This window comes from Acrocarpospora corrugata, assembly GCF_009687845.1.
GTDB lineage: Bacteria > Actinomycetota > Actinomycetes > Streptosporangiales > Streptosporangiaceae > Acrocarpospora > Acrocarpospora corrugata.
The window spans coordinates 74,296-131,966 of record NZ_BLAD01000038.1 but is presented as its reverse complement, the minus strand read 5'-3'; the positions used below and the strand labels follow the sequence as shown (position 1 = coordinate 131,966).

Sequence of the window (57,671 nt, the reverse complement as noted above, 5' to 3'; positions counted from 1 at the left end):
GCTCCCCGCGGCCCGCTCCAGCAGGAACCCGTCGGTGAGCTTCCCGGCGAACCGCACCCGCACCCGGCACCCGGGCACCGCGTCCTCGTGCATCGAGGCCGGAACCAGGTAGTCGAACGGCCGGTCCAGGTGCGGCAGCGGCGAATCCACCAGGATCCGGGCGACCGGATCCACGCCCGCCGGCTCGGGAACACCTTTCGCGGGGCTCGTGCGCTTCTCGGGAAGCGCGATCAGCGCCTCCTGCGAAACCCCCCGGGACTCAGTCACACCCTCGTCCTATCAACGAGAAAACCATCCCATGCCCCGCCGCATGCCGCCGACCAGCCAACTCTCCGCCGCGGCCGTCCAGATCACGCCTTTCTCATTGAACCAGAACACGAAGACGGCGCCCAACTCGCGCTGGACGCCGTCGTCGCATGTACGGAACGGGGTTACAAACCGGCGGCCTGGCGGAGCGCGTCGGCGCGGTCGGTCGACTCCCAGGAGAGGCCCTCGCGGCCGAAGTGACCGTACGCGGCGGTCTCCTGGTAGATCGGGCGGAGCAGGTCCAGGTCGCGGATGATCGCGGCCGGGCGCAGGTCGAAGACCTGGAGCACGGCGTCCTGGATCTTCTCCACGTCCACCTTCTCGGTGCCGAAGGTCTCCACGAAGACGCCGACCGGCTGAGCCTTGCCGATCGCGTACGCCACCTGGACCTCGGCCCGGTCGGCCAGACCGGCGGCCACGATGTTCTTGGCCACCCAGCGCATCGCATACGCCGCGGAGCGGTCCACCTTGGACGGGTCCTTGCCGGAGAAGGCGCCGCCGCCGTGCCGGGCCATGCCGCCGTAGGTGTCCACGATGATCTTGCGGCCGGTCAGGCCGGCGTCGCCCATCGGGCCGCCGATCTCGAACCGCCCGGTCGGGTTGACCAGCAGCCGGTAACCCTCCACGTCCAGCTCCAGGTCGGCCAGGATCGGCTCGACCACGTGCTCGCGGATGTCCGGGGTCAGCATCTCCTTGAGGTCGATCTCGGGAGCGTGCTGGGTGGAGACCACGACCGTGTCGAGGCGGACCGGGCGGTCGCCGTCGTACTCGATGGTGACCTGGGTCTTGCCGTCGGGGCGCAGGTAGGGCACGGTGCCGTTCTTGCGGACCTCGGACAGGCGCTTGGCCATCCGGTGCGCGAGCATGATCGGCAGCGGCATCAGTTCGGGGGTGTCGCGGCAGGCGTAGCCGAACATGAGGCCCTGGTCGCCGGCGCCCTGGCGGTCGAGCTCGTCGGCCGTCTCGCCCTCGCGGGCCTCGTACGCGTCGTCGACGCCCTGGGCGATGTCGGGCGACTGGGCGCCGATGGACACCGAGACGCCGCAGGAGGCGCCGTCGAAGCCCTTGTGCGAGGCGTCGTATCCGATTTCCAGGATCTTCTCGCGGATGACGCCGGGGATGTCGACATAGGTCTCGGTCGTCACCTCGCCCGCGACGTGGACCTGACCGGTAGTGATCATCGTCTCGACGGCGACGCGGCTCTTGGGGTCGTCCTTGAGCATGGCGTCGAGAATCGCGTCACTGATCTGGTCGGCGATCTTGTCGGGGTGACCCTCGGTTACCGACTCGGAGGTGAACAGGCGACGGGACAACTCGTGGCTCCTATGCAGCGGCTGCTGGCGTCTAAATTGGCTCCGCCGAGTGTAGCCCTACGGGGCTTGGCGTCGCGAAACTGTCTCAAATCTACAAGTCAGGAAGGGGATCGCGCGGAAGATCTCCGGGAGCGAACGCCTCCGCGTCCGCTGCCCCGACCACGGCGACATATTCCTCGTCCACTTCGAACACCATTCCGCCGAATTCGATGGTGGGGCCGCCGGCGAATTCGATCGGGCCCAGCCTGGTCCTGCGCGGGTGGACCGCCCACACGGAGGCGGGTTCTGAGCGGTCGAACATCTTGGTGGCCAGGACGGTGATGGAGCGGTCGGTGACGACGATCAGAAATCCGGCCACGCCGGGGGCGCTCACCGACTGGGCCGGGAAGACGTATCGGAGGTCTTCCCCGATGGGAAGCAGTGCCCGGCAGCGCGCTCGGATAGCGGCGGTCACCGGCATGGCTTTCGCTCCTTCGCGTGCCCTCTGCTGTTCGCTTTGCCCGGGGTCGGCATTGAATCACTTGGGATCACCTGGAATCACCCGGGCGGCGGTGTCCGCCTCGGCGAATCCAGCGTCGCGCGCGGCCCGTCCGGAGCGGAGCCGGGTGCGTCCGGACTGGGCCTAATCCCTGTTTGTCCCGACTAGGCCGTGGTTACACCAGGCGTGTCGCTACCAGATCCCACACTATGCCCGCCAGATCCTCTTTTGGCCCGCGCGGGATCTCGACCGGGTCACCGTCCGCGATCAGAACGGTAGCGGCGTTGTCGGGCGTGCCGAATGCCAGATTCTCCCCGACCTGATTGACGACCAGCAGGTCACAGCCCTTCCGGGCGAGTTTGGCCTGGCCGTTGGCGAGCACGTCGTCGGTCTCGGCCGCGAAGCCGACGAGCACGTCCGGGTACGGCTTGCCGCCCTGCCGCCGCTCCCGCCGGACCTCCCCCAGCTCCGCAAGGATGTCCGGATTTTTCACGAGATAGATGGGCTCGGGGTCGTCCGACGTTTTCTTGATCTTCGTCGTCGCCTGCCGTACCGGCCGGAAGTCCGCCACCGCCGCCGCCATCACGACCACATCCGCGTCCTCGGCCGCCGCCAGCACGGCCTCCCGCAGCTGGATCGCCGACTCGACCCGGACCACCCGCGCCCCCGCCGGATCCGCCAGCCCGACGTTGGCCGCCACCAGCGTGACCTCGGCGCCCCGTGCGACCGCGGCCCGCGCCAGCGCGTACCCCTGCAACCCCGACGACCGGTTCCCGATGAACCGCACCGGATCGATGGCCTCCCGAGTCCCCCCGGCCGACACCACCACCCGCCGCCCGGCCAGCCCGGCCCCCGGCTTCCGCAGAATCCCCCGGCAGACCGCGAAGATCTCGGCCGGCTCCGGCAACCGCCCCCGACCGGTGTCGGCCCCCGTCAACCGCCCCACCGCGGGCTCCACCACGACCACCCCGCGCTCCCGCAGCGTCGCCACATTGGCCCGCGTCGCCGCGTGCTCCCACATCTCGGTATGCATCGCCGGCGCGAACACCACCGGACACCGCGCGGTCAGCAGCGTATTCGTCAGCAGATCATTGGCCAGCCCATGAGCCGCCCGCGCCATCAGATCCGCCGTGGCGGGCGCCACCACCACCAGATCGGCAAGCTGCCCGATCCGCACATGCGGCACCTCTTCCACCGCATCCCAGACCTCGGCACTGACGGCCTTCCCCGAAAGCGCCGCCCAGGTGGCTTCCCCCACGAACTTCAAAGCATCCCGAGTCGGCACAACCTGCACGTCATGCCCCGACTCGGTGAACAACCGCAACAGCTCACAGGCCTTGTAAGCGGCAATCCCGCCGCCAACCCCAAGAACGACACGGGGTTTCATCCCACCCACCCGCCCATTGGATCGCTAGCTCCGGCCCTCACCGGCAACCGCCGCACCATAAGTCGTATGTCCCGGCTTGGCCGCGCCTGTGTCTGGACTGAGGAACGCAGGGTCGCGATGCGGCCCGGAGTGACGAGGGAAGACACAGGCTCCCCAGCGGCCAAGCCCGCCGATCCGAGGGATCGGCCATAAACACCACAAGCCCGCCGCGCCGGAGGCGCGGCGATTTCTCAGTCAGCCTTCGATGGGCTCGGAGGTCAGCAGGCCCTCGCTTACCTCGCGGAGGGCGATGGAGAGCGGCTTCTCCTGGGCGTGGGTCTCGACCAGGGGGCCGACGTATTCGAGCAGGCCCTCGCCGAGCTGGGAGTAGTACGCGTTGATCTGGCGGGCCCGCTTGGCGCCCATGATCACCAGGCTGTACTTGCTGTCGACCACGTCGAGGAGCGCGTCGATCGACGGGTTGGTGATGCCTTCGGAGTAGGCCGCGCTGGTGGTCACGTCGTGATTCCCCTAGCTAGTTGTCAGCTTCAACCAACAAGGCTATCAGTGCTTCGCACACGTCCTGGACGGATGTGTTGACCAGGGTCACGTCGAACTCCTTCTCGGCGGCGAGTTCGACCAGGCCGGCTTCGAGGCGGCAGGCGATGACGTCGGCGGGTTCGGTGCCGCGCCCGCGCAGGCGGCGTTCGAGCTCCTCCCAGGACGGGGGAGCCAGGAACACCAGCAGGGCCTCTGGCATACTGGCCCGGACCTGGCGCGCGCCCTGGAGGTCGATCTCCAGCAGCGTGGGGGTGCCGGTGGCGATCCGCGCCATCACGGCGTCGCGGGGCGTGCCGTAGCGGTTGCCCGCGAACTCCGCCCATTCCAGCAGCTCGCCTGAGGCGATCATGCGGTCGAACTCGGCGTCGCCGGCGAAGAAGTACTCGACGCCGTGGGTCTCGCCGGGGCGGGGCTTCCTGGTGGTCACCGAGACCGACAGCCACACCTGCGGGTGTGCCCGCCGGAGCTCGGCGACGACCGTGGACTTGCCCACACCGGACGGTCCGGAGAGGACCGTCAGGCGGGTTTGAGGCATGGAGTCACCGTAACGTGTCCCGGGCCCGCTGGATGCGGCGGCCTTGTGGGCCTGCGCCTCAATGCCTTCAGGCCAGGACGAGCCGGTCACTCAATGCCCCCCGTGTCGCGCGGTCCGGTCACCCTGAGGGTTCGCAAGCCCGCAGGATGACCGACAGCGTACGCCTAGCCTTCGGCGCCGCCGAACTCGCGCTCCAGGGAGGCGCGCTGGTTCGCGCCGAGGCCCCGCACGCGGCGGGACTCGGCGATACCAAGACGTTCCATCAGCTGCTTGGCGCGGACCTTGCCCACGCCAGGGAGCGACTCCAGCAGAGCCGAGACCTTCATCTTGCCGATGACGTCGTCGGTCTGCCCATCCTTCAGCACCTCGGCCAGAGATACCGCGCCATGCTTGAGCCGGTTCTTGACCTCAGCACGCTCCTTGCGGGCCTTGGCAGCCTTCTCAAGTGCTGCGGCGCGCTGCTCGGGGGTCAGGGGAGGAAGAGCCACGCCGGGTCACCTCGAATTTCTGTCGATGTACTCGGACGGGATGGGAAAGTAGCTGGTCTTTGCCCCATCCGGCAACGTCAAGACCTATTTCTGTGGCCACAAAGTCCAATAAACTACTCTGCGTAATCGATATCTAACTGACTGTCTACGAAAACGGCCCTATCTGCTACGGAAGCGGGTGCCGCCCGATGAACGGGTCAGGGCCGGGAAAGGGCCGTCCTGCGCAGCGCGGCGGCGATCCCGGCGGCGGCCGCGCCGGGGTCCGGCGAACCCGTGATCGGGCGTCCGATCACGAGCAGGTCGGCTCCGTCGGCCATGGCGGCCTCCGGAGTCGCTACTCTTGCCTGATCCTGGGTGTCGGCTCCGGCCGGGCGGACCCCCGGGGTGATCAGCGTGACGCCGGGCCCGACCTCGGCGCGCACCGCGGCGACCTCGCGGGGTGAGCAGACGAGCGCCTGCGCCCCCGCGCCGACCGCGAGCGCGGCGAGCCGCCGGACCGCGTCCCCGGCGGGCCCCTCGATGCCCACCCGGGCGAGGTCGGCCTCCGACAGCGAGGTGAGCAGGGTGACGGCGGCGATCTGGGTCTGCGGCGCGGCCTCGACCGCCGCCGCGATCATCGCCGCGCCGCCGGTGGCGTGCACGGTGAGGATGGCGGGCTTGAGCCGGGCCACCGCGCGGGCGGCCCCGGCGACGGTGTTCGGGATGTCGTGCAGCTTCAGGTCCAGGAAGATCCGGACGCCGCTGGCGCCGCGGACGGTGGCGATCACGTCAGGGCCGTACCGCAGGTAGAGTTCGAGGCCGACTTTGACGGTCGAGACGTGCGGGGTGACCAGGCTCGCCCAGCGGGCCGCCGTGTCCAGGTTGGGTGCGTCCAGGGCGACGGCGATGGGTGCGGGCGTCACAGCGGGCTCTCCTCAAGATCGTTACGATGGGCGGGGCGGTGGGCCAGGCCGACGGCGTCGGCCAGCCGGTCGAAGCCGCGCTCGGCCAGGAGCTCCTCCAGCTCCCGCAGGATGCGCGGGCAGGCGTACGGGTCATGGAACAGGGTGGTGCCCACGGCGACCGCGCAGGCGCCCGCCAGGACCAGCTCAAGGGCGTCCCGGCCGGACGTGACGCCGCCCATGCCGATCAGGGGTACCCCGGGCAGCGCCGCGTGCACCTGCCAGACGCAGCGGACCGCCAGCGGCCGGATGGCGGGCCCGGACAGGCCGCCGGTGCCGGCGGCGAGCGCCGGTCGCATGGTGTCCACGTCGATGCTCATCCCGATCGGCGTGTTGATCATGGCGAGCGCGTCGGCGCCGCTGTCCACGCAGGCGCGGGCGATGGCGACCACGTCGGCCACGTCGGGGGCGAGCTTGGCCACCACCGGCACGTCGTAGCGCATCGCGGCGCGCACCGAGGCGACCACCTCGGCCGCCGCGCCGCCGTCCCTGGCGAACACCCGGCCGCGGTCCTCCACGTTCGGGCAGGACAGGTTGATCTCGACGGCGGTGACGCCGGGCGCGTCGGCGAGGCGCCGGGCCAGCGCGGCGTACTCGGCCACACTGCCGCCGCCGATGGAGACCACGGTCCTGGCGCCGCGCTCGGCCAGCCAGGGCAGCTCGCGGGCCAGGAAGACCTCCACGCCCGGCCCCTGCAGCCCGACGGCGTTCAGCATGCCGGAGGGCGTCTCGGCCATTCTGGGGGTCGGACGGCCCGCTCTGGGGGCCATCGTGATGGACCGGGTGGTCAGCGCCCCGAGCCGGGTCACGTCCGCGAACGGCGCCAGCTCCCGGCCGGTCCCGGCGCAGCCGGCGGCCGCCAGGATCGGGTTGGGCAGCTCGACGTGCGCGAGGTACGCGCGCATGTCAACGGCCACGGTCGCCTCCCGGCGCGCCGAGCGCGTCGAACGGGATCGTGCCAACGTCGTCGAACCGGACCCGCTCCCCCCGGAAGACCGGGCCTTCGGTGCAGACCCGGACCATCTGGGTCGTCCCGTCGTCGTCGATGACCGGCACCACGCAGGTCATGCAGACGCCGATCCCGCAGGCCATGGCCTCCTCGACCGACACCTGGACCGGGATGCCGTACTCCACGCAGACCGCGGTGACGCCGCGCAGCATCGGCATCGGGCCGCACGCGTAGACCACGTCGGCCCGGGTGTCGGCGATCACCGCGGCCAGCACGTCGACGACCGAGCCGCGCATGCCGAGCGAGCCGTCCTGGGTGGTCAGCGTGGTGGTCTCGCCCATCCGGCGGGCCCGCAGCGCGCCGAACACCCGGTCGGAGCTGGCCGCGCCGAGCACGAAGTCGACCCGGCAGTTGCGCTGCTGGAGCGCGTCGGCCAGGGCGAACAGCGGGGCGGAGCCGTACTCGGCGCCGACCAGCAGGCAGCTGGCCGGGTCGCGCGGGAGCGGGAAAGGGCGGCCGAGCGGGCCGACCAGGTCCAGCGCGTCGCGCGCCTTGCGCTCGGCCAGCCAGGCCGTGCCCGGGCCGCGCACGGCGAAGACGAACTCCACCGTGCCGCCGTAGTCGGGCTTCACGTCGTGCACCGCGAACGCGCGCCTGGTCAGCATCGAGGTCTGCGGGCCGCCGACCGCGAGGGTGACGAAGTGGCCGGGGCGGAAACGGTCGGCGATGGCCGGCGCGACCACGGTCAGCGCGTGGTACGCGTCGACCCGGCGCGTCGTCAGCACCGTGCCCGTCACCTGCACCGGCGTCCCGGCCACTCGTAACTCCTCGGATCAGCCTCGCAGCCGCCGCGCGTGTTCCTGCAGCGACCGTACGCCAACGTCCCCCCGGAGGATGTGCTGGATGCCCTGTACGGCGGCCGCCAGCCCCTGCACGGTGGTGATGCAGGCGATGCCGCGCAGCACGGCGGCGGTGCGGATCTCGTAGCCGTCCAGCCGCGGCCCGGACTGGCCGGGGCTGCCGAACGGGGTGTTCACGATGAGATCAACCTCGCCGTCCAGGATGCGCCGCACGATCGTCGGCTCACCTCCCGGACCCGCGCCGTCGCTCTGCTTTCGCACGATCTTGGCATGGACGCCGTTACGGCGCAGCACCTCCGCCGTACCCTCCGTGGCCAGGATCTCGAACCCGAGGTCGGCGAGCGCCTTGACCGGGAAGATCATGGCGCGTTTGTCCTTGTTCGCCACGGACACGAAGGCCCGCCCGGTGGTGGGCAGCCCGCCGTACGCGGCGGCCTGGGATTTCGCGTACGCGGTGCCGAAGAACTCGTCGATGCCCATCACCTCGCCGGTGGAGCGCATCTCCGGCCCGAGCACGATGTCCACGCCGCGGAACCGGTCGAACGGCAGCACCGCCTCCTTGACCGCGATCGGCGCGTCCAGCGGCAGGGTGCCGCCGTCCCCTTCGGCCGGCAGCATGCCCTCGGCGCGCAGTTCCGCGACGGTGGCGCCCATCATGATCCGGGCCGCCGCCTTGGCCAGCGGCACCGCGGTCGCCTTGGACACGAACGGCACGGTACGGCTGGCCCGCGGGTTGGCCTCCAGCACGTAGAGCACGTTGGCGGCCATCGCGTACTGCACGTTGAGCAGGCCGCGCACGCCGACGCCGCGGGCGATGGCCTCGGTGGCCGTCCTGATCCGCTTGATGTCGTGCCCGCCGAGGGTGATCGGCGGCAGCGCGCAGGCCGAGTCGCCGGAGTGGATCCCGGCCTCCTCGATGTGCTCCATGACGCCGCCCAGGTAGAGTTCGGTCCCGTCGTAGAGCGCGTCCACGTCGATCTCGATGGCGTCGTCCAGGAACTTGTCGATCAGCACCGGGTGGTCGGTGGCGGCCTTGGCCATGTAGGTGGCCAGGGTCTCCTCGTCGTACACGATGGCCATGCCGGCCCCGCCCAGCACGTACGACGGCCGGACCAGCACCGGATAGCCGATCTCCTCGGCGATCTCGCGGGCCTCGGCGACGCTGAGCGCGGTGCCGTGCCGGGGCGCGGGCAGCCCGGCCTCGGCCAGCACCCGGCCGAACGCGCCGCGCTCCTCGGCCAGGTGGATGGATTCCGGCGAGGTGCCGACCACGGGCACGCCCGCGTCCTTGAGCGCCTGCGCGAGCCCGAGCGGGGTCTGCCCGCCAAGCTGCACGATGACCCCGGCCACCGGCCCGGTCCGCAGTTCGGCGTGGACCACCTCCAGCACGTCCTCCAGGGTGAGCGGCTCGAAGTAGAGCCGGTCGGAGGTGTCGTAGTCGGTGGAGACCGTCTCCGGGTTGCAGTTGACCATGACGGTCTCGAACCCGGCCCGGCTGAGCTCGAAGGAGGCGTGCACGCACGCGTAGTCGAACTCGATGCCCTGCCCGATCCGGTTCGGCCCGCTGCCCAGGATGATGACCTTGGGCCGGTCCCCCGCCGGGACCTCGGTCTCCTCGTCGTAGGTCGAGTACAGGTACGGCGTGCGCGCCTCGAACTCCGCCGCGCAGGTGTCGACCGTGTGGTAGACCGGCCGCAGCCCGAGCGCGTGCCGCAGGTCGCGGACCCGGACCTCGTCGATGCCGGCGATCTCGGCGATCTGCGCGTCGCTGAACCCGTGCTCCTTGGCCCGCAGCAGGGTGGGCTCGTCGAGTTCGGTGATCCCCGTGGCGATCTCGTGGATCAGCATCAGCTGGTCCAGGAACCACGGGTCGATCGAAGTCGCCTCGAACAGCTCCTCGACCGTCGCGCCGGCCCTGATGGCCTGCTGCATCGTGCGCAGCCGCCCGTCGTGCGGGGTCCGGCAGGCCGCCAGGAGCTCCTGCTTCTCGCCGGGGTCTCCTGCCCAGCTGAACGAGGATCCCTTCTTCTCCAGCGATCTGAGCGCCTTCTGGAGGGCTTCAGGGAACGAACGACCGATCGCCATCGCCTCGCCGACCGACTTCATGTGCGTGGTCAGCGTCTGATCGGCCCCGGCGAACTTCTCGAACGCGAACCGAGGCACCTTGACGACCACGTAGTCGAGCGAAGGCTCGAACGACGCGGGGGTCTCCTTGGTGATGTCGTTCGGGATCTCGTCCAGCGTGTACCCGATCGCCAGCTTCGCCGCGATCTTCGCGATCGGGAAGCCCGTCGCCTTGGACGCCAGCGCGCTCGACCGGGACACCCGGGGGTTCATCTCGATGACGATCATGCGGCCGGTGGCCGGGTCGACCGCGAACTGGATGTTGCAGCCCCCGGTGTCCACCCCCACCTCGCGGATGACCGCGATGGCCACGTCCCGCATGTTCTGGTACTCGCGGTCGGTCAGCGTCAGGGCCGGGGCGACGGTCACGCTGTCGCCGGTGTGCACGCCCATCGGGTCCACGTTCTCGATCGAGCAGACGATGACCACGTTGTCGTGCCGGTCCCGCATGACCTCCAGCTCGTACTCCTTCCAGCCGAGGATGGACTCCTCCAGGAGCACCTCGGTGGTCGGCGACGCGTCCAGGCCCGCGCCCGCGATCCGGCGCAGCTCGGCCTCGTCGTGGGCGAAACCGGAGCCGACGCCGCCCATGGTGAAGGAGGGCCGCACCACCAGCGGGTAGCCGAGCTCGCCGGCCGCGCCCAGGCAGTCGGCCATGGTGTGGCAGATCACGCTGCGCGCCGACTCGGCGTTCAGGCCGCGCTCGTCCGCCACCTTGGCCACGATCTGCTTGAACAGCTGCCGGTTCTCGCCCGCCTGGATGGCGTCGAAGTTGGCGCCGATCAGCTCGACGTCGTACTTGGCCAGCACGCCCGACTCGTGCAGCGCGACGGCCGCGTTGAGCGCGGTCTGGCCGCCCAGGGTGGGCAGCAGCGCGTCCGGGCGCTCCTTGGCGATGATCAGCTCGATGATGTCGGGGGTGATCGGCTCCACGTAGGTCGCGTCGGCGAACTCCGGATCCGTCATGATCGTCGCCGGGTTGCTGTTGACCAGGATCACCCGGAAGCCCTCGGCCCGCAGCACCCGGCACGCCTGGGTGCCCGAGTAGTCGAACTCGCAGGCCTGCCCGATCACGATCGGCCCGGAGCCGATTACCATGATCGACTCGATATCCGTCCGCTTAGGCACCCATGACCTCACAGAATTCGTCGAACAGGTAGGCGGCGTCGTGCGGCCCCGCGGCGGCCTCGGGGTGGTACTGCACGCTGAACGCCGGATAGTCGAGCAGCCGCAGCCCTTCGACGCAGCCGTCGTTGAGGTTGACGTGGCTCACCTCGGCCCGCCCGTACGGCGTGTCGAACGGCCCGTCCAGCGGAGCCTGCACGGCGAAGCCGTGGTTGTGCGCGGAGATCTCCACCTTGCCGGTACGGCGGTCCTGGACCGGCTGGTTGACCCCGCGATGCCCGTACCTGAGCTTGTACGTGCCGAGCCCCAGCGCCCGCCCGAGAATCTGGTTGCCGAAGCAGATGCCGAAGAACGGCTTGCCCGCGTCCAGCACGCCGCGCAGCGCGGCCACCGCGCCGTCGGCCGTGGCCGGGTCGCCGGGCCCGTTGGAGAAGAACACGCCGTCGGGCTCGACGGCGAGGATGTCGGCGGCCGTCGCGGTCGCGGGCAGCACGTGCACCTCGCAGCCCCGCTCGGCCATCCGGTGCGGCGTCATCGACTTGATGCCCAGATCCACGGCGGCCACGGTGAACCGCTTCGCGCCGATGGCGGGCACCACGTAGGGCTCCCGCGTCGACACCTCGGCGGCCAGGTCGGCGCCGAGCATGGCCGGCGAGCGCCGGACCCGGTCCACCAGTTCGGCGACCGGCGCGAGCGCGTCCCCGGAGAACACCCCGGCCCGCATCGCGCCGCGTTCACGCAGGTGGCGGGTGAGCGCCCGGGTGCCGCGCACGGCGATCCCGACCACGCCCTGCTCCCGCAGGTACTCGTCCAGGGACTTGGTCGAACGCCAGTTGCTGGCCACCCTGGCCGGTTCGCGGACCACGTAGCCGGCCACCCAGACCCGGCCGGACTCGGGGTCCTCCTCGTTGACGCCGGTGTTGCCGATGTGCGGCGCGGTCATCGCGACGATCTGCCGGTGGTAGGACGGGTCGGTGAGGGTCTCCTGGTAGCCGGTCATGCCGGTGTTGAAGACCATCTCCCCGAACGTCTCGCCCACGGCTCCGTAGGGGGCGCCCTCGAAGACGCGGCCGTCTTCCAGGACCAGGAGCGCTGGACTCATACGAGTTTCCCTTCCAGAACGGTCGGCCTGCCCCGCAGGAAGGTCGCCACCACCCGTCCGGGCAGCGTCATCCCCTCGTACGGGGTGTTTCTGCTCTTGGACGCCATCGCGCCCGGATCCACCAGGGCGCGGGCCGACGGGTCGTACAGCGTGAGGTTGGCGGCGGAGCCGACCTCGACCGGCTGCCCGTGCCCGGCCAGCCGCCCGATCCGCGCGGGCCTGGCCGACATCCGGTCGGCCACCGCCGCCCAGTCGAGCAGGCCGGTCTCCACCATGGCCTCCTGCACCGCGCTCAACGCCGTCTCCAGGCCGATCATGCCCATCGCGGCCGCGGCCCACTCGGTCTCCTTGTCCTCGACCGGGTGCGGCGCGTGGTCGGTGGCCACGCAGTCGATGGTGCCGTCGGCCAGTGCCTCGCGCAGCGCCCTGACGTCCTCCCGGGTGCGCAGCGGCGGGTTCACCTTGTAGATCGGGTTGTACGGCCCGACCGGCGAGTGCTCCGCGCACGAGTCGGTGAGCAGCAGGTGGTGCGGGGTGACCTCGGCGGTGACGTCCCAGCCCTTCGACTTGGCCCAGCGGATGATCTCCACCGAGCCGGCCGTGGAGACATGGCAGACGTGCAGCCGGGAGCCGACGTGCGCGGCCAGCAGGCAGTCCCTGGCGATGATCGCCTCCTCGGCCACCGCAGGCCAGCCGGCCAGGCCGAGCCGCCCGGACACCTCGCCCTCGTTCAGCTGGGCGCCCTCGGTGAGCCTGGGCTCCTGGGCGTGCTGGGCGACGACGCCGTCGAACGCCTTCACGTACTCCAGCGCCCGGCGCATCAGCACCGCGTCGGAGACGCACTTGCCGTCGTCGGAGAAGACCCGGACCCGGGCCGCCGAGTCGGCCATCGCGCCCAGCTCGGCCAGCTGGCGGCCGTCCAGGCCGCTGGTGACCGCGCCGATCGGCTGCACGTCGCAGTGGCCGTACTCCTGGCCGAGCCGCCAGACCTGCTCGACCACGCCGGCGGTGTCGGCCACCGGGGAGGTGTTGGCCATCGCGTGCACGGCGGTGTAGCCGCCGCGGGCGGCGGCCTGGGTGCCGGTCTCGACCGTCTCCGCGTCCTCCCGGCCGGGCTCGCGCAGGTGGGTGTGGAGGTCGACCAGGCCGGGCAGGGCGAGCAGTCCGTCGGCGTCGAACGCCGTGACGCCGCCGAGCCCGGGGCCGATCTCGGCGATCAGGCCGTTCTCGATCCGCAGGTCGACGGGGTCGCCGCCGAGGATGCGGGCGTTTCTGATGATCACTGAACGTCTCCCCCGATCGCGCCGCCGAGCAGCAGGTACAGCACGGCCATCCGGACCGTCACCCCGTTGGCGACCTGTTCCACGATGGTCGAGCGCGGCGAGTCGGCGACCTCGGCGGAGATCTCCATGCCACGGTTCATCGGTCCCGGGTGCATGACGATGGCGTCGTCGTGCAGTTTGGCGACCCGGTCGCGGTCCAGGCCGTAGCGGCGGCTGTACTCGCGGGCGGACGGGAAGAACGCGGCGTTCTGGCGTTCCAGCTGGACGCGGAGCATCATCACCACGTCGGACTTGGGCAGCACGCTGTCCAGGTCGTAGGAGACCTGGCAGGGCCAGTTCTCCACGGCGACAGGGAGGAGGGTGGGCGGGGCGACCAGGGTGACCTCGGCGCCCAGGGCGGACAGCAGGAGCACGTTGGACCTGGCCACCCTGCTGTGCAGGATGTCGCCGACCACGGCCACCTTGAGGCCCTCCAGGCGGCCCAGCCTGCGGCGCATGCTGAAGGCGTCCAGCAGGGCCTGGGTGGGGTGCTCGTGGGTGCCGTCGCCGGCGTTGACCACGCTGCCGCGCACCCAGTTGGCGAGGCGGTGCGGGGCTCCGGAGGCGCCGTGCCTGATCACCACGGCGTCGGCGCCCATCGCCTCCAGGGTGAGCGCGGTGTCCTTGAGCGACTCGCCCTTGGAGACGCTGGACCCCTTCGCGGAGAAGTTGATCACGTCGGCGGAGAGGCGCTTGGCCGCCGCCTCGAACGAGATGCGGGTGCGGGTGGAGTCCTCGAAGAACAGGTTCACCACGGTGCGGCCGCGCAGCGTCGGCAGCTTCTTGATGGAGCGCTCGGAGACCCGGGCCAGCTCCTCGGCGGTGTCCAGGATGAGCAGCGCGTCGTCGCGGCCGAGGTCGCCCGCGGAGATCAGGTGCTTCACCGCGCTCCCTCCCTGACCAGCACGACGGCGTCGCGGCCGTCGGTCTCCTCCAGGTAGACCTTGACCTTCTCGCTCTTCGCGGTGGGCAGGTTCTTGCCGACGTAGTCGGCCCTGATGGGCAGTTCGCGGTGGCCGCGGTCGACCAGGGTGGCCAGCTGGACGGCGCGGGGGCGGCCGAGGTCGTTCAGCGCGTCCAGGGCGGCCCGCACGGTACGGCCGGAGAACAGCACGTCGTCCACCAGGACCACGATCCGGTCGTCGATGCCGCCGGGCGGCAGTTCGGTGTGGCCGAGCGGCCGGGCGGGGCGGAGCCGGAGATCGTCGCGGTACATCGTGATGTCGACGGCCCCCACGGGCACCTTGCGGCCCTCGAAGCGGGCCACCCGTTCGGCGAGCCGCCGGGCCAGGGTCGCGCCGCGGGTGGGGATGCCCACCAGGACGACGCTTTCCGCGCCCTTGGTGCGCTCCAGGATCTCGTGCGCGATCCGGGTCAGGGCCCGGTGGATGTCGGGGCCTTCCAGGACAGCTCGCGCCAGATCCCCGCCGGAAACGGGGGGATTTTGGGCATCTGACATGAAAAAATCACCGCCTTTCCCGCCTCACAGGACGGGTCTTAAAAGGGTGTCAGGCGTTAGAACACTACCAGGCCCCCGCCGTTGGCCAGGGACGATACCCCCCAGCAGGCATCGAACCGCCCCCGCCCGAAACCCGAGTATGGCTCGGTTGTCGGGGAGAGCACTGTTTGGCCATCTTTTCCCAATCGACTTGACCTTTCCCGGTCACGGCTTTACCGTCACTGTCCGTAACCACAACTCGCGACCTTCCTGGGTAAAACCCGACGCAGTGGTCACCGAAGGTGCCTGCCCCCAGGTACAGCCCCGGTGGTTAGTGCATTCGGTACAAGGACGCACAATCAACCTAAGAACAGACATAGAAAGCCGGGGGCCATACGATGCCGTCTGACTACGCCAAGTCGCTGGGCGCGCGACTCCGCGCCATCCGCACCCAACAAGGTCTGTCCTTGCATGGGGTCGAAGAGAAGTCCCGGGGGCGATGGAAGGCCGTCGTCGTCGGATCGTACGAGCGTGGGGATCGTGCGGTCACGGTGCAGAAGCTGGCCGAGCTGGCGGACTTCTACGGGGTGCCCGTCTCGGAGCTGCTGCCCGGGGGCGCCGCTCCCTCCCCGCTGTTGCCGACTCCGAAGCTGGTCATCGACCTGGAGCGGCTCTCCCAGTTGCCGAAGGACAAGGCCGGCCCGCTGGCCCGCTACGCCGCGACGATCCAGTCGCAGCGCGGCGACTACAACGGCAAGGTGCTGAGCATCCGCCAGGAGGACCTGCGTTCGCTTGCCGTGATCTACGACAAGTCGCCGGCCGAGCTGACCGAGGAGTTCATCAGCTGGGGTGTGCTGGACGCCGAGGCCCGCCGGGCGGTCGAGTCGTTCTGAGTCCTGTTTCCGCGGCTCCGTTTCCTCCGGCGGCCTGGCCGCCGGAGGGGAACCGCCGAAGATCTACCCACAACATCTTGGAAAAATAGGGCAAAGAGCGATAAAACTTCCTTCAAGCAGATTTAGCGGGAGGAAGCAGACATGGGGCTGTCCACACGCGAGCGCCGTGTGCTCGATGACATCGCTCGCCGTGTACGCGCCGAGGATCCGGCTCTGGCCAGCCGCCTGTCCAGCCACGGCACCGGCGTCGTGCACGCCGAGATGCTCCCGACCCGGCCGCAGGCCTGGCCGGTCGTCGCCCTGGCCGTGATCGTGGCCGGCTGCGCGCTCCTCTACGCAATCACCGCCCCGAAGTAGGAAATATCCCGCCTTAGGGCTCACTGGTCGCTGCGGTTTATCACCCCTTGTGCCGGGCACGTCACCTTTTGTCGCACGTGCGAGCGGGGGGATCATGGCCTTTCACGTTGGCTCCGAGGTGGGCCGGCTGCGCCAGGTCCTGCTGCACATGCCGGACCTGTCACTCAAGCGCCTCACGCCCAGCAACATGGACGAACTCCTCTTCGACGACGTGCTGTGGGTGCAGCGCGCCATGGAGGAGCACCGGGAGTTCCAGCAGGTGCTGCGGGATCGCGGCATCACCCTCGTCATGCTGCTCGACCTGCTCCGCGAGACGATCGTGCTGCCCGAGGCCAAGAAGCACATCCTGGACCGCAGCATCGACGAGCGCTGGTTCGGGCCGCTGGCCACCGACGCCGTCAGGAACGCGCTGGACGCGCTCGACGCGGAGGCGCTCGCGCCGTACCTGACCGGCGGCATCACCAAGCGCGAGATCATGGAATTAGGGTGCGACCCCAAGTCGCTGGCCTTCCACACCCTCGGCCCCGACGACTTCGTCCTGCCGCCGCTGCCCAACCACCTGTTCACCCGGGACACCTCGTGCTGGATCTACGACGGCGTCTCGATCAACGCGATGCGGAAGAAGGCCCGCCGCCGCGAAACGGTCAACATGGAGGCGATCTACAAGTACCATCCAATGTTCGCGGCGGGGTACGGCACCGCGTTCCGGATCTGGAACGAGGGCACCCCGATGGCCCCCGCCACCATCGAGGGCGGCGACGTCCTGGTCCTCGGGCGCGGCGCGGTCCTGGTCGGGATGAGCGAGCGGACCCAGCCGCAGGCGGTCGAGATGCTCGCCCAGCGGCTGTTCCGGGCCGGCTCCGCACACCGGATCGTGGCGCTGAACCTGCCGAAGACGCGGGCGTTCATGCACCTGGACACGGTGCTCACCAACGTGGACGTGGGGGTCTTCACCAAGTACGCCGGGCTGGGCATGCTGCCGTCGTACACGATCGAGCCCGGCGACACCGACAAGGAGCTGAAGGTCACCGACCACCCGGCCGAGGACATGCACCTGGCGATCGCGCGGGCGCTCGACCTGGACGACATCACCGTGCTCACCGCCGTGCAGGACGTGCACGCGGCCGAGCGGGAGCAGTGGGACGACGGCTGCAACGTGCTGGCCGTCGCGCCCGGGGTGGTCGTCGCGTACGAGCGGAACACCACGACCAACAACTACCTGCGGGCCCGTGGCGTCGAGGTCATCACCATCCGGGGCAGTGAGCTCGGCCGGGGCCGCGGCGGCCCCCGCTGCATGAGCTGCCCCCTTGAGCGGGACGGGATCTAGGGAGCTACTCTTCGGATCCCGTTCTTCGCCGAGCCGGGTCCAGTGGGCGAGGTTGCTCCGGGCGTTGAGCGTGTCGGGATGTTCGGCGCCCAGGATCCGCTCACTGATCGGCAGCAGGATCGCGAACTGATCGCGCGCCGCGGCCGCCTCCCCCATCGCCCCCCGCCCAGTAGGCGAGGTTCCCCCGGGCGTTCAGCGTGTGCGGGTGCTCGGCGCCCAGGACCCGTTCCCGGATCGGCAGCAGGACGGCGTACTGGTCGCGCGCCGCGACCACGTCCCCCGCCCGCCCGGTCCAGTGCGCGAGGTTGGCCCTGGCGGTCAGCGTGTCGGGGTGCTCGGCGCCCAGGGTCCGCTCCCGGATCGGGCAGCAGGGCGGCGAACTGGTCCCGTGCCGCGACCACGTCTCCCGCCCGCCCGGTGTAGTGGGCGAGGCCGGCGCGAGCGCTCAGCGTGACGGGGTGTTCCGGGCCGTGCGCGTCCTGGAGGGCTTGGTGGCGGTGATGTTGCAGGGTCATGGCGGTGGCGTAGTCGCCGCTGGCGTTCACGTATTTGATGACCTCGACCAGGGCCGGGGAGTCGAAGGGCAGCGCGGCGCGGGCATGGGTCAGCAGCCGGCCGTACGCCGGCCAGTTCCCGATCAGCTGGGGATCGTCGGGGAGCGCGGCGGCCAGCAGCTCGGCCGCCTGGCGCCGGACTTCGCTCTGCCGGTCGGGGGGTCAGGTCGGCGAGGGTGACGGCCTGGACCAGGCGGTGCACGCTCACCGCGTCCCCGGTCAGGGTGATCACGCTGTAGGAGGCCAGCAGGCCCAGCGCCGCCCCGATGCGCAGTTCGTCGGCGTCCGGGAGGTGGTGCAGGACGTCGACGGGCAGCTGGTCGGGGGCGTAATAGGCCAGCAGGGCCAGCAGGCTCGGCGCCAGGGCGACCTGTTCGGCGATCCGGTCGCGGGTGAGCGTCCAGACCCTGGCGACGACGCGCTGGGGGTCACGGCCCGGGGCGGTCATCCCGTAGAGCCGGGCGGGTGAAGTCCGCAGCGGGCCGCGGTAGCGGGCCACGGTCATGCCCGGGGTGCGGGCGACGAACGCTCCGGCCTGGGTCAGGGCCAGCGGCAGGTGGCCGAGCTCATCGGCCAGGTCGGCCAGGTCGGCCAGGTCGACGGCCTCGCCGGTGCGGGCGCCGATCAGGTCGGCCAGCAGCTCCACCGCCGGCTCGCGCGCCAGCACGCCCAGGTCGATCGCCGTGCAGCCGGCATCGCGCCAGCCGATGTCCCGCCGGGTGGTGAGCAGCACCTGGCCCCCGCGCAGCCGCCCCAGATACGGCTCGACGTCACCGACCTGCTCGACGTTGTCCAGCACCAGCAGCCAGCCCGGATGGGTGGCCATCCAGGACAGCGCCCACGCCACCGCCTCCTCCACCGCCTCCTCCACCGTCGCCTGACCGGCCGCGACCGAATGCGAACCGGCGCAGATCGCCCGGGCCAGCCCCGCCAGCGAGGTCTGGATCTGGGCCGGGGTGTCGGCCTCCGCCCACCACACCACCCGGTATCGGTCCCGGTGCCGGGTGGCGTACTGCAACGCCAGCTCGCTCTTGCCGACGCCGCCCAGCCCGTACACCGCCGCCTGCGTGATCACCCCCGCCGACCCGGCGGCCAACGCCCGCTCCACACCGGCCAGCGCGTCCGCCCTGCCGACGAACACCGCCGCCGGCGGGCGCGGCAGACCGGTCAGCCCGGCCGGGGCCGCGGTGGCCGACGCGTCCGGCAACGCCGCCCGCATCTGCAGATGCACGCCGCCGATGGACACATCACGCGCCGAACCGATCTGATTAACGTCCCGGGCCGCGCTCGACTCCGTCACGCTCTGCCGGTCGGCCGGAAACGCGGGGTCAGCTCCGGCGGATGTCGACATCGCGGGCCGCGCCCATCTGGAGGCCGGAGATGACCCGGCTGCCCGGCCCTGCCACCACTGGCGAAGCCGGCTCAGCGAAATCCACGCTCGCCCCTCCCCTTCGTCACCCCCCGAAGGTCAGAGCGATCGTATCCCGGCGGGCTAGCCCGTTTGCCGGCGTTCTCTTCAACCCGCCATGGGGAGGGTCTGCTGGGTGGCGACGCCGAGGGTGGATTCGATGATGGTGACGAAGCCCTCGGCCTCGGCGATGAGTTCGTCGGCGTCGTGCGCGCTGACCAGGTGGACCAGGCCGGCTTCTGCGGCGGCGCGCTTCTTGGCGCTGGTCGCGAAGTAGGCGGCCCACTGGGAGAGTTCGGGCTGGGTCTCCGGGAGGAGTTCCCAGGCGCTGCGCAGCCGGCGGCGGCGGCCGTCGATGGGCTGGGGGCGGGCGGCCAGAATCGCCGCGGCGGCACGGAGGGCCGCCAGGTGGGCGTTGATGTATCGTTCGGCCGGGGTTGTCGCGAGGGCTGCGTCCGCCAGGCAGGAGCGGGCGTCGGTCAGGTGTGCGAGAACGGTCCGCGACACTTTGGGCCCGGTGGGCCCGTTCTGCGGTCCGGTCATGCCAGCCTCCTAGGGCTTGGTGGCCTCCGGCGGTCTCCGCCGGTGGAATCACACTTGCAGACCCCACCGACATTTCCGCCTGCGGTTCCTCCAGACTGCGTGGCCGGACGAGGAGCTTCCCCTCTCCCCGTCCGGCCTCAAGCTGCGGGGCCGCGCTCCCACTCGTCTCCGCCGACGACGGGGAGCGCGGGCCCCTCTTGGGGTGAGAGCAGGCCGCGAGTCCCACTCTCACAGCTCGAACATAAATTCGACCAAGGTCAAAGTCAAGCACTTCGCCGAACAAGGGTTCGATCAATGATGCTGTCAGCGCGCGAAAACGGCCCCGCACCTGGGGAGATGCGGGGCCGTCGATCAATCGCTCAGCGGGCGAACTTACCCTTCACGTGGACCGGCACGCCGGTGCCCAGCTGGCCGGGGAGGATCTCCGCGACGTGCATCGGGAGCCGTACGCAGCCGTGGGAGGCCGGGTAGAGCGGCACCGACTGCGCGCCGTGGAAGGCGATGCCGCCGTTGAAGAAGATCGGGTTGTACAGCTGGCCCAGGTAGGACTTGTGCCAGCCGCTCCGCCGCCAGGTGGTCTTGAAGTTGCCGGTCGGCGTACGGGCGTCGCCGGTGAACTTCTGGCGTTCGCCGTTCCACATCGCGTACTCGACGTACGGGACGCCGCTGCCGGAGGAGATATGGGTGATCAGGCGGACCTGGCCACCCCGGTAGAGGACCATGACCTGCTTGGTCAGGTTGACCTCGGCCCGGTCGGGCTTGCCGTTCGGCACCAGGATCCGGGGTTCGGCCGGCTGTTCCAGCGCGTTCCAGGTCCTGGCCGTGATCGTGCTGGTCGGCTTGAGACCGTTGATCTTCTGGAAGGCCCAGACGGCGGCCTGGGTGGTGCCGCCGTACCTGCCGTCGATCTTGCCGGGCAGGTACCGGAGTTCTTTGAGCCGCGTCTGGAGCGCCTTGACCGCCGCCCCCTTGGCCCCCAGTTTGAGCGTCTTGTTCGGAGCGGTGAACGGCGCCGGCACCGAGGCCGCCACCAATCGGACCGCTCCAGAATCCAGGCTCACCGCGGCTGGACGTGCCTGCTCAGCACCCGTCACAGCGCAACCGGTGAGCGCCACGGCCACCGCCGATAACAGCGCCGCGGTGGCGAGATGACGGCGTCGAGCCCTCATCTACATCAACCCCCTCATGTACACCATCTTTCGACAAAGGAACTTAGCGCACGGTGTGCTCAGTCCCTTGCGGGGGCAATGAGGTCGTTACCGAATCTCGCACCCTCCTGTCTTGGTTAGAGTTGGCGGGTGCCGGAAAAGTTGCATCCCAACGTCGCCCATGTCGCCTCGATCCTCCGCGAACTGGGCGCAACCGGGGAAATCGTGGTCTTCGACGAATCGGTGCCCACCGCGGCCGCCGCGGCGGCGCAGCTGGGCTGCGAGGTCGGCGCGATCGCCAACAGCCTGATCTTCGACGCCGACGGCGCGCCGCTCCTGGTCCTCACCAGCGGCGCGCACCGCGTCAACACCGACCTGATCGCCGCGCTCATCGGCGCCTCCCGGGTCCGCCGCGCCACCCCGGAGTTCGTCCGCGCCCACACGGGCCAGACGATCGGCGGCGTCGGCCCCGTGGGCCATCCGGCCCCGGTCCGCACCCTGGTCGACACCTGGCTGGCCAAGCACCCGGTGGTCTGGGCGGCGGCCGGCCACCCGCACACGGTCTTCCCGAGCACCTACGACGAGCTACTCGAACTCACCGGCGGCACCCCCACCGAGGTCGAGTAGTCACATGTATCGGAAACGTCCCTTTAGCCACATCTGGCCGGGCCTTGGCTGAGGGACTTTGCTAGTGTGCGTCGCGTGATCGAATTGCGGCGGGGTGGAGCGGACGCGTTTGTCGGCTCCCTGGAGACCGTGCTCGATATTTACACCGCGGCGATGCGACCGCCGCCCGATCAGCTTTCCGGGCGTATGGCCATCATGCGGAATCACGCCACATATCCGGAATTCGTGTGCGTGTTCGCGGGGGCGCCCGAGATCGTGGCCTTCGCCTACGGGTTTCGCGGCGCGCAGGGGCAGTGGTGGCACGACGTGGTCCGGCGGGCGCTGTATGAGCGGGCCGGCCCGGTGATCGCGGACGACTGGTTCGGGGACGCGCTGGAGCTGGCCGAGATCCACGTCCGGCCGGACTTCCAGGGCAAGGGCATCGGGCGCGGGATGATCAAGGCGATCTGCGCGGACCGGACCGAGCGGACCGCCGTGCTGTCCACGCATGACGCGCCCACGGCGGCCCGGCACCTCTACCGGAGCATCGGTTTCCTGGATCTGATGACCGAGTTCGTCTTCCCCGGCGGGTACGAGACGTACGCGATCGCCGGAACCCGGCTCCCGCTCGCCTAAACGACGACCGCAGGAGTCAGGGCCTGGAAGACCTCGCGGGTCGCGCTCGACCGGTTGAACGTGATGAAGTGAATGCCCGGCGCGCCCTCGTCCAGCAGGGTCTGGCAGAGTTCGGCGGCGTGCTCGATGCCGAGGCGGCGGACCGACTCCGGATCGTGGGCGACGGCCTCGAAACGCGCGGCGACCTCGGGCGGGAAGGGCGCGCCCGACAGCTGCTCGGAACGGGCGATCGTGCTGATCTGGGTGACCGGCATGATGCCGGGGATGATCGGGGTGTCGCAGCCCTTCGCGGCCACCCGGTCGCGCAGCCGCAGGTAGTCGTCGGCTTTGAAGAACATCTGCGTGATGGCGTAATCAGCCCCCGCACGACATTTCCTGACGAACTGCTCGGTGTCCGATTCGATGGTCGCCGACCGGGGGTGCTTGTACGGAAAAGCCGCCACCCCCACGCAGAACTCCCCCGACTGCCGGATCAGCCGGACCAGCTCCTCCGCGTACAGCACCCCTTCCGGATGCCGCACCCAGGTCCCCATCGGATCCCCCGGCGGGTCGCCCCGGACGGCCAGGATGTTCCGCACGCCGGCGTCCGCGAACCGCCCGACCAGATGCCGCAGCTCCCGCACGGAGTGGTTGACGGCGGTGAAGTGCGCCACCGGCGTGAGCGTCGTCCCGTGCGCGATGCGCTCGACGATGTCGACCGTGCGGTCCCGGGTTCCGCCGCCCGCGCCGTACGTCACCGAGACGAAGGTCGGCCGCAGGGCCTCAAGTTCCCGGATGGCCCGCCACAGTTGCCGCTCCCCCTCGTCGGTCTTCGGTGGCATGAACTCAAACGAGAAGGACCTTTCACCTGCGGCCAGCAGGTCCTTGACCGTCGGAACACGGTCAGGAAAGCGCGACGGGAGTCCCAGAGACATACCCCACAGGTTACAGGCCACTACCGCGCAGGAAGAGATCCACCGGATCCTCATCCACCCCGCGGGAAGGAGATAAGGATCAACGGAAGATACCCTCTCATTTATGACATATGTCCCGGGGCCGCTGGAGCTCATCCGCCCGGAAGTGGACCGTGCCCTGCTGCGGTTCCTGGACCGCCAGCGCCCCGCGTTCGACGATCCCGACCTGATCGCGGTGCTGTCGGCGGCCGAGGACTTCCTGTCGGGCGGCAAGCGGCTGCGTCCCGCCTTCTGCTACTGGGGCTGGCGGGCCGCGGGCGGCAGCGCCGATCCCTCGGTCTACACGGCGGCGGCCTCCCTGGAACTGCTCCAGGCCAGCGCGCTCGTGCACGACGACGTGATGGACTCCAGCGACCTGCGCCGGGGCATGCCGTCCGCGCACCGCCGGTTCGAGAAGCTGCACCTGGACTCGGAGTGGAGCGGCTCGGCCCTCCAGTTCGGCGAGGGCGCGGCCATCCTGCTGGGCAACCTGCTGCTGATCTGGTCCGGCGAGATGTGGCGGACCAGCGGCGTGCCCGCCGACTCGATGGCCGCCGCCCAGCCGGTGTTCGACCACATGCTCACCGAACTGATGAGCGGGCAGTACCTGGACCTGCTGGAGCAGGCGCACGGCGAGAACACCTTCGACAGCGCGCTCCGGGTGGCTCTGTACAAAAGCGGTAAATATTCGGTCGAACAACCCCTCCGTCTCGGCATGGTGCTGGCCGCCCGATCGCGCGAACCGTGGATCGACCGGTTCTGCGCCGAGTACGGCCAGAAGGTGGGCATCGCCTTCCAGCTCCGCGACGACGTCCTGGGCGTGTTCGGCGACCCGGTCGAGACCGGCAAACCGGCCGGGGACGACCTGCGCGAGGGCAAACGCACCATGCTGATCGCCCGCACCCTGGCGGCCGCCTCCAAGGAGCAGGCGCACGACGTGCGGAACCTGCTGGGCGATCCGAAGCTGGACGCGGAGGGGGTGGCCCGGCTGCGCGGGATCATCGAGGAGACCGGGGCGCTCGCGTACTGCGAGGACATGATCCGGCGGTATCTGGACGACGCGCTGGCCTGTCTCCAGACGGCGGGGATCACCTCCGCCGCCCGCGAATCGCTGGCCGCCCTGGCCGTCGCGGCCACCACTCGCCGGACATAACATCCCGCATTCCACATTCTGATGGGATTCACCCGTCCCTGCACCCTCATGCTGAACCGCACACCGATGCGTGAGGGAGAGGACCGCGGGGCCAATGTGGAAGCGGAAGAAACCCGATCCAGTCCCACCTGACTGGACACTCGATACGCTGACCTGCGCCCAGGCGCACGGCATGGGGGTGTCCAACGCGACCGCCCCGCACCTGCAGCATCTCTTCGTGGACAAGTCCGACTTCGTGCCGGCCTTCCTGGAACAGATCTGCGCCTCGTTCGAGGCCAAGCAGCACGAGCTGCTAACCAACCGCACCGGGGAGCTCGACGGGATCCAGAAGGGCTACGAGAACGCCATCCGGTTCGTGGCGACCGCGATGCGCAGCTATGGCGTCCTGGAGAACGATCTCATCGCGCTGGGCCCGGAGCCGCAGGCGCCCACCTCACGCGAGTACATGCGGCCACTGACCCCGTACGAAGCCCAGCAGGTCAAGATGGGGCAGCGGCGGCGCCGGATGGAGAAAGAACGCCACACCCTGCGGAACGGCATCGACACCGAGATCGCGGTCATCTCCAACCTGCAGGGCAGCTGGAACACCTGCTGGCAGAAACACGGCGGGGCCGTCGGCGGGGCGCTCTCCCAGGCGCGGAGACTGCTCGCCTGTTACAAGGAAGGCCTCTACTCCCGGCACGAGCGGGCCCCGCTGCTGGTCGGCGTCTGGACACCACCCGAGCTCGCACTGCGGGAGGAGTGGTACTTCGACCCCGACGAGCATCGGGAGCGGACGTTCCCGCCCGGCATCCTCCAGCACGGCGACGAACTCGCGCACGCCTGGCTCAACTTCTGGCAGCGCGACCCGCAGCCGCTCAGCCTCGAATCAGGCGACGACGGCACCTTTGAACTCGAATAACACGACATGGGGCAGCGCAACATGAGACCACGCGTTCTGGCCGCCGCGACGGCGGCCGCCCTGCTGCTCACGATGACGGCCTGCGACCCGGACGAGTTCAAGCCGGCCTGTGGCCTGGTCGTCGACGTGACCGGCTTCCGCAAGGTGCCGGCCGCCACAAAGCTGCTGGAGGGCAACGTCACGAAATTCGTCGAACGCTGCGACGGGCTCGCCTTCGCCGCGGCCACCGGCCGGTCGGTGGGCAGCCCGTGCCAGGCCGTGAACCCGGTCACCTTCCCGGCCTCCGAACGGGAGAACCCCAACGGCAATCCCCTCCTTGAGAAGCGCGCCAGAGAGGCCCACATCAGGGAGGCGATCACCGCCGCGGGAAACCTGCTCAAGTGCGAGGAACCCCAGGCCAAGGGGTCGGACGTCCTGGGCGCGCTGCAACTGATCGGCGACCGGGTGCGGAACCTCTCCGGACTGCCCGGCCCGTACCAGGTCATGATCTTCAGCGACCTGATGAACAACGTCGATCCGCTCGACCTGTCCAAGGGGGACTACTCCGAGGAGTCCTTCAGAAAGTCCACGATCGACAAGCTGCGTATCGGCAAGCACCTGCCCAACTTCAGCGACACCGTGGTCGAAGTGCACGGGTTCAACCTCACCTCCGAGAAGAACCCGGCGCGGGTCGCCCAGCTCCAACAGCTCTGGACCGAACTTCTCATCGCCTCGGGGGTTCCCGCAGACCAAGTGCGGTTCCTGTGAACCCCTCGCTCTTTGGAGATCAATCGTGAGCACCCAGCACAGCAACGACTACCTGCCCGCCCAGCCGCCCGGGTGGAACGCTCCGGAGATTCCGTACCCGGACTGGGCCGCCATCGAAGCGAAGGCCCGGGCCGACGGCGTCCAGCACGGGCAGTCGCTCGAGCCCATCGCCCTGATGCAGGAGTTCGAATCCCTGCACCTGAACCAGCTCGACGGGGACCGGGACGCGGAGATCGCCAAGTTCCAGACCCAGCTCCAGCGCCTGCGCCGGGAGACCGAAGGCGCCCAGGCCGAGCTGGACGAATACGCCACGACGATGGAGAAGGACTTCTCCACCTCGCAGACGACCTATGACCACATCAACAAGACCGTGACAATGATGGAGTCGGGGCCCTCCACGCGGGCGGGTGACCGGCTGCCCAGCACCCTGGCCCTGTCCGGCGGCGGCTGGAAGGCGGCGTTGCGGCACTGGGCCGGCCCGATCATCATTCTGGCCCTGCTGCTCACCGTCGACGTGCCCATCTACTACGCGACGTTCCTGGTGTTCGGCGAGAGCCCGGTGCTCACCTACGCCCTGGCGATCGGGGCCATCCTGGTCTTCGTGCTCGGCCCGCACTTCTATGGGCGCAGTTTCCGGGAGTGGCAGGAGTACCGGGACCGGGGTGACCGGGCGGACCGGCGTGGCCTGGCCAAATGGCCGATCCTACTGTTCGTCATTCCGGTGCTCTGGTTCGTCTCCATCTGCAGCATCGCGTACATGCGGCTGAAGTCCCTGTACGAGAACCCGCCGGTCCTCTACGGCGCGGACGGCAAGCCGCTGGCGAAGAACTTCGACGCGGCCGGAAACGAGATCCCGTCCGACACTACGCTCCTCGGCCAGCTGGGCTACCTCCCGCTGCTGATCGTCTTCCTGGCTCTGATGATCTTCACGGCGCTGATCGCGACCGAGCTGGGTCGGCGGATGGGAAACCCGAACGACCGTCTGCTTAAAGAGCAGCGGGCCAACCGGCTGCGGGCCAGGGGCGTGCTCGATCAGGCCCAGCGGCGCAAGGCCGAGGCCGCCCGCAAGTCCAAGGAGATCGCCGCCTTCCTGGCCGAGCTGACGGCCGCCGAGGAGCGGGGGCCGGCCCAGATCGAGCAGCACTTCGACAAGGCCGAGGAGATCTACGTCAACTCGCTGGCCATGACTGTGGATGCCAAGGACGACGATCCGGACCGGATCGATCGGGTGGTGCTCTTCGGTCCCGGCATCCTGCGCCGGCATCGGCGCCTCCGGCACGAGCTGAACATGGCGGAATCCTGACGCGTGCGATGCGGACGGCGCTCCGGTGCACGCGGTCGAACACAACGGGGAGAAAGTCAGAGGGCACAGATCCGATGAGCGTGAAACTCAGCAAGGGCGAGAACTTCTCGCTGACCCAAACCGGCGCTGATCTCAGTCAGGTGGTCATCGAGCTCGGCTGGACCCCGCGCGCCACCGTAGGGGCCGATTTCGACCTCGACGCGTCGGCTCTCATGGTCGGGCCGGGCGACCGGGCCCTGTCCGACGAGCATTTCATCTACTACAACAACCTGCGCAGCCCCGAGGGCGCGGTCCGGCACGAGGGGGACGACCGGGACGGGCAGGCCAAGGGCGAGCGCATCTGGATCGACCTCGGCCGGGTGCCCGCCCAGTGCGTGAAGATCATATTCACGGTCTCGATCCACCTCGCCATCGAGCGCAGGCAGAACTTCGGGCAGGTCAGGGACGCGTACATCACGGTCAGCGACGGCTCGGACGACCTCCTGCTGGGCCGCTTCGACCTGGCCGAAGACTACGCCGGCGAGACCGCGATGATCTTCGGCGAGCTCTACTGGCACCGCGCCGAATGGAAGTTCCGAGCCGTCGAGCAGGGCTATCGGGAAGGCCTGGAGCGAATCCTCCGGGCGCACGGGGTCGATGTCGAATGACCACGCCAGAGTGCCCGGATAGGAAAGTGATCCCGTGAATCTCCGCATCTTCGGAGTGCCTTTCGGCACCACCGCAGTCGGCTTGATCGGCGCACTGCTCATCGGCGGCTGGGAGGCGTTCGCCCTGGTGGCGATCCTCTCGGTCCTAGAGATATCGCTGTCATTCGACAACGCCGTGGTGAACGCCAAAGTGATCGAGCGGATGAGCCAGTTCTGGCAGCGGATGTTCCTCACCATCGGCATTCTGATCGCCGTCTTCGGCATGAGGCTGGCGTTCCCGCTGCTCATCGTGGGCATCACCGCCCAGCTCAGCCCGGCCGAGGCCATCAGCCTGGCGGTGAACGACCCGGCCGGCTACGGCGCCCGCCTGCACGAGGCGCATCCCATGATCGCGGCCTTCGGCGGCATGTTCCTGCTGATGCTGTTCCTCGACTTCGTCTTCGAGGAGCACGATTTCACCTGGCTGGCCTGGCTGGAACGTCCGCTGGCCCGGATCGGCAAGCTCGACCAGCTCTCGGTGGCGGTGGCCCTGGTGGTGCTGGTCACCACCACCACCCAGCTGCTCGCGGAGCCTGGCCCCGCGCTGATCGCCGGGGTGTTGGGGATCGTGACGTATCTGCTGGTCAACGGTCTCGGCGAGCTGTTCCAGGAGGAGGGGGGCGAGCCAGGCATCGCCTACGCCACCGGGCGGGCCGGATTCTTCTTGTTCCTCTACCTGGAGGTGCTGGACGCCTCCTTCTCCTTCGACGGGGTGATCGGCGCGTTCGCGATCAGCGACAACCTGTTCGTCATCACGGCCGGTCTGGGCATCGGTGCGATGTACGTCCGCGCGCTCACCATCTACCTGGTCCGGCGAGGCACGCTCAGCAAGTACGTCCACCTGGAGCACGGCGCGCACTGGGCGATCGGGGCGCTCGCCGTGATCATGGTGTTGAGCTTCGGGTTCACCGTGCCCGAGGTGGTGACCGGGCTGATCGGGCTGTGTTTCATCGGGACCGCGATGATCACCTCCACTATCCACCGCCGCAGCGTGCCCAGTCCTTCGGACGAGACGCCGGCCATGACCGCGGCCAAGAGCTGAGGACACGATGGCAGTCAACCTGAGCAAAGGCAGCGGGAACGGCACGCAGCCGCCCGAGCCAGCCGAGCCGCCACGGCAGCAGCCGCGAAAGGTGCGGCTGAGCAAGGACAAGCCGACCGCCGCGGTGCCCGCGCAGGCCGGGCAGATCCGGGTCAATCTCCGGTGGGATGACTCCGGATCTCCGGTGGATCTGGACCTGTCCTGCTTCTGGGCGCTGGCCAACGGCAAGATCGGCTGCGTGCAGGCCCTGGGCGACAAGTTCACCGTGCCCCCGCACAGCCAGAACCCGCTGATCAGGCTGGACGAGGACAAGAAGTCCGGCGGCGGCGACGGGGAGAACCTGTTCATCGACATGTCCCGGGCGCACCACATCAGGCGCATCCTCGTATACGCCCACATCTCCGATGGCGTGCCGAACTTCGCCGCCGCGCATGCCGTGGCGACCGTGTACCAGGAGGACGCGGCCCCGATCGTGGTCGAGCTGAAGGGGCCCTCGTACCGGGCCTCGGTGTGCACGGTCGCGCTGATGGTCGGCGACGAGGCGGGAGGGCTCACCGTCCGGCACGAGGTGCGGTACTTCCAGAGCGCCAAGCAGATGAGCGACCACTACGGCTGGGGGCTGAGCTTCCGGCCCGGCCAGAAGTTCCACGGCTAGTTCAACCGGCCGGCGAGTCGGCGCTTGAACTCGGACGCCGCCGCCTTCGGGTCGTCGGCCTCGGTGATGGCGCGGACGACGACCACCCGGCGGACGCCGTACGACAGGACCTCGTCGAGGTTGGCGAGGTCGATGCCGCCGATGCCGAACCACGGGCGATCCAGGGTGGCGGCGTGGCGGAGCAGGGCGGGGCCCGGGGCGGGGCGGCCCGGTTTGGTGGGGGTGGGCCAGATCGGGCCGCAGCAGAAGTAGTCGACGCCGGGTTCGACGGCGGCGGCCGACGCCTCGGCCTCGGCGTGCGTGGACCTGCCGATGAGCATGCCGGAACCCAGGATGGCGCGGGCGGCCGGCACCGGCAGGTCGTCCTGGCCCAGGTGCAGCACGTCGGGCCCGAACCCGGACAGCCCGGCAGCGCACGCGACGTCGGCCCGATCATTGACCGCCAGCAGCGCGCCATGCCGGTCGCAGGCCGCGCGGAAGCGTTCGAGCAGGCCGAGCTCCTCGCGCGCCTCCAGACCCTTCTCCCGGAGCTGGAGGATGTCCACCCCGCCGGCGAGCGCGGCGTCCAGGAACTCGTCCAGGTCGCCGCGGTCGCGCCGGCTGTCGGTGCACAGGTACAGGAGGGCGCGTGAAAGACGCTGCCGGGCGTTCGGAGTTGCCTCAGTCACCCACCAACGATGTCATGCGCTCAGAAGCCCAGTGCCTGGGCCCGCCTTTTGACCTCCGTGTGGCGGCCCGCCACGATCGCGTCGATGGGCGCGCCGGGGAGCGAGTCGTCGCTGGTGAACAGCCAGCGGATGGACTCGACCTCGCCGTATCCGGCGTCGGCAAGGACAGTCAGGGTGCCGGGAAGTCCCTTGATGACATCGTCACCAGCCAGGAACACCGCCGGGATCTGCGGCTCGCCGCCGCCGCGGCGGACTCCGACGAGCTTCTTGTCCTTGATGAGCTGCTTGGCCCGGCCAATGCTCAGGCCCAGCTTCTTCGCGACCGTCGAGAGTGGCAGCCACTCTCCCACCAGGTGGTCGGTCTCTCGGTCGATCTGCGCAACAGTAAGCGTCACGAAACCACCATTACCACATGCCCCCGCCATGAAACACCTCGGTTAAGCCACAGTGCAATCACGCAGGGTAACACCGGGGTCGGCGAGCCTTACGGCGTCGATCCTCTGGCGGCTTTCCACGAGCCTGCGGCCCTGAAGTAAATCACGGGGACGGTCCACGGTGAGAATGGCGGTGAGGCGGTCGTCGTCGGTCAGCCAGCAGACCGACCAGCCGGCGTCCCGCTCGGGGTCGCCGCGCATGACCATGCGGCCGCCGTCGTGGTGGCCGGCGTACTGGACCATGTGGTTGAACTGCTCGGACCAGAAGTACGGCACCGGGTCGTAGATCGCCGACTCCCCCATCAGGGTGGCGGCGGCGACGTCGGGGCCGTTGAGCGCGTTGTCCCAGTGCTCGATCCGCATCCGGCGGCGGAACCGGCGGGACCACCAGTTGGCGCAGTCGCCGACGGCGACCACGTTGGGGGCGAACGTGCGCAGGTGCTCGTCGACCAGGACGCCGTTGTCGAGCTCCACGTCGGAGCCGTCCAGCCAGGCCACGGCGGGCCGTACCCCGACGCCGGTGACGACCACGTCGGCGGCGATCCGGTCGCCGTCGAGCAGGGTCAGGCCGTCCGGGTCGACGGTGCCGACCTTGGTGCCGAGGCGGAGCTCGACACCGGCCTCCGCATACCAGGGGATCATGTACGCGCCGACCGGGAGCGCGTTCGCCAGCGGCGCGTCGTCGGCCTCTACCACGGTCACCTGGCAGCCCGCGCGGGCGGCGGCGGTGGCCACCTCGGCGCCGATCCAGCCCGCGCCGACGATCGCGACCCGGGTCTCCGGCAGCAGCTTGGCGCGCAGGGCGAGCGCGTCGTCGATGGTCCGCAGCACATGCTGGTGGCCCTCGCCGCGCAACCGGATCGGGGCGGCCCCGGTGGCGACCACCAGGCCGTCGAACTGGAGCTCGCCGTCGGTCGTCTCCACGACGCCCTCGCGGAGCCCCTTGGCGGCGGCGCCGAGCCGGAGCGTCACATCCAGCGCGTCCAGGTCGGAGTCGACCACCGAGGAGTCCGCGGCGCCCAGCAGCACGGCCTTGGAGAGCGGCGGACGGTCGTAGGGGCGATGGTTCTCCTCCCCCACGAGCGTGATGCGGCCGGCGAACCCGTGGGCCCGCAATGCCTCGATGCTCCGAATACCGGCCAGGCCGGCTCCCACCACCACGACGTGATCCACGCCCTGACCCTAGATTGCCTACCGGGGCACTCGCCAATGGAGATTGGGTAACAAATTGGGTAAGTACCGCGCACAGTATCTGAATTGCGTGTTGTGCGTTGCGGCCCCGAACACGACTAGGCTGATGGTGTAAGACGCGCGGGAGTCCGGCTGACCGGGCTGAGAGGAGAACTCTCCAGGTTCTCGACCGCTATGACACCTGATCCGGGTAATGCCGGCGAAGGGAGCGCGGTGCCTGAATCCGCAATTTCGGAAAGCCATACCCCGAATTCCGTTTTCGACGTCGCCGTCGTCGGCGCGGGGGTGGTGGGCCTCTCGATCGCCTGGCGGGCCGCGCTGCGGGGGCTGCGGGTGGCCGTCGTGGACCCGGATCCCGGGCGTGGCGCGACGTACGCGTCGGCGGGCATGCTGGCGCCGGTGAGCGAGGTCACCTTCACCGAGGAGCCGTTGCTCCGGCTCGGGCTGGCGTCGCTGGCGCGGTGGCCGTCGTTCCGTACCGAACTGGAGGAGGCGAGCGGCAGGGCTGTCGACTATCGCACCGACGGCACGCTGGAGCTCGCCTACGACTCCGACGACCTGGCCCAGCTGGACGATCTGGCCGCCTTCGAGGCGACACTGGGGCTGCGCGTCGAACGGCTGACCGGCCGCGAATGCCGCAAACGCGAACCCATGCTGGCGCCCTCGATCCGCGGCGGCCTGCTGGCCCGCGACGACGCCTGGGTGGACCCGCGCCTGCTCGCCCCCGCCCTGTGCGCCGCCCTGGCCCGGGCCCGCGCCACGTTCGTCGCCGAACCGGCGGTGAAGATCCAGTCCGGGCTGGTACGGCTGGCCGGCGGCGCCGTCAGGGCCGAGCAGATCGTGGTCGCCGCCGGAGCCCGTTCCGCGGCGCTGCTGCCCGGCCTCCCGGTCCGCCCGGTCAAGGGCCAGATCCTGCGCCTGCGCGGGCCGCGCGGCTTCCTGTCGGCCTGCGTGCGCGGCTGGGTGCACGGCGTGCCCGTGTACCTGGTGCCGCGCGAGAACGGCGAGATCACGCTCGGCGCGACCATGGAGGAGCAGGGCTTCGACCCGAGGGTCACCGCGGGCGGCGTCTACCAGCTGCTCAGGGACGCCCGCGACCTGGTGCCCGGCATCGCCGAGCTGGAGCTCGCGGAGACCCGCGCCGGGTTCCGCCCCGGCACCCCCGACAACCTGCCGCTGATCGGCGCCACCGGCCTGCCGGGGGTGTACGTGGCGACCGGGCACCACCGGGCGGGCGTGCTGCTGTCGCCCGTCACCGCCGACGCGGTCGCCGACCTGCTGACCGGCGCGGCCGGGCCGCCGCTCCTGGCCGCCTGCGATCCGGCCCGATTCGAGTGAGGGACAGATGCTAGTGACGATCAACGGCAGCGCGCATGAGCTGGCGGAGGGGGCTTCGGTGGCGCAAGCCGTACGGGAGCTGACCGGGCAGACCGGCGGCGTGGCGGTGGCCGTCAACGACGAGGTGGTGCGGCGCGGGGCCTGGGACTCCACGGCGCTCACCGATGGGGACCGGGTCGAAGTGCTCACCGCGGTCCAGGGAGGATGACGGCGTGACAGACGACGTGCTGGTTCTCGGCGGCGAGAAGTTCGAGTCCAGGCTGATCATGGGGACCGGTGGCGCGCCGTCGCTGGAGGTGCTGGACCGGGCGCTGGTGGCGTCCGGGACCGAGCTGACCACGGTGGCGATGCGGCGGCTCGACCCGGCCGCCCAGGGGTCGGTGCTGGACATGCTGAAGGCCAGGGGCATCCGGGTGCTGCCGAACACGGCCGGCTGCTTCACCGCCGGCGAGGCCGTGCTGACCGCGCGGCTGGCCCGGGAGGCGCTCGGCACCGACTGGGTCAAACTGGAGGTCATCGCCGATGAGCGGACCCTGCTGCCGGACCCGATCGAGACCTTCGACGCCGCCGAACGGCTGGTCGCGGACGGGTTCACGGTGCTGCCGTACATCGGGGACGACCCGATTCTGGCGCGGCGGCTGGAACAGGCCGGCTGCGCGGCTGTGATGCCGCTGGGCGCGCCGATCGGGTCCGGGCTCGGCGTGCGCAACCCGCACAACATCGAGCTGATCGTCGAGTCCGCGCAGGTGCCGGTGATCCTGGACGCCGGGATCGGCACCGCCAGCGACGCCGCCCTGGCGATGGAACTCGGCTGCGACGCCGTGCTGCTGGCCACCGCCGTCACCCGGGCCAGGCGGCCGGAACTGATGGCCGCCGCCATGCGCGACGCCGTCACCGCCGGGCGGCGGGCGCGCCTGGCGGGGCGCATCCCGCGACGCCGTTACGCTGAGGCGTCATCACCCGCGCGTGACCGGAGCGATCCAAGTGGCACGTGAAGCGCCGGTAAACCACTTTGTGGGTCTCGGTTTGGGATTCCCACGCTCTGTGGGTGGCAAATCACCCGTAAACTCTGGGCCGTGGACACGACGCTAACCGACCCACTCGTAGGGCAGACGCTCGACGGGCGTTACCGCGTCGAGTCCCGGATCGCCCGGGGCGGCATGGCCTCCGTCTACCTGGCTCTGGACATCCGGCTCGACCGCATGGTCGCCGTCAAGGTGATGCACCGCTCACTGGCCGAGGACCCGCAGTTCGTCCGGCGGTTCATCGGCGAGGCGAAATCCGTCGCCTCCCTGTCCCACCCCAACGTGGTGCACGTCTTCGACCAGGGCACCGACGGGGACCACGTCTACCTGTCGATGGAGTACTTCCCCGGCAAGACCCTCCGCGACGTGCTGCGCGAGCGCGGCCGGATCCCCGCCAGGGAAGCCCTGGAGATCATGATCCCGGTGCTGGCCGCCCTCGGCGCGGCCCACCAGGCCGGGCTGATCCACCGCGACGTCAAGCCGGAGAACGTGCTGCTGACCGAGGACGGCCGGGTCAAGGTCGTCGACTTCGGGCTGGCCCGCGCGATCGAGGCGAGCAACCAGACCAAGTCCGGCATCATGATCGGCACCATCGCGTACATGTCGCCCGAGCAGGTCACCGCCGGCGTCGCCGACGTCCGCGCGGACGTGTACGCGGCCGGGATCGTGCTGTACGAACTGCTGACCGGGCACCAGCCGTACCAGGGCGAGTCGCCAATGTCGGTCGCCTACCGGCACGTCCACGACAGCGTCCCCGCCCCCTCCGCGCTCGCTCCTGAGACCCCGCCCGCGCTGGACGCGCTGGTCCGCTCCGCCACCGCCAAGGACCCCGCCCAGCGCCCCAACGACGCGGCCGCCATGCTCGTCGCCGCCGTCGAGGCCCACCGCGGCCTCGCCGCCGCCCGCGTCAGCGGCCAGCACTCCGTCCCCACCTTCCCGCCCGGCGTCCAGCACACCACCGTCCAGCCCAGCCTGGACCTGCCCCCCGCCGCCCCCGTCAAGCGGAACCTCCGCCCGGTCTGGTTCGTCGCCGGCCTCGCCCTGCTCATGCTGGCCGGCATCGCCTTCAGCGGCTGGTACTTCTCCCAGGAGCGGTACGCCAAGGTGCCCGACCTGCTCAAGCAGAACGTGAAACTGGCCGAGCAGGCGGCACGCAAACTCGGCTTCCAGGTCAAGATCGGCGAACCCCGGTTCGACGGCAAGGTGGCCAAGGACATCGTCCTGGAGACCCAGCCCGCGGAGGGCGTGGAGGTCGAGAAGGGCTCCCTGGTCACCATCATCGCCTCGGCAGGACCGGAGATGGTGGTCGTCCCGAAGGTCGAGAACTCCAGCGAGGCCGACGCCCGCCTGAAGATCTCCGAAGCCGGGCTCACCGTCTCCCGCGTCCGCAAGTCCGCCAGCGACAAGATCGCCCGCGGCCTGGCGATCCGCTCCGACCCCGTCGTCGGCAAACGCGTCCGCAAGGGCTCCTCCGTCGTCCTGGTCATCAGCGTCGGACTGCTCGCGCCGGACGTCACCGGCATGATGCGCGACCAGGCCCAGCAGTTCCTGCAGACCAAGGGCTACCCCGGCGACTGCGTCAACGAGGTCACCGACGACGCGGCCCCCGGCACGGTCATCGCCCAGGAACCCGCGGGCGGCGCCGAGATGGAACCCACCACCAAGATCTGCATGACCGTGTCAAAGGGCCCGGACACGCCGTTCTGGCCCTGGGAGCGCGACCCGTCCATCGCGGCCCCCGACTTCGTCAACGTCCCCGACGTCCGCTTCAAGGACGTGAACGACGCACGCCGCGAACTCGAATCGGCCGGCTTCGAGGTCAAGGTCCGCAAGGTCGTCGGAGGGCGGCGGGTGATCTCACAGAACCCCGTGGGAGCTGTCCCGCAGGGCACCCGGATCACCCTCTGGCACTGACGCCGCGTGCCCGGCCCCCGGACGTTCGACGCCACCGCCCTCCTCGACCTGCTCGAACGGTCCTGGGCCTGGCAGTTGCGCCGCGTGTCGCTGGTGATCGAGGCCGGCCTGGCCGGGGAGACGATCGACGCGGCGGCCGACGCCCTGGGCGAGGCCTGCCGTCGGGTCGGCCACCGGGAACTCGCCACCCGCTGGCCCGCGTGTGTCGCGGGGTGCGTCGCCGGGGTGGCCGCCCGCCACGGCGCGGCGGACGCCTTCTGGCCGCGCTGGTGGGCCGCCTCCCGCCATCGGGGCAGCCCGGCCAGGTGGGGCACGGCGTTTCTGGACGCGCTGCGCGTCCTGGGCCTGCCGGCCGATCCTGACGTCAAACGTTCGATCATGATGCACGCCGGCCATGGAACCGCCCCGGAGGTCCCCAGCCCGCTCGACCTCGACCCCTTCGGGGCGGGAGTCCGGCGCGGCGGGACGGCGCTGACCCACCCGGGGGAGGAGACCCTGCTCGTCTTCGGCGAGGACGGGCGGCACCTGCCCGGCGAACTGCCGGAAGCCGCCGTCTGGGTGGCCCACCCCGGCGACCGCGACCTGATCGCCGACATCCCGATCCGGATCATCGCCGAGAGCTTCCTGCCGTCCGGCTGGGACGGCTGGCGGCTGACGCAGATCTCCCTGGCGAACGCCGCCTGGCTGGCCCTGGCGGACGGCCCGCGGCACCCGGTGCGGGGGAGGGTACGGCCCCGCCTGCTGATCGAGGAGCCGACGCCAGGACTGGCCGGGCCCGGCGGCTCCCCGGTGCTGGCCGCGCCGCCCGCCCTGCGGCTGCCGGCGGGAACCTGGCTGGCCACCGTGCAGCCGGCCGGTGCCCGGCCGGCCCCAGCCGATCCCGCCGACCTCTGGGCGCGGCTCCCCCGCCCGCTCCTGGGCACCTTCACGGTCGACGTCAGGGACGCGCGCGGCCGGGGCACGCGGGAGACCGTCACCCTCGCCGAGGGCCTCTCGGCACGGTACGACCCGCCGGTCCGGCTCTTCGACGACGGCGGGCCGACGCCCGTGGACGCCCTGTTCGGCACGGTGCCCGGTCTCACGGTGGCGCCGCAGGCGCTCGCCTTCACCCGGACGGAGATCACCCGCGGAATCACCTGCGTGGCGGGTGACCGGGTCCTGGCCCTGACCGTCACCCCGCCGCACATGCGGGTCCTGGCCGGCCGGGAGTGGCATACCGCCCCGCTCCGGCTGACGCCGGAGGAGCTCGGATCGTTGCGCCTGGAGATTCCGGGCGTCCGGGAGCGACCACCCATCGAGGTCCGGGCCGGCGGCGTCCTCGTTCAGGAACTGACTCCGCACGCGAACGGCGAGTATCCCCTGCGGCGCGTGCTCGACACCGTGGCCGCGCACGGGCAGGCCCTTCTGGCGGTCCGGCGGCACGGGCGGCTCATCCCGCTGGCGGTGATTTCTCCCGCGGTACCAGCCGCCCCAGATCCGTGGCTCTGCAACGATTGATCCATGGATCCCCTCGCCACGAGCGCGCTCATCACCGGCACGTACCGGCGTTACCTCCGGTCCCTGCTGCCGGTGCGGGACCCGGCGATCGCCGAGGCGCTGGCCGCGGAGATCTCCGCCAGCCCGCTGCTGAGCAAGGGGCCGCTGCTGGAGGCGACCCCGCCGTACCGGACCGGGGCGACCCTCCGTGAGCTGATCGGCGAGGGTGTGCTCGATCCGGCGTTCGCCGTCCTGGGCAGCCCCGCGCTCCCGTTGGACCGGCCGCTGTACCTGCATCAGGAGCAGGCGCTGCGGAAAGCCGCCACCGGGCGGCACCTGGTGGTCGCCACCGGCACTGGCTCGGGCAAGACGGAGAGTTTCCTGCTGCCGATCCTGTCCGCGCTGATCGCCGAGGGGCGGCTGTCCCCCGGGGTGCGGGCGCTGCTGCTCTACCCGATGAACGCACTCGCCAACGACCAGCTCAAACGCCTTCGCGAGCTGCTGTCGGCGGTACCGCGGATCACCTTCGGCCGCTACACCGGTGACACGCCGGAGCGCGCCCAGCAGGGGGCGGCCCTGTTCGAGGAGCTCAACCCGGGCACGCCCAGGCTGCCGAACGAGTTGCTGAGCCGGGAGGAGATGCGGGCGGCTCCCCCGCATCTGCTGCTCACCAACTACGCGATGCTGGAGTATCTACTGCTTCGCCCGGCCGACCTGGAGCTCTTCGAGCCCGCCGACCGGTGGCGGTTCGTGGTCCTGGACGAAGCCCACGTGTACGACGGCGCCCGCGCCGAGGAGCTCGGCATGCTGCTGCGCCGCCTGCACGATCGGGTGGCCGGGGACCGTACGCTCCAGGCCATCGCCACCAGCGCCACCGTGGGCGACGAGCCGGGCGCGGTCATGGACTTCGCCACCAAACTGTTCGACGTGCCCTTCGAGTGGGTTCCCGGCGACCCGGCCCGCCAGGACCTGGTGACCGCCGCGCGGGTGGCGATGCCATCCGGCCCGTTCTGGGGTCCGCTGACCGCGGCCGACTACCGGAAGCTGGCGGTGAGCGAGGACCCGCACGGCGAGCTGGTCCGCCGGTCCGGCCTGCCCGGCGCCGGGGCCGCGCTGGCCCACGAGCAGGCCATGGCCACCCTGCGCGGCGCCCTCTCCGGCGGCCCGCGGCCGTTCGCCGACCTGGCCCAGCTGGTCTTCGGCGGCCAGGATGAGCCGGAGGAGGGCCTGGCCGCGCTGGTGGCGGTCGGCGGGAAGGTCAGGGACGGCACCGGGAGCGCGATCCTGTCGGCCCGCTACCATCTGTTCGCCCGCGCCACCGAGGGCGCGTTCGCCTGCCTCGCCGGGCCTCATGTCGCCCTGGGCCGCCACGAGACCTGCCCTGCCTGTGCCGGCGCGGTCTTCGAGTTCGGCGCCTGCAAGCGATGCGGGGCGGTGCACCTGATCGGCGCGGTGGAACAGTCCGGCGCGGGCCAGCTGTTCAGCCCGCGGGTGAGCCGGGACGACTCCCGCGTCTGGCTGCTGCTCGGCGACACCCCGGAAATGACGGACGAGGACGACGAGACCCTGGAGGACCTGCCCGAGACCGAGGCGCAGGACGCGTTCCTGTGCGGCCGGTGCGGGGCTCTCCATCCGGTACGGCGGAGCCGATGCGACCGGGACGGCTGCGGCGAGACCCAGCTGCGCCCGGTGCGGCGGCTGAAGACGCGGGCCAGCTCGCCCAGCGGCTGCCTGGCCTGCGGGGCGCGCGGCGCCGGCCTGATCCGCCAGTTCGAGAGCGGCAACGAGGCGGCGGCGGCGGTCCTGGCCACCGCCCTCTACCAGGCGCTGCCCCCGGCGCCCGAGTTCGAGGACCGGCCGGGCGGCGGCCGCAAGCTGCTGACGTTCAGCGACAGCCGCCAGGCGGCCGCGTATTTCGCCCCGTATCTGGAGTCCAGCTATGCCCAGATCCAGCAGCGGCGGCTGATCCTCGACGGGCTGCGGCGCGCCGCCGCCGACGAGGCCGCCACCGTGGACGACCTCGTGCACGAGGTGGTCGCGGCGGCGGGGCGGGCCGGGGTGTTCGGCCGCCGGGACTCCCGCCAGCAGCGCGGCCGCACGGTGGCGCTGTGGGTGATGCGGGAGCTGGTGGCCATGGACGAACGCCAGTCCCTGGAAGGACTCGGGCTGCTCCGGGTGGAGCTGGACCGTGAGCCCGGCTGGCGGCTGCCCGCGCCGCTGCTGGACCTGGGCCTGAGCGCGGCGGAGTGCTGGCTGCTCCTGGGCGAGCTGGCCCGATCCCTCCGGCAGCAGGGCGCGCTGACCATGCCCGAGCAGGTCGATCCGCGCGATGAGCTGTTCGATCCCCGGCGGGGGCCCATCTACGTGCGGCGCGACGGCGCGGAGGCGAAGCTGAAGGTGCTGAGCTGGCTGCCGACGCGCGGCGTCAACCGGCGGCTGGACTATCTGCGCCGAGTGCTCGCCGCCGCCGGCTCAGGGGCGGCGGACGCGCGGCAGATCCTGGACGGGTGCTGGCGACTGCTCACCTCCCTGCGGGAGGGCTGGCTGAGTTCGGCCGCGCTGCCGAAACTGGGCCAGGTCCATCAGCTCGACCACGCCTGGCTGAAGCTGTCCGCCGCCGGGGAGAGCTACCGGTGCGGCCTGTGCCGGCGGGTCAGCGCGACCTCGGTGCGCGGGGTCTGCCCCACACTCGGCTGCCTGGGCTCGCTGGCCCCGGCCGAGCCGGACGCCGACGACCACCACCGGGTGCTCTACCAGGCGATGACGCCGGTGCCGCTGCTGGCCAAGGAGCACACCGCCCAGTGGACCGGGCTTGAGGCGGCCGGCATCCAGCAGCGGTTCGTGCGCGGCGAGGTGAACGTCCTGTCCTGCTCGACCACCTTCGAGCTGGGCGTGGACGTGGGCGAACTGCAGGCGGTGATGCTCCGCAACATGCCGCCGACCACGGCCAACTACATTCAGCGGGCCGGGCGGGCGGGGCGGCGCGCGGACTCGGCGGCCCTGGTGCTGACCTACGCCCAGCGGCGCTCGCACGACCTGTCCCGGTATCAGGAGCCGGAAACGATGATCGCCGGTCAGGTGCGGGCGCCGTACGTGCCGCTCGGCAACGCCAGAATCGACCGGCGGCACGCCCATTCCGTCGCGCTGGCCGCCTTCTTCCGCCATTCCAGGCAGACCTCGGGCACGGTATGGAAGACGGCCGGCGACTTCTTCCTGTCCGGGGCGAGCTCCCAGGTCAGGCAGTTCCTCACGCCGGTCCCCCCGGACGTGCTCGCCTCGTTGCGCCGGGTCCTGCCCGCCTCGGTGCGGACCGAACTCGGCCTGGAGACCGGCGCCTGGGTCACCGAACTGTGCGCGCTGCTGGAACAGGTGCGGCAGGAGCTCGCCCAGGACGTCGAAGGGTTCGAGGAACGCCGCCGGGAGGCGTTCGACGGCCGCCGCAGCGATCTGGCCGCCCGCTACGAGCGGACCATCAACACCGTCACCCGCCGTTCCCTGATCGGCTACCTGGCGAACAGGAACGTGCTGCCCAAGTACGGCTTCCCGGTGGACAGCGTGGAGTTGCGCACCGCGCACTGCGAGAGCCAGGTGGGGGCCCGGCTGGAGCTCAGCCGCGACCTGTCCTCGGCGATCTACGAGTACGCGCCGGGAGCCGAGGTGGTGGCCGGCGGGGTGCTCTGGCGCTCGGCCGGCGTCTACCGGCTGCCCGGCCGGGAGCTGATCAGCAGGCACTACACCGTCTGCCGGACCTGCCAGCATTACCGGGAGGGCGACGAGACCCTGACGGGGGCCTGCCCCGCCTGCGGAAACGCGCCCGAGGGAGCGTTGCGGCAGTACTACGTGCCGGAGTTCGGCTTCGTCGCCGACCACCGGACCGCCAAACCGGGCACCGCCCCGCCGAAGGGCTCGTGGCACGGCGCGACCCACATCGTCTCCCTGGGCGAGGAACTCGCGGAACGCCGCTGGGCGTCCCCGGGGGGATCCTCCGTCTGGTGCCGTTCCGGCTCCCGGGGGCGGCTGGTCGTGCTCTCCGAAGGGCCGTCCGGAAGCGGCTTCCTGATCTGCGACTGGTGCGGCTGGGGCACGCCGAATCACGGCAGGCCCGCCAAGTCACACCTCAGCCCGCTCCGGCGGACCGAGTGCACCGGGCCGCTGCGGTGGCGCTCCCTGGCGCACAGCTTCGAGACCGACATCCTGGAGCTGCGGTTCGACGCGCCCGGCGTCGGCGACCACTGGCGGTCCACGCTGTACGCGCTGCTCGAAGGGGCCGCGGACGGACTGGAGATCAGCCGCAACGACATCGACGGCGCGATCAATCCCGGCTCCGACAGCCGGACCGGCCTGGTGATCTTCGATACCGTGCCCGGCGGCGCCGGCAGCGCGCTGCGCGTCGCCGAGTCACTAGACCTGGTGGCCGAAGCCGCGCTGAAGCGGGTCGCCTCCTGCGACTGCGGCGCCGAGACCTCCTGCTACGGCTGCCTGCGCACCCGCCACAACGAGCGGCACCACGACCAGCTCAGCCGAGGCGCGGCCCTCCAGGTCCTGGGCGCCCTCACCGCCGGAGGCCCGCTCGCCACGAATCGGTAACGTTGAGGATCGATAACGTCGCTCTCCGGATACCGCCGCCTGGCCTGAGTTACCGGTGGGGTACGCCATGCTGGAGGGGTCTTTACAGCTTCCTTCTTGAGCCGGACGGGACCATGGACCTCGCCAATCCTCCCCTCGGGGCCGCTCCTGCGGACGATGCCCCCGCCAGCACGGCGGACACGTTCGGGATCGACGCGTTCACGCTGGACGACCGGATGCGGTTGTTCCACTTCGCGGCGGCCGAGAAGCGCGAGGAGTACCTGTGGCTGCTGCGGGCGTTCGACCGGGGCCGGGCCAACTATCAGGTGCTGCTGCACGCGGCCAGTGCCCGTGGCCTGCTGAACCAGCTCCGCGAGGAGCACCCGGGCTGCCCGGAGGTCGGCGACGTGCAGTCCCTGCTGGATTCGCTCAACGAGTGGCGGCTGCTCGATCGCAGCTACGACGGGACCCGCGCGGCCAGCCTCGCCGAATACCGCAACCGGCACTACGTGTATCAGTTCACTCAGGCCGGTTATCGCGCGTACCGGGCGGTCGAGGACGTGCTCGGGGCGACCCTGGAGGACGCCCAGCTATCAAGGCTGATATTTCCTGACATTCTGGCCGACCTGGAGGCGCTGGCCGAGGCCAACAGGGCCGGCCACGGCGACGAGATCTACCGCAAGCTCAGCCGGCTGGACCAGGTGCTCGGCGACATGGCGCAGCGGGCCGCCCGGTTCTATCTGATGCTGGGCGACCTGGCCCGCACCAACGACACGCGACCCGAGGTGTTCCTCTCCCACAAGGACGCGCTGCTCACGCACATGCGGGAGTTCACCGCGGAGCTGGCCCGCTTCACGCCCCGGCTGGCCCAGGCCGTCCAGGACGTGGCCGACACCGGGGTGGACGCGCTGATCGCGCGGGCCGCGGCGGCCGACGACCGGCTCTTCCGGGCGCCAGGCGACCGGGAGGCGGACTGGCGGCAGCGCTGGTCCGGCCTGACGCACTGGTTCGGCGCCGGTCACGGCCGCGCCGCCCGGGACTCCCGCAGCGAGGCGGAACGGCTGCAGAACGCGACCGTCACCGCGATCGCGAACGTGCTGGCCCTGCTCAGGCGGGTGACCGAGGCGCGCCGCGGGGGTGTCAGCCGGGAGAGCCAGCTCCGGCATCTGGCCCAGTGGTTCGCCTCCTGCCCCGACGAGGACGCGGCGCACGGGCTCTTCCAGGCGGCCTTCGGCCTGGGCGGCCCGCGGCACATCGCGGTCCCGCACGAGGACCCCGAGCTGATCCCCGCGAGGTTGTCCTGGTGGGACGCCGCGCCGGTGCGGCTGGCCCGCGGCCTGGTGGAGTCCGGCCGGGAACCGCGGATGGCCGGGACCACCGCGCGGATCGAGCGCAACGACGCCCAGCGGCAGCGGCTCCGCGCCGACCAGCTCAAGCTGGCCAGGGAGCGGCGCGACGCGGCGGCGTCCCTGGCGGCCGAAGGCCCCTATGACCGGGTGCTGAACGAGCCGGAGACCAAGGCCCTGCTGAGCCTGCTCGACCAAGCGCTCACCGCCAGGGTGCCGGCCAGCCGGCGGGTCACCGCCACCGGTTCGGCCCACGGCGTGCGGCTGACGCTGCGCCCCTGCGAGGGCAGCACCTCCGTGCGCACCGTGCACGGCCGCCTGCACCTGTCCGGCGTCACGCTGGAGGTGTCCTGATGGGCGGGGTCGCCGAACAGGTGAGCTCGCTGGAGCTCGCCGACTACCAGCGGGCGGTGCGGCTGCTGCTGAGCCACGCGCTGATCACCGACGCCCACCCGAACCGGGCCGCGCTGCCCCTGATCCGCCGCTGGGCGGGCCAGCTCAGGACCGACCTGCACGAGGTGCTCGGCTACCGCCTGGTGACCACGCCGAACACCGCGCGGCTGCTCCGCGCGCAGGACGAGCTGGACGTGACGCGCCCGGCGCGGACCAGGACGGACCGGCCGTTCGACCGCCGCCGTTACGCCTATCTGGTGCTCACGCTCGCCACGCTCGGCCGGTCCGGCCCCCAGACCGCCCTCAGCGAGCTGGCGGACGCGGTCGCCGCGGACGCCGCCCGGATCGACGGGCTCGGCCTGGACACCGAGCGCAAGCCCGACCGGGACGCCTTCGTCGACGCGGTGACCTGGCTGGCCGAGCGCGGCGCGCTGACCCTGGCCGACGGTTCCGCCGCCGACTGGGTCAGCAGTCCCGACCAGGCCGAGGCGCTGTACGACATCGACCGCGAGGTCGTCTTCGCGATCTACCAGCCGAGCCGGGTGCTGCAGCACATGAGCTCGGTGACCGGGCTGCTCGACCACGACCGCGGTGTCGCCCAGGGCGTGCACCGGGTGCGCGAGGCCGCGGCCCGGCGGGCGCGGCGGCTGGTGCTCGAACACCCGGTGGTCTACTACGCCGACGCCGGGGAATCCCTGCGCGGCCAGCTCCGCCACCCCGGCCTGGCCGAGGACCTGGAGCGGCTGACCGGGCAGGCCGTGGAGCGCCGCGCCGAAGGGGTGGCGCTCGTCGACACCTCGGGACGCCTGTCCGATCTGCGCTTCCCCAGCGGTGGCACCCCGTCCCAGGCGGCGCTGCTGCTGGCGGCGCGGATCGCCGCGCGGGTGGAGACATCGCGGCCCTCGATGCTGCCCGCGCCGACGTCGGCCGAGCGCACCGAGACGCTGGCGGCCAGCATCGACGCCGGGCTGCCGGTCAAGGGGGTCCTGGCGGAGCTGAGCGAGGCCGAGACCGCCGAGCGGGAACCGGCCGAGGCGCAGGCCTATCCGTTCGTCACCGACGCCTGGCTGCGCGCCGCGATGACGCAGCTCATGGAGACCTACGGGACGGCCTTCTCCCTCGCCTGGCGCGGCGATCCCGACCGGCTGCTGCGCGAGGCGGTGCGGCTGCTCGTCGCGCTGCGCCTGGTCGTCAGGGTCGAGGGCGGCGTGCTCGCGCTCCCGCTGCTGGCCCGCTACCGGGGCGCCACGGCCGAAGTCAGGCCCCGGGCCCGCCGCGCCGAGCGGCAACAGGACACTCTCTTCGAGGCGAGCGAGGTTAAGTGACGCGGTATGTGCCGACCCGGGCCGGGATCATCAACCTCTGGGATTACCGGGACGAGGAGTTCACCTTCGCGAACGGCTGGCTGATCCTGCGCGGACCGAACGGCTCGGGCAAAACGAAGGCGCTGGAAGTGCTCTTCCCCTTCGCGCTGGACGGGCGGATCGACCCCAAGCGGCTCAACCCGTTCGCCTCCGAGGACCGGACGATGAAGTCCAACCTGCTCTTCCGCGGGCAGGACAGCGCCTTCGGCTACGTCTGGCTGGAGCTGCGGCACCGCGACACCGGCGAGGCCGTCACGGTGGGGATCGGGCTGCACGCCCAGCGCCACCGGGACGCCCCGGTCCGCTGGCACTTCGTCACCGAGGGCCGGGTGGGCGTGGACTTCTCCCTGCTCACCGCCGACGACCGGCCGATGACCAAGAGGCAGCTCGCCGAGGAGCTGGGCGAGCAGGCGATCACCGCCACCTCCTCCGACTACCGGCAGGCGATCGACCAGCGGCTGTTCGGCCTCGGCCGCGAGCGGTACGAGCAGCTGATCACCCTCATCCTGACGCTGCGCCGCCCGCAGCTCGCCAAGAATCTGGATCCGGGCAAGCTGTCCGACACCCTCACCGACGGCCTGCGCCCGATCGACGACGACCTGATCGCCGAGGCGTCCCGCTCCTTCGACGACATGGAGACGGTGCAGCGCACCCTGGAGGGCCTGGTCGCGGCCGACGAGGCGACCCAGTCGTTCCTGTCCAGCTACACCACCTACCTGCGCACGCATTCCCGCTGGGCGGCCGACGCGCTGACCCGCCGCCGCGCCGACGTCACGACGCACCGCACCGTGCTGGGTACGGCTGCCGCCGCCGTGACCACCGCCGCGCGCTCCCAGGCGGAGTCCGAGCAGACCCTGTCGGCGGCCGAGGACGCCCTGGCCGGGCTCCGGGCCAGGCTGGAGCAGCTCAAGGGCAGCGCCGCCTACCAGGCCCTCGAACAGCTCGGCGACCTGGAGCGCCTGGTGCGGACGTGCGCGGACACCGCGAGGGCGGCCAGGGCCGAGCTGGACCGGCGCGCCGCCGCCACCCAGAAGGCCCGCGCCGGACTGGCCGCCGCGCATCGGGTGCTGGCCGAGCTGGCGGGCGCGGTCTCCCGGGCGGCCACCGAACTCGCCGACGAGGCCGCCGCCGCGGGGATCGGCTGGGCCCCGGCCGACGCGGAGCACGCGGGCTTCGCCGACCGGGTGGGCGGCCGGGCGGCCACGCGCACCGGTGATGTGCGCGCGGTCCGGGCCGCGATCGCGACCGGGCAGAAGGCCGAGCAGACCCGGGATCTGGCCAGGATCGCCCTCGATCGGGCCCTCGCCGCCGCCGTCCAGGCGGAGCAGGCCGAGGCCGGGACGGCCCAGGCGGTGGAGAGCGCGCGCGGGGAGGCCAGAACCCAGCTGGCCGGCTGGGCGGAGCGGCACCATGGGGTGCTCGCCGAGCTGGGGTTCGACGTGGCGTCGCTGGCCGGGGCGCTGGAGCAGGCCGGGGAGCCGGACGCGCCCGGTCTCGACGCGGTGTTCGGGGCCGCGAGCGCGCAGGCCGTACAGGATCTGCGGGATGCCCGGGCCCGGCTCAAGGGCGAGCGGGCCGAGGCCGGGAACGAGCGCGCCCGGGTCCTGGCCGAGCGAGCGGAGATCGCGGCTGAGCGTGATGACGCCCCGCCCCCGTTCGCGGCCCGCACCGCGGACCGCGAAGGCCGGGCCGGAGCCCCGTTCTGGCGGCTGGTCCGCTTCGCCGACCAGGTGAGCGACGAGCACGCCGCCGCCGTCGAGGCGGCGCTCGAGGCGGCCAACCTGCTGGACGCCTGGGTCACCCCGGCGCCCGAGGCCGTCGCCGCCGGGGATTCCGAGGGTTACCTGGTTCCGGGTCCCCCGGTGCCGTCCAGCCTGGCCGACCTGCTGGTCCCCGAGGAGGAGACGCCGGTTCCGGCCGAGCGGATCACAGCGATCCTGCGGTCCGTCGCGCTCGGCCACACCGGCGACGACCGGCCGATGATCTCCCCCGACGGCCGTTTCACGCAGGGCATCCAGGCCGGCGCGCACCGCAAGGAGCACGCCGAGTATGTCGGGGCGACCGCCCGGGCCCGCCGCCGGGCCGCCCGGCTGGCCGAATGCGACGCCCGGATCGCGGTGCTGACCGAGACCGTCACCGAGCTCGACCGGCGGGCCGCCCTGGCCGAATCGGCGATGGAGGCGATCGCCGCCGCCCGCGCCGCGCTGCCCAGGACGGGCCCGATCGTGTCGGCGCTGCGCGAGCACGAGGGAGCCGCCGGGCGGCTCCGCGCCACCAGGGAGACCGCCGACGACGCGCAGAGCGGCTACGACGAGGCCGTCGCCGCCTGCGGCGCCGCCGAGCGGGCGCTGCGCAGGATCGGGGCCGAGCACAGCCTCGACCCCGATCGGGTGGACGAGGTGGCCGAGGCCGTCCGGCGCTTCGAGTCCACCGCGGGCACGCTGGTCGGGCGGCGGCGCGAGGAGGCCAGGCAGCGCGAGGCGGTCGAGGAGGGCACGGAGCGGCTGGAGGCGGCGGCCGACGACGAGGCCGCGGCGGAGTCGACCGAGTCGGGGGCGCGGCGGCGGCACACCGAGGAAGCCGCCAAGCTGGACGCCCTCCGGCAGACCATGGGCGCGGAGGCGGGCCAGGTGCTGGCCGAGGTCGAGACCGCCGAGACCGGGATCGTCGCCGCGTCGCGGACGGCGGAGGCGGCGCGAGCCGCCGAGCGCGCGGCGCTCACCGAGCACGCCACCGCGCAGGCCAGGCTGGCCGCCGCGCGGGAGTCGCTGCGGGTCGCGGCGGTCGAGGAGCGGGAGACCGCCAGAGCCCTGGCCCCCTTCGCCCAGCGGGAGCTGCTCGACGTGCTCAAATGCCCGCCCGGCCTGGCCTGGCCCGCGCAGAAGGCCGACTGGCTGGGCGAGCGGCTGCCGGACGCGGTGACCGCGGTGCACGAGGCCATCCGCACCGTGACCCGCGATCTGACCCCCACCGAGATCTCGCTCAAACAGTCGACCACCCGGCTGACCAAGGCGCTGGACGATCTCCAGGCGCAGCTCGCCACCGCCGGTCAGGACTACCGGCCCGAGTGGGACGGCGCGGACGGCGTGATCGTGGTCCGGATCGCGGACGAGGACGGGCCGCTGCCGGTGGGCGCGTTCGCCGCGAAGATGACCGCCGCCCGCAAGGACCAGCAGCAGCTGCTCAGCGAGTCCGAGCAGCGGATCCTGGAGGACGCGCTGCTCACCCGGCTGGCCCAGCAGATCCACGACCGCACGGTGGACGCGCGCGACCTGATCCGGCGGATGAACACCGAGATGCGGTCCCGCCGGATGTCGTCCGGGACCACGGTGGGGGTGAGCTGGCAGCTCGCCGACCACCTGGAGGAGGAGCAGCGGGCGGTCTGCGGGCTGCTGGACGCGGACGCCGCCCGGCTCCGGCCGGACGAGCTGAGCCGGATCCGCGGCCACTTCGCCACCCAGATCAAGAACGCACGGGCCCGTGAGCGGGAGCTCCCCTACCGGGAGCTGCTCACCAAGGTGCTCGACTATCGGCGGTGGCGGCAGTTCGCCTTCCAGCTCGTCCGGCCCGGCGCCGCCGCCGGGACGACGCACGAGGAGCGCCTCACCCGCGCCAAGCACAGCCGGCTGTCCGGCGGCGAGCAGTCGGTGTCGCTGCACCTGCCGCTGTTCGCCGCCGCGCACGCCATGCTCAACTCGGCGCGCCCTGACGCGCCCCGGCTGCTCGCCCTGGACGAGGCGTTCGCCGGGGTGGACGACACCGGGCGCAGCGAGTTGATGGGCCTGGCCACCCAGTTCGATCTGGACCTGTTCATGACAGGTTACGACCTGTGGGCCACGCACGCCGGGGTGCCCGCGGCGGCCCACTACGACCTGGCCCACTCCCCGGTGGAGCACACGGTCAGCGCGCTGCTGCTGGTGTGGGACGGGGCGGAACTCCTCGCCGACGACACCGGCGACCTGACCGCGGCGCTGGGATCCCCGGGCGTGCGGCGGGTCCCCGTTGGATGAGCTGCGCGGCGACGGCTGGCGGCGTCTCCTCGCGGCGGCACGGCGCAAGCTGGAGCAGACCGGAGGCGCGCTCGACGGCTCCGTCGGCTTGGCCGCCCCGTCCGAGACCGAACGCCGGGTGATCATCGGCATCACCGGCACGTACCGGCCAGAGACCGTCAAGCGGCTCACGGTCTCGCTGGCCGGCCTGGACGAGGCCCTCACCAGGATGCACGGCGCGGGTCTGCTCCAGACGCTGGCCCGGCTGGGCGATCCGGTCCGGGATCGGCCCGCGGAACGCGCCGCGGAGGTCTCCGCGAGGCAGTCGCTGCTGGCGGTGGCCGGAGCCGCGATGTCGGCCGGGGAGGACTGGTTCGCCGCGTGGCTGTCGGCGATGACCGAGGACGGCACGCTCACCCGGCTGATCCGGCGGGGCGACTCCCACCTGATCCGGCAGGCGACCGCCGTGCTCGATCAGCTGCCCGCGAGGTTCGTCCCGCTGCCCGTCCTGGCCGAGTCGGCCACCGGTGACACCAAGGCCCTCACCCCGGGCAGTCCGCTGGCGACACTGGTGCTGCGCGCCCTCGCACTCCGGTCGGGTTCGCCCGGCGTACCCTCCGGCCGGACGGGACAGCGGGCGCTGTGGGAGTCCGCCGGGGTGATCGTGGACGACCTGGCCAGTCAGGTGCTGCTGCTCAATGTGCGGACCCGGGGCGACAACGTGGTGTCCCGGTGGCTGAACGACGCCGCCCGGTCTGGGATCCCGTTCCGGCTCACCCTTCACCAGCAGAATGGGCACCCTGTCGTCCCCGTCGCCGAGGAACTCTTCATCTGTGAGAATCCCGCGGTTCTCCGCGCGGCGGCGGCCGAACTCGGGAACCGGTCGGCGGCGCTCGTCTGCACCGAGGGAATCCCGTCCGCGGCCTGCCACAAGCTGCTCGCCGCCGCCGTGGCCGCCGGGTCGCGGCTGCGCTGGCGCGCCGACTTCGACTGGACGGGCCTGCGCATCGTGGCGGCGGCAGGTAGCACGCCCTGGCGGATGAGCGCGTCCGACTACACGACCGGCCTCGCGCTGGGCGAGTCGACCCCACTCACCGGCAGCCGGACCGGCAGCCCGTGGGATCCGTCCTTGTCGGAGGCGATGGCCACCGAGGGCCGGGCCGTCATGGAGGAACGCCTCATTCCGGTCCTCCTCGCCGACCTCGCTGCCCGCTGAGTGGTGATGGCATGTCACCTGACGCGACCCGGAGCCGCCTCGTTCCGTGCCTGAACGACGCGGGACTTGCGGACATGGTCGGCCGGTATCGGGCTCAGGGCCAGCGAAGTGCCTTTGGGCGGCCACAGATGGCGGGGCGACGCCAGCGTGCCCAGGTACGGGATCTCGTAGGCCAAGCCCTTGGCGACGAGACGGCTCAGAATGCCCCCGGCGGTCGCTCTGGAAATGCCGTGTTCGGTCATCAGCCGGCGCTGGGTGGCGACCCGCTCGTGTGGGGGGATCTTGCCGGTTCGGATCATCTCCGCCAGCTCCGTCGCGATCTGGGTGATGCGATCCTGCGCCGACACGCGCGGAGGCGGGAGCGGGCCGGTGGGGACGCCGACGACGAACCCGACGCCGGGCACATTGCGTATCATTCGCCGATTCCGGAGCTCACGCTGAATGCGCATGGCGGCGTACCGGGGAATGGCATAGGCGACCATCAGCTGCTGGAAGGTGGATATCCGCGCCCTCGCGCACTTCACCACTGGTGATCCGCTCCGCCAGGAGTTCGATGATCTCCCGTCGGCGGATGGCGAGGAGGGCTCCGCGGGGACCGCCGAACTTGTACGGCTCACCGGGCGTAGCCGGGACGACCCGGAGCTCGGGAGTCGCACGGGAGTCCCGCGAGCCTGAACCCGGCGCTTCGGTCGCCCGCCTTTCCTGCAAAATCAATTGCATCGCACGACGCCGCTCGAATTCGGTCCGCATACCTGTCATCTCTCTTTCTCCTTTTGTCTGAGCACGACTGAGTTTTGCCTGAGCACGACTGGGCCCGACCAGTCACCGCCGGGCGAACTTTGGGCAGCTGCCGCGTTCGGTTTCACCCGGAACCGGGCCTTCCGTGAGCTGGAACCACACCACCTGGCCCGTGAGACCCTCGTGCCAGCCCCAGGGCCCCGGCGTATCGAGGATTCGTCCGGGTTTGATTTCTTCGGTACCGCTGAGCCTGGGCGCGGGCTGCGTAGGAGTGAAGGTCGAGTAATGACTGACCAAGTGCCAGACGAAGAAGGACACGGTTCCTGAAGATCAGCGGTGTCTGACGCCGTTCGATCCTCGGAGGAAACCGTGCCCGTCGCTCCATCATCGCTGATCAGCGTGCCCGAGGTAGGCCAGATCGACAGCGACTCTCCAATGAATCAGGGGCGGGAGCACGGACTTCTCGCCCGATTCCGGTCGATCAGCGACCCTCGGCAGGCGAGCAAGGTCCGCCACACCCTGGAGGCCATTTTGGCGGTGATGACGTTTGGCACGACCGTGGTCGGCGGCGACTCGATCACGGCGATCATCGAGTGGGCCAGGGATGCGCCGCAGGATCTGCTGGCCCGCCTGGGCTGCTGGCGTGACCCGCTCACGGGCGTTCGCCACCCGCCCAGCGAGCGCACGATGCGCCGGGTACTGGCCAAAGTCGACGGGAACGAAGTGGACCGGCAAACCGCCGCCTACCTTGGTGAATCGGCTGCCCCGGCCAACCTGGAACGCGCTGATAGCGGCACCGGAGCCGGTACCGGGAACTGCGATGCACAGCACGACACTGCCCTGCCACTGGTCGGCCGTCTGCTGGAGCCGGGCGGCGATGTGCGCGAAGATCGCCGCTCCGGCCTTGGAATCTGACGATCCGCGCCCGTGCAGCCAGCCCCCCATGATCTCTCCCGAGGTCGGCGGGTAGGTCCAGGCGCTCTCGTCCCCGAACGGGGCGGTGTCCAAGCAAGCGTCCAGCACGTAGCGGGGACCCAGCCCAGCCCCGGTGACCTCGCAAGTCAAGGCGACCGTCGTCCCGCCTGGATCGGCAAGGCGCCGACAGGCATGACCATGTTCGACCAGCCAGGATTCCATATAGTCCAACACCGGGTCGTAGTGGTCGATACCGCCGCGGCTGGGAATCCGCACCAGCTCACGGGTCAGCTTCACCACCCCGGCATGGTCATCACGAGCGACCCGCAACGAGCCCGTAGCGTCGATGGCAGCGTTCCGCTTGCTCGTCATATCTGTGAACTCCTTTCCCGCAGCACGTCCAGCGCGGTGACCTCCTCGATGGTCTCCGGCCTGCCTGCCATGATCCAGCAGCTGTGCCGCCAACGCCGCCCCGAGCACTGTAGATGTCGCAGAGTGTCGCGCGGTGCCCGATGCTGGTCGGGTGTCTTCCGAGTTCCACTCGGACACCATGCTCGGCGTGACCCCGGAGTGGCCGTCCGCGCTGAACCACAGACCCTGCGTGGTTTCGCGGGAGCCGTCTGCGTTTGCTGAACCCAGCCAGCGGATGCGGCGATTCAGGTAATGTCCGGATGGTGAAGCTGGCTTCCCGGATCGCCGCGGCTGGAGTCTGTTTCGTCACGCTGACGGGGTGCTCCGGACCGGCCCAGCCGACTCTCGCGACAGCCACGCGCAGTCTGGTCAGTAATGGCGAGGAGTTACTCGCGTCTGAACCAGTCCAGAGTGCGGGACTGTTCCAGATAACCGAGAAAGCCGAGAAGGACTCCGACACCGCCTGTGTTCACGGGTCCAAACAACGATTCTTCCGGGCGCAGAGAAACTTCGTCCGACCGGGACACCTGTCACCGCAGCCGGACTGGTACGAAGCGGACTCATCTTGCTGAAGTTCGATCAGATCGTCGACTGCTTGGATTTCTTCGATGACGACCTGTCGGTAGTGGTCATGCGCAACCCGCAAAACTGCGGTCACGTTCATGGTCGCTACGCGAACGACTGAGCCGAACATACTGATAGTCGGGAAAACCAACTGTTTCAAGACTGAACAATAAACCGCCCTGTCCGAATGGCCACTTTGAAGCCCGTCGCCCATCCGAGCGCTTCGGAGGACTTCGTATTGGCAAAGTGGTGCGCTGTGGGCCGGACTCCGACGGGGTGGTCAGGGGATTTTGGGGAGGCTCCAGTCCTCCCGTGACCAGCCCATCACCCGGGACGTCGCGTAGGGAAGCGAACCGGTTCCGGGTGGGTTCCGGTCAGAGTGGTGTAGCGGGTGGTTAGGTCGCGTTCGGCTTTTTCGGTGAGGGTGCCGAGGAGGCGGAGGCGGGCCAGGCCGCCGTCGGGGTAGATGTCGAGGCGGGCGTGGGTGATTTTGCGGTCGCTGTCGAGGCGGAAGCGGTGGGGGGTGTCGGGTTGGAGGCGGGTTTTGGGGAGGAGGGGGAACCATTTGGCGGTTTTGCCGGGGATGGTGGTGCGGGAGTCGGTTCCGGTGATGGCGGCCCAGCCGGGGGCGTTGAAGAGGAGGTTGGTGGTGTCGAGTTCGGCGATGGTGACGCGGCCGGGGGCGGGGAGGCGGACGATGAGCCAGTCGTTGGCGTCGTCGCGGCGGCGGGCGGTTTCCCAGCCTTCGGCCTGGTTGCGGGGGAGGCCGGGGGCGATGACGTTGGCGGGGGTGGAGTAGAACTCGTTGGAGCAGGCGACGATTGTGGCGCCGTTCTGGAGGGCGGCGAGGTCGATGGTGAGGCCGGTGAGGAAGCGGGGGTCGGGGATGACCTCGCCGTGGACGCGGAGGCGGGCGACGCCGCCGTCGGGGAAGATGTTCAGGCGGACGTGGGTGAAGCGGCGGGGGTTCTTGACCTCGAACTCGTGGGCGGTGTCGCCTTTCAGGGCTTGTTTGGGGACGATTTCCACCCAGTCGGTGAGTTCTACGGGGGCCTGGTGGTCATCGGCGGCGCAGGCTTCCACCGAGGCGTACGGGGGGTAGTTGCCCTTGAACCAGGCGGTGTCGATCACGATGCCTTTGATGACGCCGGGGAGGCCGAGGCGGATGATGGCCCAGTCGAAGCCGGGGGCGCGGCGGCGGCGGGTTTCCCAGCCGTCGTAGATCTGGCCTTTGGCGCCGAAGGTGTGGGTTTGGAAGGCGGCCGGGCCGGGCCGGATCAGGGCTTCGCGCTCGGCGAAGGATTCGTCGTTGGCGGCGATGACGGCCCCGCCATACTTCCGCAACGCCAAATCCGGAAATTTCGTGAAATCGGCCATTGGTGCCTCCCAAGGTCGGTCAAGTCCGCCCAACCAGATGCGGTCGTGAATGTACGTCGCCCATGACTCCGGATGGACGCGCGCCGCGAGCCCGCGTGCTCATTGGTCGTTGGTGCTGCCGGATGAACACGGGTGTGAACCCGCGTGCTCATGGCCGATGCTGCTGCCGGATGAACACGGATGCGAGCCCGCGTGCTCATGGCCGGTTCTGCGGGAGGAGGAATTGGCCGAAGGGCGTGCCCTGCACGGCTTGGCCGCGCAGCCAGGTTGTTTGTACGACGCCGGTGAGCCTGCGCCCGTCATATGGGGTGACGGGGTTCTTGTGGTGAAGTTTCGTCGCGTTCACCGTGAACTCGGCTGTGGGGTCGAAGGCGACCAGGTCGGCGTCGTTGCCGATGGCGATCGCGCCCTTGGTGGACAGGCCGACCAGGGCTGCGGGACCTGCGGACATCCACTTGGCGACGTCCGCGAGGCCGTACCCGCGGGGTTGGGCTTCGGTCCAGATGATGGGGAGGCCGAGTTGCAGGGAGGCGATGCCGCCCCAGGCGGAGCTGTAGTCGTGGGCGGTCAGGCCCTTGAGGTCGGCGGGACATGGGGAGTGGTCGGAGACGACGCCCATCAGGACGCCGGTGGCGAGGCCGTGCCAGAGGGTGTCGCGGTTGGCGGACTCTCTGATGGGCGGGCAGCATTTGAAGGCGGGGCTGCTGACTTCCTCGGCGCTGAGGGTGAGGTAGTGGGGGCAGGTTTCGGCGGTGATGCGTACGCCCGCCTGCTGGGCACGGCGGAGGGGCTCCACGCATGAACCCGCGGAGATGTGGACGATGTGGGCGCGAGCGCCTGTCGTCGCCGCCGCGTCGATGACGCGTTCGACGGCTCTGAGTTCGGCGTCCTGGGTGCGGGAGTCCAGGAATTCTGGATATGTCGGGCCGAGAGGGTCGGTGAGGGTTCCAGGGTCCTCGGCGTGGACGATCAGCAGGCCGTCGATGGCGGCGAGCCGGTGCAGGACCTCGACGAGCTGGCCGGGATCGAGGGCGGGGAATTCGTCCACACCGGAGGGGGACAGGAAGCATTTGACGCCGAAGACCCCGGCGGCGAAGAGGGGTTCGAGGTCGTCGGCGTTGGCGGGGATCGCGCCGCCCCAGAAGCCGACGTCCACGTGGCACTGCCCTTCGGCGGCCTTCTTCTTGATCTCCAGCGCGGACACCGTCGTCGTGGGCGGCAGCGAGTTGAGCGGCATGTCGACGATCGTGGTCACTCCCCCGGCCGCCGCCGCCCGGGTCGCGGACGCGAATCCCTCCCAGTGGGTACGTCCGGGTTCGTTCACATGCACATGCGTGTCCACGAGCCCCGGCAGCAAGGCCACATCGGCGAGATCGACGGTCTCCCGCGCATCCAGCGGCGCGTCATACCCGGAAAGCCCCGCTATCCGCCCATCCCGTACGGCTACCGCCAGCGCCTTCTCCCCTTCCGGGACAACCGCCCGCCGCGACCGTACGACCAAGTCGAACTCATTCACCGGCATCCTCCAACCTGGTCGCCGCTATCCGTACGGCGAGACGCTCCAGCAACGGCCCCGCCTCGGTCATGCAGACCCGGACGTCGGATTCGAGGTCGGTCAGCGCGTACACCGCGTCGATTCCGGCCTTACGCAGTTCCTCGTCGCCGATCGCCCGCCGGCCGCAGACGGCGACGACGGGAACGCCGTACCGGGCGGCGGCATTGGCGACGCCGATGGGCGCCTTGCCGCGGAGGGACTGCTCGTCCAGCGAACCTTCGCCGGTGATCACCAACCGGGCGCCGCGCACATGGCGGTCGAAGTCGAGCAGATCGAGCAGATACTCGATGCCCGGCCGGATCTCCGCGTGCAGGAACGCGAGCGCCGCGAACCCGACCCCGCCGGCGGCTCCGGCCCCAGGCTGCCCCGCCACGCCCATGCTGCGGACGACCCCGTCGTGCTCCACCGATCCCGCGAGCCCGTGCGTGTGCGCGGCGACCGCCGCCAGCCTGGCCAGACCGGCCTCCAGCACCTTCACCTCGTCCGGATCCGCACCCTTCTGCGGCCCATAGACCGCGGCGGCCCCGAACGGCCCGAGCAGCGGATTGTCGACATCGCTGGCGACCACGAACTCCAGCCCGGCGACGGCATCACTCGCGTGCCGATGCCCATCACCCTCCCCCACGCCATGATCATCTCCCACTTCATGATCATGCCCCGCCCCAGACTCATGTCCCGCCACAGGCTCATGTCCCGAAATTTCGCGAAGCCCCGTCATAAATCGGGAAATGTCGATTTGAGCGAGGTCCCGGAGTGCCCCTCCGCCGAGGGGAAGTTCGTTGCCCGAAGCGTCCAGGAATCGTGCGCCGAGGGCCTGTGCCAGCCCCGCTCCCCCATCCGTGCACGCACTCCCCCCGAGCCCGAGCACGATCCGCCGCGCCCCACCCCGAACCGCGTGCGCGATCAACTCCCCCGTCCCGTAACTCGTCGCCGTCAACGGCGCGAGCCCCCCGGACAGCCTCCGCAACCCAGACGCGTCGGCCATCTCAACAACCGCCGTCTCCCCCTGCACCGCATACGAAGCGACAACCCGCTCCCCCGTCGGCCCCGCGACCTCAACCTCCACACGCTCGAACCCGCACGCCACCACGGCGTCCACGGTCCCATCGCCCCCATCCGCCACCGGCAGCGACACCGCCGGCACCCCCAGCCCGGCGGCCACATGCTCCGCCACCTCCGGCGCGGTCAGCGACCCCTTGAACTTGTCCGGCGCGATGACGACGTGATCTCTCATGACGGCGACCTCAGACTCGGCAGCGGGTGACGCCTCATCATCCCGCCCCCACCGGAGAAGGTCCCACCCAGCCCACCACGATCAGCCCCGACGCGCGCGAGCCCCGCCCAGCGTCCACGATCAGCCCCGAAGCGGAAAGGCCCCACGCGGCTTCCACG

Annotated in this window: 51 protein-coding genes, 1 pseudogene and 1 riboswitch (1 of these 53 running past the window's edge); of the genes and pseudogenes, 24 read left to right on the top strand and 28 right to left on the bottom strand. The window is 70.7% G+C overall.

Annotated features, from left to right (window positions below; genetic code table 11):
• The 15 genes from Acor_RS05285 to pyrR form a co-directional block, all read right to left on the bottom strand.
• On the bottom strand, nt 1-267 hold the beginning of the coding sequence (locus tag Acor_RS05285) for a primosomal protein N' (RefSeq protein WP_155335397.1). The gene continues 1,797 nt to the left of window position 1, outside the view; the window shows 267 of its 2,064 coding nt (coding positions 1-267); its start codon is at nt 265-267; its stop codon lies beyond the left edge, outside the window.
• 164 nt (nt 268-431) lie between these two features.
• Entirely contained in the window at nt 432-1,619 is a 1,188-nt protein-coding gene (metK, locus tag Acor_RS05280; protein WP_155335396.1) for a methionine adenosyltransferase, read from the bottom strand.
• A 91-nt stretch (nt 1,620-1,710) separates the two neighbouring features.
• Complete coding sequence (locus tag Acor_RS05275) at nt 1,711-2,079, bottom strand: hypothetical protein (protein ID WP_155335395.1); 369 nt, start codon at nt 2,077-2,079, stop codon at nt 1,711-1,713.
• A gap of 193 nt (nt 2,080-2,272) precedes the next feature.
• Nucleotides 2,273-3,484, bottom strand: a complete 1,212-nt coding sequence (coaBC, locus tag Acor_RS05270; protein ID WP_155335394.1) for a bifunctional phosphopantothenoylcysteine decarboxylase/phosphopantothenate--cysteine ligase CoaBC — start codon at nt 3,482-3,484, stop codon at nt 2,273-2,275.
• Nucleotides 3,485-3,718: 234 nt separating this feature from the next.
• Complete coding sequence (gene rpoZ, locus Acor_RS05265; RefSeq protein WP_155335393.1) at nt 3,719-3,982, bottom strand: DNA-directed RNA polymerase subunit omega; 264 nt, start codon at nt 3,980-3,982, stop codon at nt 3,719-3,721.
• Nucleotides 3,983-3,998: 16 nt separating this feature from the next.
• Nucleotides 3,999-4,559: a guanylate kinase gene (gene gmk / locus Acor_RS05260; protein ID WP_155335392.1), complete on the bottom strand. Its 561-nt coding sequence runs from the start codon at nt 4,557-4,559 to the stop codon at nt 3,999-4,001.
• 164 nt (nt 4,560-4,723) lie between these two features.
• A complete protein-coding gene (gene mihF, locus Acor_RS05255) occupies nt 4,724-5,047 on the bottom strand; it encodes an integration host factor, actinobacterial type (RefSeq protein WP_155335391.1) in 324 nt (107 codons plus the stop codon).
• A gap of 197 nt (nt 5,048-5,244) precedes the next feature.
• A complete protein-coding gene (pyrF, locus tag Acor_RS05250) occupies nt 5,245-5,949 on the bottom strand; it encodes an orotidine-5'-phosphate decarboxylase (RefSeq protein ID WP_155335390.1) in 705 nt (234 codons plus the stop codon).
• A complete protein-coding gene (locus Acor_RS05245; RefSeq protein ID WP_246238436.1) occupies nt 5,946-6,905 on the bottom strand; it encodes a dihydroorotate dehydrogenase in 960 nt (319 codons plus the stop codon). The genes pyrF and Acor_RS05245 overlap by 4 nt, the downstream gene beginning before the upstream one ends.
• Entirely contained in the window at nt 6,895-7,755 is an 861-nt protein-coding gene (locus Acor_RS05240; RefSeq protein WP_155335389.1) for a dihydroorotate dehydrogenase electron transfer subunit, read from the bottom strand. The genes Acor_RS05245 and Acor_RS05240 overlap by 11 nt, the downstream gene beginning before the upstream one ends.
• Nucleotides 7,756-7,770: 15 nt before the next feature.
• Complete coding sequence (carB, locus tag Acor_RS05235) at nt 7,771-11,049, bottom strand: carbamoyl-phosphate synthase large subunit (RefSeq protein WP_155335388.1); 3,279 nt, start codon at nt 11,047-11,049, stop codon at nt 7,771-7,773.
• Nucleotides 11,042-12,148 (bottom strand): glutamine-hydrolyzing carbamoyl-phosphate synthase small subunit, encoded by a 1,107-nt coding sequence (carA, locus tag Acor_RS05230; RefSeq protein WP_155335387.1) that lies wholly within the window; start codon nt 12,146-12,148, stop codon nt 11,042-11,044. The genes carB and carA overlap by 8 nt, the downstream gene beginning before the upstream one ends.
• Nucleotides 12,145-13,431 carry a dihydroorotase gene (locus Acor_RS05225; RefSeq protein WP_155335386.1) on the bottom strand — a complete coding sequence of 429 codons (1,287 nt, stop codon included), beginning with the start codon at nt 13,429-13,431 and terminating at the stop codon, nt 12,145-12,147. The genes carA and Acor_RS05225 overlap by 4 nt, the downstream gene beginning before the upstream one ends.
• Nucleotides 13,428-14,354, bottom strand: coding sequence for an aspartate carbamoyltransferase catalytic subunit (locus Acor_RS05220; protein ID WP_155335385.1), 927 nt, complete (start codon nt 14,352-14,354; stop codon nt 13,428-13,430). Before Acor_RS05220 ends, Acor_RS05225 begins: the two co-directional genes overlap by 4 nt.
• Nucleotides 14,351-14,929 (bottom strand): bifunctional pyr operon transcriptional regulator/uracil phosphoribosyltransferase PyrR, encoded by a 579-nt coding sequence (pyrR, locus tag Acor_RS05215; protein WP_155335384.1) that lies wholly within the window; start codon nt 14,927-14,929, stop codon nt 14,351-14,353. The genes Acor_RS05220 and pyrR overlap by 4 nt, the downstream gene beginning before the upstream one ends.
• Before the next feature lie 377 nt (nt 14,930-15,306).
• Between pyrR and bldD the strand changes: the two genes are divergently transcribed.
• The 3 genes from bldD (at nt 15,307) to Acor_RS05200 (ending at nt 17,485) form a co-directional block, all read left to right on the top strand.
• Entirely contained in the window at nt 15,307-15,801 is a 495-nt protein-coding gene (gene bldD / locus Acor_RS05210; protein WP_155335383.1) for a transcriptional regulator BldD, read from the top strand.
• A 141-nt stretch (nt 15,802-15,942) separates the two neighbouring features.
• Nucleotides 15,943-16,158, top strand: a complete 216-nt coding sequence (locus tag Acor_RS05205) for a DUF3040 domain-containing protein (protein WP_155335382.1) — start codon at nt 15,943-15,945, stop codon at nt 16,156-16,158.
• Between the two features lie 94 nt (nt 16,159-16,252).
• Complete coding sequence (locus tag Acor_RS05200; protein WP_155335381.1) at nt 16,253-17,485, top strand: arginine deiminase; 1,233 nt, start codon at nt 16,253-16,255, stop codon at nt 17,483-17,485.
• A 100-nt stretch (nt 17,486-17,585) separates the two neighbouring features.
• Here Acor_RS05200 and Acor_RS05195 read toward each other — a convergent pair whose 3' ends face one another.
• The 4 genes from Acor_RS05195 to Acor_RS05180 all read right to left on the bottom strand — a co-directional run bounded on the left by Acor_RS05195 (nt 17,586) and on the right by Acor_RS05180 (nt 21,159).
• Nucleotides 17,586-17,759, bottom strand: a complete 174-nt coding sequence (locus tag Acor_RS05195; RefSeq protein ID WP_246238435.1) for a hypothetical protein — start codon at nt 17,757-17,759, stop codon at nt 17,586-17,588.
• 44 nt (nt 17,760-17,803) lie between these two features.
• Nucleotides 17,804-19,339: an NB-ARC domain-containing protein gene (locus tag Acor_RS05190; protein WP_170316796.1), complete on the bottom strand. Its 1,536-nt coding sequence runs from the start codon at nt 19,337-19,339 to the stop codon at nt 17,804-17,806.
• 216 nt (nt 19,340-19,555) lie between these two features.
• Complete coding sequence (locus tag Acor_RS05185; RefSeq protein WP_155335378.1) at nt 19,556-19,990, bottom strand: SAV_6107 family HEPN domain-containing protein; 435 nt, start codon at nt 19,988-19,990, stop codon at nt 19,556-19,558.
• A 359-nt stretch (nt 19,991-20,349) separates the two neighbouring features.
• Nucleotides 20,350-21,159 carry a L,D-transpeptidase family protein gene (locus Acor_RS05180; protein ID WP_155335377.1) on the bottom strand — a complete coding sequence of 270 codons (810 nt, stop codon included), beginning with the start codon at nt 21,157-21,159 and terminating at the stop codon, nt 20,350-20,352.
• A 129-nt stretch (nt 21,160-21,288) separates the two neighbouring features.
• Here Acor_RS05180 and Acor_RS05175 point away from each other — a divergent pair, with 129 nt between their 5' ends.
• Both Acor_RS05175 and Acor_RS05170 read left to right on the top strand, forming a co-directional pair.
• Entirely contained in the window at nt 21,289-21,765 is a 477-nt protein-coding gene (locus Acor_RS05175; protein ID WP_155335376.1) for a YbaK/EbsC family protein, read from the top strand.
• Nucleotides 21,766-21,840: 75 nt separating this feature from the next.
• Nucleotides 21,841-22,380 carry a GNAT family N-acetyltransferase gene (locus Acor_RS05170; protein ID WP_246238434.1) on the top strand — a complete coding sequence of 180 codons (540 nt, stop codon included), beginning with the start codon at nt 21,841-21,843 and terminating at the stop codon, nt 22,378-22,380.
• Here the strand turns inward: Acor_RS05170 and metF are convergent.
• On the bottom strand, nt 22,377-23,294 hold the full coding sequence (gene metF, locus Acor_RS05165; protein WP_155335375.1) for a methylenetetrahydrofolate reductase [NAD(P)H]: 918 nt from the start codon (nt 23,292-23,294) through the stop codon (nt 22,377-22,379). The two genes, Acor_RS05170 and metF, sit on opposite strands and share 4 nt — an antisense overlap.
• Before the next feature lie 103 nt (nt 23,295-23,397).
• Here metF and Acor_RS05160 point away from each other — a divergent pair, with 103 nt between their 5' ends.
• The 7 genes from Acor_RS05160 (at nt 23,398) to Acor_RS05130 (ending at nt 29,799) form a co-directional block, all read left to right on the top strand.
• On the top strand, nt 23,398-24,465 hold the full coding sequence (locus tag Acor_RS05160) for a polyprenyl synthetase family protein (protein ID WP_155335374.1): 1,068 nt from the start codon (nt 23,398-23,400) through the stop codon (nt 24,463-24,465).
• 172 nt (nt 24,466-24,637) lie between these two features.
• Entirely contained in the window at nt 24,638-25,366 is a 729-nt protein-coding gene (locus tag Acor_RS05155; protein WP_155335373.1) for a hypothetical protein, read from the top strand.
• Between the two features lie 21 nt (nt 25,367-25,387).
• On the top strand, nt 25,388-26,113 hold the full coding sequence (locus tag Acor_RS05150) for a hypothetical protein (RefSeq protein WP_155335372.1): 726 nt from the start codon (nt 25,388-25,390) through the stop codon (nt 26,111-26,113).
• A gap of 25 nt (nt 26,114-26,138) precedes the next feature.
• Nucleotides 26,139-27,416: an ATP synthase subunit B family protein gene (locus Acor_RS05145; protein WP_155335371.1), complete on the top strand. Its 1,278-nt coding sequence runs from the start codon at nt 26,139-26,141 to the stop codon at nt 27,414-27,416.
• A gap of 74 nt (nt 27,417-27,490) precedes the next feature.
• Nucleotides 27,491-28,063: a TerD family protein gene (locus tag Acor_RS05140; RefSeq protein ID WP_155335370.1), complete on the top strand. Its 573-nt coding sequence runs from the start codon at nt 27,491-27,493 to the stop codon at nt 28,061-28,063.
• Between the two features lie 34 nt (nt 28,064-28,097).
• Nucleotides 28,098-29,144: a DUF475 domain-containing protein gene (locus Acor_RS05135; protein WP_155335369.1), complete on the top strand. Its 1,047-nt coding sequence runs from the start codon at nt 28,098-28,100 to the stop codon at nt 29,142-29,144.
• Between the two features lie 7 nt (nt 29,145-29,151).
• The gene (locus Acor_RS05130; protein ID WP_155335368.1) at nt 29,152-29,799 is read left to right on the top strand and encodes a hypothetical protein; all 648 of its coding nucleotides are present in this window, start codon (nt 29,152-29,154) and stop codon (nt 29,797-29,799) included.
• On the opposite strand, the gene thiE is transcribed toward Acor_RS05130, so the two are convergent.
• Genes thiE through Acor_RS05115 form a run of 3 tightly spaced genes read right to left on the bottom strand, consistent with a single transcriptional unit; the run spans nt 29,796 to nt 32,074 of the window.
• Complete coding sequence (gene thiE, locus Acor_RS05125) at nt 29,796-30,467, bottom strand: thiamine phosphate synthase (protein ID WP_155335367.1); 672 nt, start codon at nt 30,465-30,467, stop codon at nt 29,796-29,798. The two genes, Acor_RS05130 and thiE, sit on opposite strands and share 4 nt — an antisense overlap.
• A gap of 20 nt (nt 30,468-30,487) precedes the next feature.
• On the bottom strand, nt 30,488-30,862 hold the full coding sequence (locus Acor_RS05120; RefSeq protein WP_246238433.1) for an Rv2175c family DNA-binding protein: 375 nt from the start codon (nt 30,860-30,862) through the stop codon (nt 30,488-30,490).
• Between the two features lie 42 nt (nt 30,863-30,904).
• Nucleotides 30,905-32,074, bottom strand: coding sequence for an NAD(P)/FAD-dependent oxidoreductase (locus Acor_RS05115; protein WP_155335365.1), 1,170 nt, complete (start codon nt 32,072-32,074; stop codon nt 30,905-30,907).
• 128 nt (nt 32,075-32,202) lie between these two features.
• A riboswitch (TPP riboswitch) is annotated at nt 32,203-32,317 on the top strand.
• Here Acor_RS05115 and thiO point away from each other — a divergent pair.
• From thiO to Acor_RS05065, 10 genes are all read left to right on the top strand, one after another.
• A complete protein-coding gene (gene thiO, locus Acor_RS05110) occupies nt 32,306-33,430 on the top strand; it encodes a glycine oxidase ThiO (RefSeq protein WP_246238432.1) in 1,125 nt (374 codons plus the stop codon). It overlaps the preceding riboswitch by 12 nt.
• 7 nt (nt 33,431-33,437) lie before the next feature.
• Nucleotides 33,438-33,638 carry a sulfur carrier protein ThiS gene (thiS, locus tag Acor_RS05105; RefSeq protein WP_155335364.1) on the top strand — a complete coding sequence of 67 codons (201 nt, stop codon included), beginning with the start codon at nt 33,438-33,440 and terminating at the stop codon, nt 33,636-33,638.
• A complete protein-coding gene (locus tag Acor_RS05100; RefSeq protein ID WP_155335363.1) occupies nt 33,595-34,425 on the top strand; it encodes a thiazole synthase in 831 nt (276 codons plus the stop codon). Before thiS ends, Acor_RS05100 begins: the two co-directional genes overlap by 44 nt.
• 81 nt (nt 34,426-34,506) lie before the next feature.
• Nucleotides 34,507-36,369: a Stk1 family PASTA domain-containing Ser/Thr kinase gene (pknB, locus tag Acor_RS05095; RefSeq protein WP_155335362.1), complete on the top strand. Its 1,863-nt coding sequence runs from the start codon at nt 34,507-34,509 to the stop codon at nt 36,367-36,369.
• Nucleotides 36,370-36,375: 6 nt separating this feature from the next.
• Entirely contained in the window at nt 36,376-37,866 is a 1,491-nt protein-coding gene (locus Acor_RS05090; RefSeq protein ID WP_155335361.1) for a hypothetical protein, read from the top strand.
• Nucleotides 37,867-37,869: 3 nt separating this feature from the next.
• Entirely contained in the window at nt 37,870-42,432 is a 4,563-nt protein-coding gene (locus Acor_RS05085) for a DEAD/DEAH box helicase (RefSeq protein WP_155335360.1), read from the top strand.
• Between the two features lie 113 nt (nt 42,433-42,545).
• Nucleotides 42,546-44,111, top strand: a complete 1,566-nt coding sequence (locus tag Acor_RS05080; RefSeq protein WP_218034141.1) for a TIGR02677 family protein — start codon at nt 42,546-42,548, stop codon at nt 44,109-44,111.
• A complete protein-coding gene (locus Acor_RS05075) occupies nt 44,111-45,475 on the top strand; it encodes a TIGR02678 family protein (RefSeq protein ID WP_155335359.1) in 1,365 nt (454 codons plus the stop codon). The genes Acor_RS05080 and Acor_RS05075 overlap by 1 nt, the downstream gene beginning before the upstream one ends.
• Nucleotides 45,472-49,524, top strand: a complete 4,053-nt coding sequence (locus tag Acor_RS05070; protein ID WP_155335358.1) for a TIGR02680 family protein — start codon at nt 45,472-45,474, stop codon at nt 49,522-49,524. Before Acor_RS05075 ends, Acor_RS05070 begins: the two co-directional genes overlap by 4 nt.
• Nucleotides 49,517-50,719: a TIGR02679 family protein gene (locus Acor_RS05065; protein ID WP_155335357.1), complete on the top strand. Its 1,203-nt coding sequence runs from the start codon at nt 49,517-49,519 to the stop codon at nt 50,717-50,719. The genes Acor_RS05070 and Acor_RS05065 overlap by 8 nt, the downstream gene beginning before the upstream one ends.
• A 14-nt stretch (nt 50,720-50,733) precedes the next feature.
• Here Acor_RS05065 and Acor_RS05060 read toward each other — a convergent pair whose 3' ends face one another.
• Nucleotides 50,734-51,135, bottom strand: a complete 402-nt coding sequence (locus Acor_RS05060) for a GntR family transcriptional regulator (protein ID WP_218034140.1) — start codon at nt 51,133-51,135, stop codon at nt 50,734-50,736.
• Between the two features lie 79 nt (nt 51,136-51,214).
• Here Acor_RS05060 and Acor_RS41985 point away from each other — a divergent pair, with 79 nt between their 5' ends.
• Nucleotides 51,215-51,394, top strand: a complete 180-nt coding sequence (locus Acor_RS41985; protein WP_170316794.1) for a hypothetical protein — start codon at nt 51,215-51,217, stop codon at nt 51,392-51,394.
• Between the two features lie 498 nt (nt 51,395-51,892).
• A complete protein-coding gene (locus Acor_RS05055) occupies nt 51,893-52,372 on the top strand; it encodes a transposase family protein (protein ID WP_422664791.1) in 480 nt (159 codons plus the stop codon).
• On the opposite strand, the pseudogene Acor_RS46130 reads toward Acor_RS05055, so the two are convergent.
• From Acor_RS46130 to Acor_RS05035, 4 genes and pseudogenes are all read right to left on the bottom strand, one after another.
• Nucleotides 52,337-52,594: pseudogene (locus Acor_RS46130) on the bottom strand (M20 family peptidase); the annotation flags it as partial. The gene Acor_RS05055 and the pseudogene Acor_RS46130 sit on opposite strands and share 36 nt — an antisense overlap.
• Nucleotides 52,595-53,671: 1,077 nt before the next feature.
• Nucleotides 53,672-54,724 carry an allantoicase gene (alc, locus tag Acor_RS05045; protein WP_155335354.1) on the bottom strand — a complete coding sequence of 351 codons (1,053 nt, stop codon included), beginning with the start codon at nt 54,722-54,724 and terminating at the stop codon, nt 53,672-53,674.
• A gap of 196 nt (nt 54,725-54,920) precedes the next feature.
• Nucleotides 54,921-56,246, bottom strand: coding sequence for an allantoinase AllB (gene allB, locus Acor_RS05040; protein WP_155335353.1), 1,326 nt, complete (start codon nt 56,244-56,246; stop codon nt 54,921-54,923).
• Nucleotides 56,233-57,513 carry a glycerate kinase gene (locus Acor_RS05035; protein WP_155335352.1) on the bottom strand — a complete coding sequence of 427 codons (1,281 nt, stop codon included), beginning with the start codon at nt 57,511-57,513 and terminating at the stop codon, nt 56,233-56,235. Before Acor_RS05035 ends, allB begins: the two co-directional genes overlap by 14 nt.
• Between the last annotated feature and the right edge of the window lie 158 nt (nt 57,514-57,671).

Excerpts from the sequence above, each read along its gene's own strand:
- Acor_RS05275 (WP_155335395.1), bottom strand. The coding sequence starts at position 2,079 with ATGCCGGTGACCGCCGCTATCCGAGCGCGCTGCCGGGCACTGCTTCCC.
- coaBC (WP_155335394.1), bottom strand. The coding sequence starts at position 3,484 with ATGAAACCCCGTGTCGTTCTTGGGGTTGGCGGCGGGATTGCCGCTTAC.
- gmk (WP_155335392.1), bottom strand. The coding sequence starts at position 4,559 with ATGCCTCAAACCCGCCTGACGGTCCTCTCCGGACCGTCCGGTGTGGGC.
- carA (WP_155335387.1), bottom strand. The coding sequence starts at position 12,148 with ATGAGTCCAGCGCTCCTGGTCCTGGAAGACGGCCGCGTCTTCGAGGGC.
- pyrR (WP_155335384.1), bottom strand. The coding sequence starts at position 14,929 with ATGTCAGATGCCCAAAATCCCCCCGTTTCCGGCGGGGATCTGGCGCGA.
- bldD (WP_155335383.1), top strand. The coding sequence starts at position 15,307 with ATGCCGTCTGACTACGCCAAGTCGCTGGGCGCGCGACTCCGCGCCATC.
- Acor_RS05205 (WP_155335382.1), top strand. The coding sequence starts at position 15,943 with ATGGGGCTGTCCACACGCGAGCGCCGTGTGCTCGATGACATCGCTCGC.
- Acor_RS05200 (WP_155335381.1), top strand. The coding sequence starts at position 16,253 with ATGGCCTTTCACGTTGGCTCCGAGGTGGGCCGGCTGCGCCAGGTCCTG.
- Acor_RS05185 (WP_155335378.1), bottom strand. The coding sequence starts at position 19,990 with ATGACCGGACCGCAGAACGGGCCCACCGGGCCCAAAGTGTCGCGGACC.
- Acor_RS05180 (WP_155335377.1), bottom strand. The coding sequence starts at position 21,159 with ATGAGGGCTCGACGCCGTCATCTCGCCACCGCGGCGCTGTTATCGGCG.
- metF (WP_155335375.1), bottom strand. The coding sequence starts at position 23,294 with ATGTCTCTGGGACTCCCGTCGCGCTTTCCTGACCGTGTTCCGACGGTC.
- Acor_RS05160 (WP_155335374.1), top strand. The coding sequence starts at position 23,398 with ATGACATATGTCCCGGGGCCGCTGGAGCTCATCCGCCCGGAAGTGGAC.
- Acor_RS05155 (WP_155335373.1), top strand. The coding sequence starts at position 24,638 with ATGGGGGTGTCCAACGCGACCGCCCCGCACCTGCAGCATCTCTTCGTG.
- Acor_RS05150 (WP_155335372.1), top strand. The coding sequence starts at position 25,388 with ATGAGACCACGCGTTCTGGCCGCCGCGACGGCGGCCGCCCTGCTGCTC.
- Acor_RS05140 (WP_155335370.1), top strand. The coding sequence starts at position 27,491 with ATGAGCGTGAAACTCAGCAAGGGCGAGAACTTCTCGCTGACCCAAACC.
- Acor_RS05130 (WP_155335368.1), top strand. The coding sequence starts at position 29,152 with ATGGCAGTCAACCTGAGCAAAGGCAGCGGGAACGGCACGCAGCCGCCC.
- thiS (WP_155335364.1), top strand. The coding sequence starts at position 33,438 with ATGCTAGTGACGATCAACGGCAGCGCGCATGAGCTGGCGGAGGGGGCT.
- Acor_RS05100 (WP_155335363.1), top strand. The coding sequence starts at position 33,595 with ATGGGGACCGGGTCGAAGTGCTCACCGCGGTCCAGGGAGGATGACGGC.
- Acor_RS05085 (WP_155335360.1), top strand. The coding sequence starts at position 37,870 with ATGGATCCCCTCGCCACGAGCGCGCTCATCACCGGCACGTACCGGCGT.
- Acor_RS05080 (WP_218034141.1), top strand. The coding sequence starts at position 42,546 with ATGGACCTCGCCAATCCTCCCCTCGGGGCCGCTCCTGCGGACGATGCC.
- Acor_RS05075 (WP_155335359.1), top strand. The coding sequence starts at position 44,111 with ATGGGCGGGGTCGCCGAACAGGTGAGCTCGCTGGAGCTCGCCGACTAC.
- Acor_RS05060 (WP_218034140.1), bottom strand. The coding sequence starts at position 51,135 with ATGATACGCAATGTGCCCGGCGTCGGGTTCGTCGTCGGCGTCCCCACC.
- Acor_RS05055 (WP_422664791.1), top strand. The coding sequence starts at position 51,893 with ATGAATCAGGGGCGGGAGCACGGACTTCTCGCCCGATTCCGGTCGATC.
- alc (WP_155335354.1), bottom strand. The coding sequence starts at position 54,724 with ATGGCCGATTTCACGAAATTTCCGGATTTGGCGTTGCGGAAGTATGGC.
- allB (WP_155335353.1), bottom strand. The coding sequence starts at position 56,246 with ATGCCGGTGAATGAGTTCGACTTGGTCGTACGGTCGCGGCGGGCGGTT.
- Acor_RS05035 (WP_155335352.1), bottom strand. The coding sequence starts at position 57,513 with ATGAGAGATCACGTCGTCATCGCGCCGGACAAGTTCAAGGGGTCGCTG.